70 protein-coding genes (2 of these 70 running past the window's edge) are annotated in these 55,238 nt (G+C 32.1%); 34 read left to right on the top strand and 36 right to left on the bottom strand.

The annotated features are described in order from the left end of the window. The 4 genes in view from K5I29_RS04310 to K5I29_RS04325 are tightly spaced (at most 3 nt apart) and all read left to right on the top strand, a layout consistent with a single transcriptional unit that may run on beyond the window. A protein-coding gene (locus K5I29_RS04310) for a hypothetical protein (RefSeq protein ID WP_264434623.1) crosses the window boundary here: on the top strand, positions 1-7 show its 3' portion. The gene continues 311 nt to the left of window position 1, outside the view; 7 of the gene's 318 nt are visible here — the last part of the coding sequence; the start codon falls outside the window, past its left edge; the stop codon is at positions 5-7. Next, the gene (locus K5I29_RS04315) at positions 4-201 is read left to right on the top strand and encodes a hypothetical protein (protein WP_264434624.1); all 198 of its coding nucleotides are present in this window, start codon (positions 4-6) and stop codon (positions 199-201) included. Before K5I29_RS04310 ends, K5I29_RS04315 begins: the two co-directional genes overlap by 4 nt. A 3-nt stretch (positions 202-204) precedes the next feature. Next, positions 205-753 carry an N-acetylmuramoyl-L-alanine amidase gene (locus tag K5I29_RS04320; protein ID WP_264434625.1) on the top strand — a complete coding sequence of 183 codons (549 nt, stop codon included), beginning with the start codon at positions 205-207 and terminating at the stop codon, positions 751-753. A gap of 2 nt (positions 754-755) precedes the next feature. After that, positions 756-1,364 carry a hypothetical protein gene (locus tag K5I29_RS04325; protein WP_264434626.1) on the top strand — a complete coding sequence of 203 codons (609 nt, stop codon included), beginning with the start codon at positions 756-758 and terminating at the stop codon, positions 1,362-1,364. Between the two features lie 87 nt (positions 1,365-1,451). Here K5I29_RS04325 and K5I29_RS04330 read toward each other — a convergent pair whose 3' ends face one another. The 3 genes from K5I29_RS04330 to K5I29_RS04340 form a co-directional block, all read right to left on the bottom strand. Then, on the bottom strand, positions 1,452-2,729 hold the full coding sequence (locus K5I29_RS04330) for a mechanosensitive ion channel family protein (protein ID WP_264434627.1): 1,278 nt from the start codon (positions 2,727-2,729) through the stop codon (positions 1,452-1,454). A 2-nt stretch (positions 2,730-2,731) separates the two neighbouring features. After that, positions 2,732-3,016 (bottom strand): DUF3817 domain-containing protein, encoded by a 285-nt coding sequence (locus tag K5I29_RS04335; protein ID WP_264434628.1) that lies wholly within the window; start codon positions 3,014-3,016, stop codon positions 2,732-2,734. A gap of 114 nt (positions 3,017-3,130) precedes the next feature. Next, entirely contained in the window at positions 3,131-3,514 is a 384-nt protein-coding gene (locus tag K5I29_RS04340; RefSeq protein WP_264434629.1) for a hypothetical protein, read from the bottom strand. A gap of 225 nt (positions 3,515-3,739) precedes the next feature. Between K5I29_RS04340 and K5I29_RS04345 the strand changes: the two genes are divergently transcribed. Continuing rightward, positions 3,740-4,321 carry a TetR/AcrR family transcriptional regulator gene (locus K5I29_RS04345; RefSeq protein WP_264434630.1) on the top strand — a complete coding sequence of 194 codons (582 nt, stop codon included), beginning with the start codon at positions 3,740-3,742 and terminating at the stop codon, positions 4,319-4,321. Beyond that, on the top strand, positions 4,318-5,211 hold the full coding sequence (locus K5I29_RS04350; protein WP_264434631.1) for an alpha/beta fold hydrolase: 894 nt from the start codon (positions 4,318-4,320) through the stop codon (positions 5,209-5,211). Before K5I29_RS04345 ends, K5I29_RS04350 begins: the two co-directional genes overlap by 4 nt. 31 nt (positions 5,212-5,242) lie before the next feature. Here K5I29_RS04350 and K5I29_RS04355 read toward each other — a convergent pair whose 3' ends face one another. Both K5I29_RS04355 and K5I29_RS04360 read right to left on the bottom strand, forming a co-directional pair. Continuing rightward, complete coding sequence (locus K5I29_RS04355) at positions 5,243-5,539, bottom strand: hypothetical protein (RefSeq protein WP_264434632.1); 297 nt, start codon at positions 5,537-5,539, stop codon at positions 5,243-5,245. A gap of 128 nt (positions 5,540-5,667) precedes the next feature. Further along, the gene (locus K5I29_RS04360) at positions 5,668-6,567 is read right to left on the bottom strand and encodes a protein bicaudal D homolog (RefSeq protein ID WP_264434633.1); all 900 of its coding nucleotides are present in this window, start codon (positions 6,565-6,567) and stop codon (positions 5,668-5,670) included. Between the two features lie 87 nt (positions 6,568-6,654). Here K5I29_RS04360 and K5I29_RS04365 point away from each other — a divergent pair, with 87 nt between their 5' ends. From K5I29_RS04365 to K5I29_RS04375, 3 genes are all read left to right on the top strand, one after another. Next, entirely contained in the window at positions 6,655-7,698 is a 1,044-nt protein-coding gene (locus tag K5I29_RS04365; protein ID WP_264434635.1) for a formimidoylglutamase, read from the top strand. A gap of 21 nt (positions 7,699-7,719) precedes the next feature. Then, a complete protein-coding gene (locus K5I29_RS04370; RefSeq protein ID WP_264434636.1) occupies positions 7,720-8,991 on the top strand; it encodes a DEAD/DEAH box helicase in 1,272 nt (423 codons plus the stop codon). A gap of 144 nt (positions 8,992-9,135) precedes the next feature. Next, positions 9,136-9,309 carry a hypothetical protein gene (locus K5I29_RS04375; RefSeq protein WP_264434637.1) on the top strand — a complete coding sequence of 58 codons (174 nt, stop codon included), beginning with the start codon at positions 9,136-9,138 and terminating at the stop codon, positions 9,307-9,309. Here the strand turns inward: K5I29_RS04375 and K5I29_RS04380 are convergent. The 5 genes from K5I29_RS04380 to K5I29_RS04400 form a co-directional block, all read right to left on the bottom strand. Then, a complete protein-coding gene (locus tag K5I29_RS04380) occupies positions 9,299-10,849 on the bottom strand; it encodes a glycerol-3-phosphate dehydrogenase/oxidase (protein ID WP_264434638.1) in 1,551 nt (516 codons plus the stop codon). The two genes, K5I29_RS04375 and K5I29_RS04380, sit on opposite strands and share 11 nt — an antisense overlap. Positions 10,850-10,951: 102 nt before the next feature. Further along, positions 10,952-11,593 carry a carbonate dehydratase gene (gene can, locus K5I29_RS04385; protein ID WP_264434639.1) on the bottom strand — a complete coding sequence of 214 codons (642 nt, stop codon included), beginning with the start codon at positions 11,591-11,593 and terminating at the stop codon, positions 10,952-10,954. 4 nt (positions 11,594-11,597) lie between these two features. Then, on the bottom strand, positions 11,598-13,247 hold the full coding sequence (locus tag K5I29_RS04390; protein WP_264434640.1) for a SulP family inorganic anion transporter: 1,650 nt from the start codon (positions 13,245-13,247) through the stop codon (positions 11,598-11,600). An 82-nt stretch (positions 13,248-13,329) separates the two neighbouring features. Next, positions 13,330-13,632, bottom strand: a complete 303-nt coding sequence (locus K5I29_RS04395) for a hypothetical protein (RefSeq protein WP_264434641.1) — start codon at positions 13,630-13,632, stop codon at positions 13,330-13,332. Positions 13,633-13,727: 95 nt separating this feature from the next. Next, positions 13,728-14,198: a Dps family protein gene (locus K5I29_RS04400; protein WP_264434642.1), complete on the bottom strand. Its 471-nt coding sequence runs from the start codon at positions 14,196-14,198 to the stop codon at positions 13,728-13,730. Between the two features lie 104 nt (positions 14,199-14,302). On the opposite strand from K5I29_RS04400, the gene K5I29_RS04405 reads away from it, so the two are divergent. Further along, a complete protein-coding gene (locus K5I29_RS04405; RefSeq protein WP_264434643.1) occupies positions 14,303-15,241 on the top strand; it encodes a LysR family transcriptional regulator in 939 nt (312 codons plus the stop codon). Positions 15,242-15,272: 31 nt separating this feature from the next. Here the strand turns inward: K5I29_RS04405 and K5I29_RS04410 are convergent, their stop codons facing one another. From K5I29_RS04410 to K5I29_RS04425, 4 genes are all read right to left on the bottom strand, one after another. Continuing rightward, positions 15,273-15,473, bottom strand: a complete 201-nt coding sequence (locus K5I29_RS04410; RefSeq protein ID WP_264434645.1) for a hypothetical protein — start codon at positions 15,471-15,473, stop codon at positions 15,273-15,275. A 92-nt stretch (positions 15,474-15,565) separates the two neighbouring features. After that, a complete protein-coding gene (gene mnmD / locus K5I29_RS04415; RefSeq protein ID WP_264434646.1) occupies positions 15,566-16,225 on the bottom strand; it encodes a tRNA (5-methylaminomethyl-2-thiouridine)(34)-methyltransferase MnmD in 660 nt (219 codons plus the stop codon). A gap of 1 nt (position 16,226) precedes the next feature. Continuing rightward, positions 16,227-16,658, bottom strand: a complete 432-nt coding sequence (locus tag K5I29_RS04420) for a hypothetical protein (protein WP_264434647.1) — start codon at positions 16,656-16,658, stop codon at positions 16,227-16,229. After that, complete coding sequence (locus K5I29_RS04425) at positions 16,658-17,164, bottom strand: DUF4920 domain-containing protein (RefSeq protein WP_264434648.1); 507 nt, start codon at positions 17,162-17,164, stop codon at positions 16,658-16,660. Before K5I29_RS04425 ends, K5I29_RS04420 begins: the two co-directional genes overlap by 1 nt. 236 nt (positions 17,165-17,400) lie before the next feature. Here K5I29_RS04425 and K5I29_RS04430 point away from each other — a divergent pair, with 236 nt between their 5' ends. Together K5I29_RS04430 and K5I29_RS04435 are read left to right on the top strand one after the other, a co-directional pair. Next, positions 17,401-18,468 carry a branched-chain amino acid aminotransferase gene (locus K5I29_RS04430; protein ID WP_264434649.1) on the top strand — a complete coding sequence of 356 codons (1,068 nt, stop codon included), beginning with the start codon at positions 17,401-17,403 and terminating at the stop codon, positions 18,466-18,468. Between the two features lie 116 nt (positions 18,469-18,584). Next, entirely contained in the window at positions 18,585-19,187 is a 603-nt protein-coding gene (locus K5I29_RS04435) for a hypothetical protein (RefSeq protein ID WP_264434650.1), read from the top strand. Positions 19,188-19,218: 31 nt separating this feature from the next. Here K5I29_RS04435 and recN read toward each other — a convergent pair whose 3' ends face one another. From recN to K5I29_RS04475, 8 genes are all read right to left on the bottom strand, one after another. Next, positions 19,219-20,877, bottom strand: a complete 1,659-nt coding sequence (recN, locus tag K5I29_RS04440) for a DNA repair protein RecN (RefSeq protein ID WP_264434651.1) — start codon at positions 20,875-20,877, stop codon at positions 19,219-19,221. Positions 20,878-20,890: 13 nt separating this feature from the next. Then, a complete protein-coding gene (gene porD, locus K5I29_RS04445; protein WP_264434652.1) occupies positions 20,891-21,775 on the bottom strand; it encodes a type IX secretion system protein PorD in 885 nt (294 codons plus the stop codon). Beyond that, entirely contained in the window at positions 21,768-22,976 is a 1,209-nt protein-coding gene (gene coaBC / locus K5I29_RS04450) for a bifunctional phosphopantothenoylcysteine decarboxylase/phosphopantothenate--cysteine ligase CoaBC (RefSeq protein ID WP_264434653.1), read from the bottom strand. The genes porD and coaBC overlap by 8 nt, the downstream gene beginning before the upstream one ends. An 8-nt stretch (positions 22,977-22,984) precedes the next feature. Continuing rightward, complete coding sequence (locus K5I29_RS04455) at positions 22,985-23,308, bottom strand: DNA-directed RNA polymerase subunit omega (RefSeq protein ID WP_264434654.1); 324 nt, start codon at positions 23,306-23,308, stop codon at positions 22,985-22,987. An 8-nt stretch (positions 23,309-23,316) separates the two neighbouring features. After that, the gene (locus tag K5I29_RS04460) at positions 23,317-24,123 is read right to left on the bottom strand and encodes an outer membrane protein assembly factor BamD (protein ID WP_264434655.1); all 807 of its coding nucleotides are present in this window, start codon (positions 24,121-24,123) and stop codon (positions 23,317-23,319) included. Between the two features lie 80 nt (positions 24,124-24,203). Next, positions 24,204-24,725: a ferritin gene (locus tag K5I29_RS04465; protein ID WP_264434656.1), complete on the bottom strand. Its 522-nt coding sequence runs from the start codon at positions 24,723-24,725 to the stop codon at positions 24,204-24,206. A gap of 27 nt (positions 24,726-24,752) precedes the next feature. Continuing rightward, positions 24,753-25,634, bottom strand: a complete 882-nt coding sequence (gene dapA, locus K5I29_RS04470) for a 4-hydroxy-tetrahydrodipicolinate synthase (protein ID WP_264434657.1) — start codon at positions 25,632-25,634, stop codon at positions 24,753-24,755. A gap of 1 nt (position 25,635) precedes the next feature. Then, a complete protein-coding gene (locus tag K5I29_RS04475; RefSeq protein WP_264434658.1) occupies positions 25,636-26,133 on the bottom strand; it encodes a DUF6913 domain-containing protein in 498 nt (165 codons plus the stop codon). 42 nt (positions 26,134-26,175) lie between these two features. Here K5I29_RS04475 and K5I29_RS04480 point away from each other — a divergent pair, with 42 nt between their 5' ends. Further along, positions 26,176-26,958 (top strand): 5'-nucleotidase C-terminal domain-containing protein, encoded by a 783-nt coding sequence (locus K5I29_RS04480; RefSeq protein WP_264434659.1) that lies wholly within the window; start codon positions 26,176-26,178, stop codon positions 26,956-26,958. Positions 26,959-26,960: 2 nt separating this feature from the next. Beyond that, positions 26,961-27,878, top strand: a complete 918-nt coding sequence (locus tag K5I29_RS04485; protein WP_264434660.1) for a bifunctional metallophosphatase/5'-nucleotidase — start codon at positions 26,961-26,963, stop codon at positions 27,876-27,878. Positions 27,879-27,896: 18 nt separating this feature from the next. Here K5I29_RS04485 and K5I29_RS04490 read toward each other — a convergent pair whose 3' ends face one another. The 6 genes from K5I29_RS04490 to rpsF form a co-directional block, all read right to left on the bottom strand. Beyond that, entirely contained in the window at positions 27,897-28,292 is a 396-nt protein-coding gene (locus K5I29_RS04490) for a hypothetical protein (RefSeq protein ID WP_264434661.1), read from the bottom strand. A gap of 292 nt (positions 28,293-28,584) precedes the next feature. Then, positions 28,585-30,588: an NAD-dependent DNA ligase LigA gene (ligA, locus tag K5I29_RS04495; RefSeq protein WP_264434662.1), complete on the bottom strand. Its 2,004-nt coding sequence runs from the start codon at positions 30,586-30,588 to the stop codon at positions 28,585-28,587. A gap of 79 nt (positions 30,589-30,667) precedes the next feature. Next, entirely contained in the window at positions 30,668-31,141 is a 474-nt protein-coding gene (locus K5I29_RS04500; RefSeq protein WP_264434664.1) for a DUF6495 family protein, read from the bottom strand. A gap of 92 nt (positions 31,142-31,233) precedes the next feature. Further along, positions 31,234-31,677: a 50S ribosomal protein L9 gene (gene rplI, locus K5I29_RS04505; RefSeq protein WP_264434665.1), complete on the bottom strand. Its 444-nt coding sequence runs from the start codon at positions 31,675-31,677 to the stop codon at positions 31,234-31,236. Positions 31,678-31,740: 63 nt separating this feature from the next. Then, a complete protein-coding gene (rpsR, locus tag K5I29_RS04510) occupies positions 31,741-32,037 on the bottom strand; it encodes a 30S ribosomal protein S18 (RefSeq protein ID WP_264434666.1) in 297 nt (98 codons plus the stop codon). Between the two features lie 5 nt (positions 32,038-32,042). Beyond that, positions 32,043-32,384 (bottom strand): 30S ribosomal protein S6, encoded by a 342-nt coding sequence (gene rpsF / locus K5I29_RS04515; RefSeq protein WP_264434667.1) that lies wholly within the window; start codon positions 32,382-32,384, stop codon positions 32,043-32,045. A gap of 176 nt (positions 32,385-32,560) precedes the next feature. Here rpsF and K5I29_RS04520 point away from each other — a divergent pair, with 176 nt between their 5' ends. Then, complete coding sequence (locus K5I29_RS04520; protein ID WP_264434668.1) at positions 32,561-33,259, top strand: LytR/AlgR family response regulator transcription factor; 699 nt, start codon at positions 32,561-32,563, stop codon at positions 33,257-33,259. On the opposite strand, the gene priA is transcribed toward K5I29_RS04520, so the two are convergent. The 4 genes from priA to nadC form a co-directional block, all read right to left on the bottom strand. Then, positions 33,256-35,709 (bottom strand): replication restart helicase PriA, encoded by a 2,454-nt coding sequence (priA, locus tag K5I29_RS04525; protein ID WP_264434669.1) that lies wholly within the window; start codon positions 35,707-35,709, stop codon positions 33,256-33,258. The two genes, K5I29_RS04520 and priA, sit on opposite strands and share 4 nt — an antisense overlap. An 85-nt stretch (positions 35,710-35,794) precedes the next feature. Further along, the gene (locus K5I29_RS04530) at positions 35,795-36,229 is read right to left on the bottom strand and encodes a DUF2147 domain-containing protein (RefSeq protein ID WP_264434670.1); all 435 of its coding nucleotides are present in this window, start codon (positions 36,227-36,229) and stop codon (positions 35,795-35,797) included. A 21-nt stretch (positions 36,230-36,250) separates the two neighbouring features. Next, positions 36,251-37,195 (bottom strand): YihY/virulence factor BrkB family protein, encoded by a 945-nt coding sequence (locus K5I29_RS04535; RefSeq protein ID WP_264434671.1) that lies wholly within the window; start codon positions 37,193-37,195, stop codon positions 36,251-36,253. 3 nt (positions 37,196-37,198) lie between these two features. Further along, positions 37,199-38,056, bottom strand: coding sequence for a carboxylating nicotinate-nucleotide diphosphorylase (gene nadC / locus K5I29_RS04540; protein ID WP_264434672.1), 858 nt, complete (start codon positions 38,054-38,056; stop codon positions 37,199-37,201). Positions 38,057-38,247: 191 nt separating this feature from the next. On the opposite strand from nadC, the gene K5I29_RS04545 reads away from it, so the two are divergent. Continuing rightward, the gene (locus tag K5I29_RS04545; protein WP_264434673.1) at positions 38,248-39,075 is read left to right on the top strand and encodes a hypothetical protein; all 828 of its coding nucleotides are present in this window, start codon (positions 38,248-38,250) and stop codon (positions 39,073-39,075) included. Between the two features lie 10 nt (positions 39,076-39,085). Then, positions 39,086-40,627 carry a CshA/CshB family fibrillar adhesin-related protein gene (locus K5I29_RS04550; protein ID WP_264434675.1) on the top strand — a complete coding sequence of 514 codons (1,542 nt, stop codon included), beginning with the start codon at positions 39,086-39,088 and terminating at the stop codon, positions 40,625-40,627. Positions 40,628-40,659: 32 nt separating this feature from the next. Here K5I29_RS04550 and K5I29_RS04555 read toward each other — a convergent pair whose 3' ends face one another. Then, positions 40,660-41,235 (bottom strand): DJ-1/PfpI family protein, encoded by a 576-nt coding sequence (locus K5I29_RS04555; RefSeq protein ID WP_264434676.1) that lies wholly within the window; start codon positions 41,233-41,235, stop codon positions 40,660-40,662. Positions 41,236-41,281: 46 nt separating this feature from the next. On the opposite strand from K5I29_RS04555, the gene K5I29_RS04560 reads away from it, so the two are divergent. Genes K5I29_RS04560 through K5I29_RS04570 form a run of 3 tightly spaced genes read left to right on the top strand, consistent with a single transcriptional unit; the run spans position 41,282 to position 42,731 of the window. Further along, positions 41,282-41,629: a tRNA-binding protein gene (locus K5I29_RS04560; RefSeq protein WP_264434677.1), complete on the top strand. Its 348-nt coding sequence runs from the start codon at positions 41,282-41,284 to the stop codon at positions 41,627-41,629. Positions 41,630-41,664: 35 nt separating this feature from the next. Then, positions 41,665-42,138, top strand: coding sequence for a 23S rRNA (pseudouridine(1915)-N(3))-methyltransferase RlmH (gene rlmH / locus K5I29_RS04565; protein WP_264434678.1), 474 nt, complete (start codon positions 41,665-41,667; stop codon positions 42,136-42,138). Between the two features lie 38 nt (positions 42,139-42,176). Then, positions 42,177-42,731, top strand: coding sequence for a DUF4494 domain-containing protein (locus tag K5I29_RS04570; RefSeq protein ID WP_264434679.1), 555 nt, complete (start codon positions 42,177-42,179; stop codon positions 42,729-42,731). A gap of 60 nt (positions 42,732-42,791) precedes the next feature. Here K5I29_RS04570 and K5I29_RS04575 read toward each other — a convergent pair whose 3' ends face one another. Together K5I29_RS04575 and folP are read right to left on the bottom strand one after the other, a co-directional pair. Beyond that, the gene (locus K5I29_RS04575) at positions 42,792-43,433 is read right to left on the bottom strand and encodes an ExbD/TolR family protein (RefSeq protein WP_264434680.1); all 642 of its coding nucleotides are present in this window, start codon (positions 43,431-43,433) and stop codon (positions 42,792-42,794) included. Beyond that, positions 43,417-44,262, bottom strand: a complete 846-nt coding sequence (gene folP / locus K5I29_RS04580) for a dihydropteroate synthase (RefSeq protein WP_264434681.1) — start codon at positions 44,260-44,262, stop codon at positions 43,417-43,419. Before folP ends, K5I29_RS04575 begins: the two co-directional genes overlap by 17 nt. An 84-nt stretch (positions 44,263-44,346) precedes the next feature. Here folP and K5I29_RS04585 point away from each other — a divergent pair, with 84 nt between their 5' ends. From K5I29_RS04585 to K5I29_RS04645, 14 genes are all read left to right on the top strand, one after another. After that, positions 44,347-44,892, top strand: a complete 546-nt coding sequence (locus K5I29_RS04585; protein WP_264434682.1) for a DUF1599 domain-containing protein — start codon at positions 44,347-44,349, stop codon at positions 44,890-44,892. A gap of 13 nt (positions 44,893-44,905) precedes the next feature. Beyond that, positions 44,906-46,009, top strand: coding sequence for a BT_3928 family protein (locus K5I29_RS04590; protein ID WP_264434683.1), 1,104 nt, complete (start codon positions 44,906-44,908; stop codon positions 46,007-46,009). 47 nt (positions 46,010-46,056) lie between these two features. Then, positions 46,057-47,097: an ABC transporter permease gene (locus tag K5I29_RS04595; protein WP_394358585.1), complete on the top strand. Its 1,041-nt coding sequence runs from the start codon at positions 46,057-46,059 to the stop codon at positions 47,095-47,097. A gap of 3 nt (positions 47,098-47,100) precedes the next feature. Continuing rightward, positions 47,101-47,592, top strand: coding sequence for a TlpA family protein disulfide reductase (locus K5I29_RS04600; protein ID WP_264434685.1), 492 nt, complete (start codon positions 47,101-47,103; stop codon positions 47,590-47,592). Next, positions 47,592-48,341 carry a triose-phosphate isomerase gene (gene tpiA / locus K5I29_RS04605; RefSeq protein ID WP_264434686.1) on the top strand — a complete coding sequence of 250 codons (750 nt, stop codon included), beginning with the start codon at positions 47,592-47,594 and terminating at the stop codon, positions 48,339-48,341. Before K5I29_RS04600 ends, tpiA begins: the two co-directional genes overlap by 1 nt. 68 nt (positions 48,342-48,409) lie before the next feature. Beyond that, positions 48,410-49,165 (top strand): Rossmann-like and DUF2520 domain-containing protein, encoded by a 756-nt coding sequence (locus K5I29_RS04610; RefSeq protein WP_264434687.1) that lies wholly within the window; start codon positions 48,410-48,412, stop codon positions 49,163-49,165. Further along, entirely contained in the window at positions 49,158-49,685 is a 528-nt protein-coding gene (locus tag K5I29_RS04615; protein ID WP_264434688.1) for a KdsC family phosphatase, read from the top strand. The genes K5I29_RS04610 and K5I29_RS04615 overlap by 8 nt, the downstream gene beginning before the upstream one ends. An 8-nt stretch (positions 49,686-49,693) precedes the next feature. Continuing rightward, a complete protein-coding gene (locus tag K5I29_RS04620) occupies positions 49,694-50,617 on the top strand; it encodes a geranylgeranylglycerol-phosphate geranylgeranyltransferase (RefSeq protein ID WP_264434689.1) in 924 nt (307 codons plus the stop codon). Continuing rightward, complete coding sequence (locus K5I29_RS04625) at positions 50,607-51,176, top strand: Maf family nucleotide pyrophosphatase (protein WP_264434690.1); 570 nt, start codon at positions 50,607-50,609, stop codon at positions 51,174-51,176. Before K5I29_RS04620 ends, K5I29_RS04625 begins: the two co-directional genes overlap by 11 nt. Then, the gene (locus K5I29_RS04630) at positions 51,176-51,724 is read left to right on the top strand and encodes a mechanosensitive ion channel family protein (protein WP_264434691.1); all 549 of its coding nucleotides are present in this window, start codon (positions 51,176-51,178) and stop codon (positions 51,722-51,724) included. Before K5I29_RS04625 ends, K5I29_RS04630 begins: the two co-directional genes overlap by 1 nt. 51 nt (positions 51,725-51,775) lie before the next feature. Next, positions 51,776-52,291 (top strand): hypothetical protein, encoded by a 516-nt coding sequence (locus K5I29_RS04635; protein ID WP_264434692.1) that lies wholly within the window; start codon positions 51,776-51,778, stop codon positions 52,289-52,291. A 168-nt stretch (positions 52,292-52,459) separates the two neighbouring features. Then, entirely contained in the window at positions 52,460-53,449 is a 990-nt protein-coding gene (locus tag K5I29_RS13405; RefSeq protein ID WP_317134297.1) for a sodium:solute symporter family transporter, read from the top strand. Between the two features lie 88 nt (positions 53,450-53,537). After that, complete coding sequence (locus K5I29_RS13410) at positions 53,538-54,143, top strand: sodium:solute symporter family transporter (protein WP_317134298.1); 606 nt, start codon at positions 53,538-53,540, stop codon at positions 54,141-54,143. A 12-nt stretch (positions 54,144-54,155) separates the two neighbouring features. Continuing rightward, positions 54,156-54,647, top strand: coding sequence for a hypothetical protein (locus K5I29_RS04645; protein ID WP_264434693.1), 492 nt, complete (start codon positions 54,156-54,158; stop codon positions 54,645-54,647). Positions 54,648-54,679: 32 nt separating this feature from the next. Here K5I29_RS04645 and fsa read toward each other — a convergent pair whose 3' ends face one another. Continuing rightward, positions 54,680-55,238, bottom strand: the 3' portion of a protein-coding gene (gene fsa / locus K5I29_RS04650; RefSeq protein WP_264434694.1) for a fructose-6-phosphate aldolase. Its footprint extends 98 nt past the window's final position; only the last 559 of its 657 coding nucleotides appear in the window; its start codon lies beyond the right edge, outside the window; it ends in the stop codon at positions 54,680-54,682.

Genomic DNA, 55,238 nt, shown 5'->3' on the forward strand with positions numbered 1-55,238 from the left:
ATCATGAAAACAGCAATTACAATCTTAGGAGCAGTTATGCTAGGCTTAGTTTTCTTTGTTCCATCAACACCCGTTGATTATCCTACCGAAGAAATAATCAAGCAACGAGAAGAAATTGTTCAGAAAGAGCAAAGAATAAATTCTATGATTAAAATTATAGAATTACAAATGGAGTTAGAATCTAATTATTTAGAAAAGTAAGAAATGGGATTATTAACTATTTTTCCTTCAGCTGGTCATCATTTAAATGATCCCGGAGCGGTTTATCATGGTTATACCGAAGCATCTTTAATGATTATGTTTAGAAATAAACTAACTAAAATTTTAGATGATTTAGGCTATAAATTTATTATAGATAAAGATCATGAAACCAACACGCAGTATCAAAATAGAATTAAACCTGGTGTCGGTTCCGTTATTGCAGACTATCATGCCAACGCTGCTTTAAATCAAAATGCAAGTGGTGTAGAATGTTTTGTGTCTGACAATCCAACTGTCAATAGCTTAAAAATGGCTAATGAATTATGTGCAGTAACTGCAGAAATATTAAACATTCCCAATCGCGGTGTTAAAAAACCAAGCGAAACTGCAAGGGGAACAATTGGAATTTTAAAGAAACCAGGAACTGTTGTTTTATGTGAGCTTTTCTTTTTATCTAATAAAAATGATTTAGAAAAGTTTTTGAAAAATATTGATGCTTTAGCTAATGCTCATGCATATATTTTGGCTAAATATGAAGACTTGATTCCGTAGATATGACAAAGTATATCAGATTAATAATCATAGTAGGTATTTTTGCTCTTATAGCTTCATTAACCTACACTTGTAAACGTTTGGAAAAATCACAAGCAGAAGTTTCTCGCCTGTCAGAAAATGCAAAACAAAAACTACATGCAGATAGTTTGAAGTTTAGCTCTGAAATTTTAAAACGTGCTGAATTTGAAGAGTATTTAGAATATCAAAACAAAGAGCTTAAGCGCTTGTTGGCTAAAGAAAAAATTAATACAAGAAAGGTTGAACGTGTTATTATTACGGAAACAGAATATATTGATAGAGATACTTCGATAGTTAATCTCGATAGTATTAAAAAGTCAATACTTGCTAATTTACCAACGAAACAAAATTTTGAGCTTATTGATAGCTGTAGCACAATTAAAGGACATGTTGGTTTTGACGGTACTGTGTTAGATTTAAAAATTACTGAAAAGCAGTTTAATAATAAAATAGATGTCGTTTTGTACAAACAAAGGCGCCAATGGAAGTTTTTAGGAATCAAAACAAGACTATTTGGTAAGCGAGAAGTGACCGCTAGAGTATTTGACCAATGTGGTCAATCTTCAACCCAAGAAATTGTTGTAAAATAATTTAACGTACATATACCGTACAAAAAAATAAAACAAAAACATATAATAAGCTTAAAAACAGTGTTTTAACAAATAAAAAAGGAGAACTTAAAGTTCTCCTTTTTTATTTTGATAATCAACAAACGCTTTAAAATCAGACGATGAAGGCAATTCAAATATTTCTAAATCAAAATATTTAACTGATGCCAAAATGTGGTCAAAAATATCACCAACAATATGTTCGTAATTTTTCCAAACTTTATCTTTACTAAAAGCATAAATTTCTAACGGAATCCCTTTTTCTGTTGGTTGTAAATGCCTTACAATAAGCATTAAATCATGGTTAAGCACTTGTTGTTTTTCTAAATATTCTGTAATATATTTTCTAAACAATCCAAAGTTGGTTAAGTTCCGTCCGTTAATTAGTAAACTTTTGTCAACATTATTGCGCTGATTAAATTTTAAAATATCACGTTGCCGATGCTCAATATAATTTGTTATTAAACTAATTTTTTTATAGTAATCAAGTTCTTCATCTTTTACAAATCGAATAGAATTTTCTTTAATAAAAATATGGCGTTTGATACGGCGTCCGCCTGAATCAAACATACCGCGCCAATTTACAAATGAATCAGAAATTAAGCTGTAAGTTGGAATGGTAGTAATGGTATTGTCAAAATTTCGAACTTTAACCGTAGCTAAATTAATTTCATTTACAAACCCGTCTGCTCCGTATTTTTCTAAAGTAATCCAATCTCCAATGCGCACTAAATCGTTTGCAGAAACTTGTAAGCTAGCAACAAAGCCCAAAATGGTATCTTTAAAAATTAAAATAACTATGGCAGAAACAGCACCGAACGAAGCCAATATAGCGCGCATATCAACATCAAACAACGTTAAAATAATAGAAAAGAAGCCAAATAGCCATATTATAATTGCAACAACTTGAATGTAACTGTCAATCGGCTTGTCTTTATATCTATCTATTTCTTTTAACTGATCTTTAAAGGCTTTTAATAAACTGGTTAATATAAAAATAACAACAAAAATGGTTGTAATGTTTAATATTTTAAGGTAAATAACCTGTAAAGTTTCATGATTGTAAAGTAAATAAGGTGCTATTTTATATAAAAAATATAGCGGCGCAATACGAGCGGTATTTCTAAAAAAACGATTTTTTACTAAAAAATCATCAAATTGAAATGCAGTTTTATCCGAAACATATTCGGTAATATACAACAACCCGGTTCTACATAAAATACGCAAAAGATAAGCGATAATTAAAACCAGAATGGAGTTAATAAATAAACCTATATAATCGGCATAATAATCAGTTAATCCAAAATGTGTGAGTAATTGTGGTATTTTCTGAAAAAGATCTAGCATAATTAAGCATTTTTGCAATATTTATATTCAACCCAAAACGTTGCGAAGGGTAGAAGAGATGCTAAAAAAATTAAAGCTACGTCTTTAAACGACCATTTTTGGGGTTTAATTAATAGCACTGCTAAAACAATATAAACAATAAAAAATAAACCATGAATCCAACCAAACGGTTTTAATAAAGTTTGGTACATATCTGGAAAAAAATATTTATTGATAAACATGTTGTAAAAAAGTAAAATCCAAGAAATCCCTTCTAAAAAAGCAATAATTTTAAATTGTTTAAGCATTTTTTTATTAGTTTGAGTTAAAACTCAAAAATAGAATTTCTTTTTTGTTTAACCGTTAAAATATACAAAAAAAGCCCACAAAATAGTGGGCTTTTTTTATTATGTAAAATAGAATTATGCTTGAAACTTTTTGAATAATTTATTGTATTCACGTAAGTCAGCAATATTCGTTTTATTTTCTAAATCCAATAATAAGGAAATAAAGTAATCTAAGCTTTCTAAATTATTTTCTGTTGATAATTCAATTTCTTGTGTAATTTCTTCACCATCTTCAGATTCAAGAGGTTCATCATCTGGAATAGGAATTAAAAATGCATCATTTTCTTCAATATGTTCATAAGCTAAACGTAAAGCTTTAACTAACACAGGAATTTGAGCCTCTAAAGCATATTCGCGTAATTTTTTTAAATCAACTACTAAAGTTTGCGTAACAAGTCCGTTTTTAAATAAATCTTTCTGGATCTTATTAACTAATTTTTGTGCATTTGGATTCTCCACAGTAAAAATTGAATTAGATTATGTTCACAAAAATAAACTAAACCTTTTTTTAATACAAATAAAACTTAACTTATTACTAATATTATTATTTGAAGCTGTATAACCAACTATTTTAAAACTATATATTTTGTGAACTATAATTAATATTATGTAAAATAGAATATTCGTTGATTCATATTGGAACTTTTGTTCCACATATGTATCTTTGCTTCTCAATAAAATAATATGTCTAGAAATAAAAATTTTGATGAAACGGATTTGCTTGTTGAAGCACGTGATTTGTTTTGGAAACAAGGATATCATAATACAGCTCCAGCAGAAATTGTTGAAACGCTTACTATTAGCCGTTCTAGCCTTTATAATACCTACGGTGATAAAAAAATGCTTTTTGTTCGCAGTTTAAAACAATATGTAGCAACAAAAAGTTATGCAATGATTCAAAATCTAGAAAAAGCGCCTAATATAATTATTGCATTACAAGATATTTTGAATCAATTATTAATAGCTAATACCAATCAAAACGGATGTTTTGCTGTAAACACAGCTGTTGAATTTGCCGATTCGGATGCAGAAGTTTTTTCTATTATAGAAAATAATGACAAACAAATAATTGCAGCATTTACCAATTGCATTTTAAAATCTCAAAATATGAATGCAATAAGCAACTTAGCTCCTGCTCCAGATTTGGCCGTTTTTGTTTACAACACCATTATTGGTATGCGTGTAAGAATGCGAATGAAAAAATCAGAAGCTGAAATACAATCTATTTTCAATCTATTAATTAATACTTTAAGCCCTACAAAATGAAAAACTTAATATATGGTGCAATTGCTTTGCTAAGCCCATTATTTACCGCATTCGCACAAATGCCTTTAAAAAAGCAAATTACCGTAAATAATACCAACTGGACGTATTACGAAGCTGGCCCAAAAAATAAAAATACTATTGTATTGTTGTACGGTTGGCCGCAAACATCTTATGTTTGGCGCCATAACATACAAGCGTTAAGTAAAAACAATCATGTTATTGCTTTAGATTTGCCTGGTATGAATCCGAATTCAACAGTAGAACAATATGACACAAAATATATTGCTACTTTATTAAATCAGTTTTTAAAAAATCTGCAAATAACAAAACCACATGTTGTTGGTCATGATATTGGTGGTTGGGTTGCGGCTGCTTATGCCATTCATTATGAAGATGAATTAGCAACTTTAACGGTAATTGATGCTGGAATTCCGGGTTTAATGAAACCTGAAGTTTTTGCTCCTGAAAACGCAGTTAAAATTTGGCAATTCTATTTTAATGCCGTAAATGATATTCCTGAATTTTTATTAGATGGAAAAGAAACCGAGTATTTAACCTGGTATTTTACCAATAAAGCTTATAACAAAAAAGCAATTAGTACGGATGATATTTTAGTTTATGCTGCTGCTTATAAAAATAATATGAAACCCGGTTTTGATTATTACAGAGCCTTTCAGCAAAGCAGTAAACAAAATGTACAGCTAAAAAATAAATTAAAACTTCCGGTTTTGGCTGTTGGAGGTAAATATGCCATGGCAAACCAAGTTGGCCTTGCTATGCAAGAAATTGCCAACAATGTAAACACAGTGGTTATTGAGGATTCTGGGCATTATGTACCCGAAGAACAGCCCGAAAAATTAAACCAAATTTTATTACAACATATTCAATAAAAAAGAGAGCAATTTTGCTCTCTTTTTTATATTATAATACGCTTAATAAGCTATTTTCTTTACCACGATAATCAATATTACCTTTGGAATCCATTAAGGTAATGTCGCTCCCTAACCATTTGGCAATATGCGTGTTACCATTACCTATTTTGCGAATAATTTTGCCGGTAATTGCACGCAATTCAACTTCGCCCGAATCTTTAGTTACCAAAACTAAATCTTCTGTATTATTTAATTCTGCATAAACCATATCGCTACCTAATTTGTATTGCAATACAGCATCTTTAAACATACATAATTGTCCTTTAATCACTTTAACTTCTACCATAACAACTGTTTTTTTGTAGTTATATAGTACTAACGCAAATATTGAAAAAATAGTAGCCTAAATAGTTAAAATGTTAAAAAAAACAGATATAAAGCAAAAAGGATAAAGCGAAGCTTTATCCTTTTGTTTTATTTTAATTCAAACGATGAATTTCCTACCAATTCATCTTGTTCAAAAATGTTTACAAAAAAGAAACCTTTTTCTAAATCTGTAACCGGAAGTTCGTGTTTAATTACAACAGATTGTCCTTGAAAGTTAACTTCTTTCGGAAAGCTGTATGTTAAATATTTTTCTCCAAATAAAATCGGATCGTTTGCACCAATTACATTGTTATTGCTATCAATAATTTGTACATAATACAACTTCTCACCTTTTTTAGCCAATTTATTTGCAGCAACAGAAAACTCAATTTCTAAAACATCTGCTTTTTTTGCTTTAGATGTGTTTTTTAAATTAGTTCCGCCAAATAAACCACCTTGTTTGTATGCATGTGCACTCACGTTTGTAATAACTAATTTAGAAGCTTCTTCAACTTTAGAATTTAAAATTTCAGTTTGTTCAGCCAATTGGTTTACAATTACTTTAGATGAGTTTAACTCAACCATGGTGCTATCACGCTCGTTTGTCAAAATTTGGTTTGCTTCACGTAATTGTTTGTTTTCTGCTAAAAGCTTATCTGTTTGTTTCTTTAAAGCTAAATACGAATTTCTGTATTTTTTTAAGCTATCAACATCGCTTTTAGATTGTTGCAATTCTTTTTGTAATGCAACTAATTTATCACGTTCTGCAGTTAATTCAGACGATAAAGATGTGTTTTGAGCAATTGCTTCGTCTAATTTGTTAATAGATTCTGTAAGCTCAATGTTTAAAAGATCTTTTTCTGATTGTATTTGAGTAACCGTATCGGTATGATCGGTGCTCATTTTATACATATAACCAAAACTACCTATTAATAATAATGCCAGAATGGCTATAATAACCTTATAACCTTTTTTGTTTGAATCGTTTTCTTGCATTTGTTTTTCCATAATATTTTTTTGTTATAATGAATTTGATAGTATAAAATTAATATTTAAAAATTAAAAAGCTTATTTTTGATTATAAAATATTCTTAAATGTCATATTTCAGCACTTTTACCCCAGCTAAATTAAACAAACAGACAAAATTTAGAAACAGCGAAATAAAATTGGGCGAACGTACTGCGTTACCCAAAGATAACGAAAATATAGAACAATTTATAGCAACAACAGATGCTGTATTTATTGTTTTTGGAATTGAAGAAGATTTAGGTGTTATAGCAAACAACGGTATTCCCGGCACAAACAAAGCCTGGGAAATTTTTACGCAAACCTTTCTTAATATTCAAAACAACAATTATTTAAAAGGAAAAAACATTGCGCTATTAGGCAGCTTTGATTTTTCTGAGTTGGTTGCAAATTACAACAATACCAATTTAAAAGATGCCGATTCACTACATAATTTATACGAAATGATTGCTTTAATCGATAAAGAAGTTTCGTATTTGGTATCTAAAATTATTGAAGCTAAAAAAATACCAATCATTATTGGTGGTGGGCATAATAATGCATACGGCAATATTAAAGGTTTATCATTAGCATTAGGTAAAAGCGTAAATGCGGTAAATTTTGATGCACATACCGATTTTAGAAATTTAGAAGGCCGCCACAGCGGAAACGGATTTTCTTACGCGTACGATCATTGTTTTTTAAAAAAATATTTCATTTTTGGCGCCCACGAAAATTATTTATCTAAATCTATTTTAAAAAATATCGAAGCTACGCAAGGCAACGTAATGTTTAATACGTACGAAGAAATAATGGTTCGCGAGGAAAAATCGTTTAAAAAAGAACTTTTAACTGCTCTAAATCATGTAAATAATACCAGCTTTGGTGTTGAAGTTGATATGGATGCTATTGTTGGCATACCGGCATCTGCACAAACACCAAGCGGATTTAGTATGGAAAAAGCCCGTCAATTTGTACATTTTTTTGGTTCGCAAAAAAATGCGGCTTATTTACATATTTGCGAAGCTGCTCCTGCCCTTGCGCAACCTAATCAGGTAGGACAAGTTGGTAAAGCCATAACCTATTTGGTTACCGATTTTATAAAAGCCAAAATAGAATTATTAGATAACTAGATTTATCGTATTTTTGTAGCTATGAAATTTATAGATTTAAAACTTTCTAATAATGTTTTAGAAGCCATTAACGAGGCAGGTTATCAAGAAGCAACCCCAATTCAGGAACAAGTTATTCCCGAAATTATTTTGGGTAATGATATTGTGGGCTGTGCACAAACCGGAACCGGTAAAACGGCTGCCTTTACTATTCCTATTGTAAACAATTTACACCGAATTGTAGGTTCGGGTAAAAAAGTAAAATATATACGTACCGTAATTTTAGCGCCTACGCGCGAATTAGCACAACAATTAGGTGAAAACTTTGATTTGTTTACAACCTACACCAGCATAAAATCTTTAGTTATTTATGGGGGCGTTAACCAAGTTCCGCAAGTAAATAAATTAAAAGAAGGAGTTGATGTTTTAATTGCTACGCCCGGTCGTTTTTTAGATTTGTACAAACAAGGTTTTATCAACTTAAATCACATGCATCATTTAGTTATTGATGAAGCTGATTTAATGTTAGATATGGGTTTTATTAATGATGTAAAAAAAATCATTAAACTTTCGCCAGAAAATCGTCAAACGTTATTATTCTCAGCAACTATGCCGATGGAAGTTCGTGCTTTAGCTGATGAATTTTTAACTCGACCAAAATACGTTTCGGTAGATCCGATTTCTTCAGCATCAGCCAATGTATCGCATCAAGCGTATTTGGTTGAAAAAGAAGATAAACGCAATTTATTAAAGCATTTAATAGAAACTAAAGAACTTAAAAATGTTTTAGTATTTGTTAGAACCAAACACGGTGCGGATGCAACTAAAGATTCGTTAGTAAAACAAGGCATTAAGGCAGATAGCATTCACGGCGATAAATCGCAAGCAGCACGTAACGAAGTTTTAGAAGCATTTAAAAACAAAGAAATTGATGTTTTATTAGCTACCGATGTAGCCGCTCGCGGAATTGATATTGATGATTTGCCGTTGGTAATTAACTTTGATTTACCCAATATTGCAGAAACTTTTGTGCATCGTATTGGTAGAACCGGACGCGCAGGTGCTTCTGGTTTAGCTATTTCGTTTTGTTCTAAAGATGAAAAAACATATTTAACAACGATTGAACGCCATTTACGCGAAAAAATTAAGGTTGTTAAAGATAATCCGTTTCCTTGGCGAGATGAAAGTACATCAACCGGGAAAAAAGATTTTAGAAAAAAATTCAACCCAAATCCTGGCAACAAACCAGGCGGATCTGGATCAAATAGCAGAAAATCTGAAAATTCGAAAAAAAATAAAAAACGTTGGTATTAACAAAAAAGCTACTGAAATTCAGTAGCTTTTTTGTTAATACCAACGTTAAATAAAATCTTTTTACAACTAATCTTAGTTCATAATTTAAATATTCTTATCTTTAAAATAAATTATTCTAAGATGAAAAATTCAAAATATATATTTATGGCAGCTATTTTTTTGGCTGTGTTCTTTTTAAATTTAGTTTCAGATCAAATTCCTTTTTTAAAGCAATTGCCTAAATTAAAAACAGAACTTATCATTCCGTTTTATGTTACTGTTTTTGCAGCTTCTTTTTTATTTTATAAACGTGCCAAAAACAAGCAACCTAAAGCGTAAGTTCATATTTTTTAGCCAAAAGTGCAAAAGCAGTAACCTCGTTTGCAATCCAAGTTGCATCTTGGTTTAATTCTTGTGCCATAATTTGGGCAACTTTTGGGGCGGCTTCTACGGCAGCTTTAGCATCTAAAAATAATAATCGAATACGGCGTGCTAAAAAATCTTCTACCTTAAACGCCATTTCATTTTGCACCGCAAAAATTACGCACGCGCTAGTAAAAGCATAATTAGGATGAATTTTTTCTTGATTCATAACATTTTCTTGCTCAATTGCTTTTATTTTTTCTAAATCCGATCCGTAAAAATAGAACGGATTATTTTGATCAATTTCTTTTTTATACCCGTGAATATGTAAATTTTGTGTTTTACATTTTTTTGCTGGTAATAAACCTGCTTTACTTGTTTTATCTAAAACATCTTCGGCCATTTTTCGGTAGGTTGTCCACTTACCTCCTATTATGGTTACCAAATTGCTTTTTGCAATCATTATTTTATGGCTTCGAGAAATTTCTTTTGTTTTATCATTAGTTGATGCTGCCAAAGGACGTAATCCGGAAAAAACAGATAAAACATCTGCGCGGCTTGGTGGTATTTCTAAATAATGTTGGCAGTTAAGTAATATAAAATCAATTTCATTTTCTAATGCTAAAGGTTCTATTTCGTATGATTCTATTTTGGTATCTGTTGTACCTACCAAAACTTTATCGTGCCACGGAATAACAAATAAAACGCGACCGTCAGTGGTTTTCGGAATCATTAATGCAGTTTCGTTCGGGTAGAATTCTTTATTAAAAACCAAATGGATTCCTTGGCTTGGTTGAATGGTTTTAACTGCTTTTGGTACATCCATTTTAATAATTTCGTCTGCCCAAACACCTGTTGCGTTTAGTACAACTTTAGCTTGTAATTTATATTCTTTACCGTTTAAAATATCGGTAGCGGTTAAGCCAGAAATTTTATTATCTTTTTTTAAAAGTTGCGTTACTTGCATGTAATTAAGCAATGTTGCACCTTGGTTGGTAGCTGTTTGTGCTAAATTAATAGCCAAACGTGCATCATCAAATTGACCGTCGTGATATTGAGTAAATCCTTTTAAATCTTTTGTTTTTACATTCTTAGCTTGTAATAATCCAGTTTTGGTTTTTACGTATTTGGATTTGCCTAAACTTAAAGATCCTGCTAAAATATCGTAAAACTTTAAACCTACGGTATAAAGCAAATTGTTGTAGTACGAATAATTTGGAATTAAAAAGGTTAAATTTTTAAATAAATGTGGTGCGTTTTGGTACAGCAAACCGCGTTCAATACTAGCTTCTCGAACCAATGCAATATTACCTTGTTCTAAATACCGAACGCCACCATGAACCAACTTTGTTGCTTTGCTTGATGTACCTTTACAAAAATCTGCCTGTTCTAACAATAGCGTTTTATAACCTCGGTTGGCTGCATCTACAGCGGTACCTAATCCGGTAGCGCCACCGCCAATGATTATAAGATCCCAAGTTGCATCAAGTTGTTGTAAAGCTTCGCTCCGATTCATGTATTATGTTGTTTGTACTAATATAACAAAAAAGGAGGCAAAATAGTATATATTGCCCCCTTATTCAAAATAAATAACAAAAAATAGAATTTATCGAATCAATTAAAACTTAAGTTGATATATTTTTTCTAAATGATCGTTTGATGCCAGGTTTACATTTAAATCGGTTACATATCCCGAATTAATTCCATAAACCCAACCGTGAATGCTTACTTCTTGATTATTTGCCCAAGCATTTTGTACAATTGATGTTTTGGCTAAATCATAAACCTGTTCTTTTACGTTAATTTCTACAAATCGGTTAAAACGCTCTTCTTCATTTTCAATAGCATGTAATTCTTCACGATGCAAACGATATACGTTTTTAATATGGCGCAACCAATTGTCAATCAATCCTAATGATGAATTGCCCATGGCAGCTTTAATACCACCACAACCGTAATGCCCACAAACAATTATATGTTTAACTTTTAAATGATTTACTGCATAATCTAATACCGATAACATATTCATATCACTGTTAATTACCATATTAGCAATGTTTCGGTGTACAAAAACTTCGCCCGCTTTGGCGCCAATAATTTCGTTAGCCGGTACGCGGCTGTCAGAACAACCAATCCAAAGCAATGGTGGTTGTTGGCCTTTGGCTAATCCTTCAAAAAAATGCGGATCGTTAGCTAACATTTTTTCTACCCAGTTTTTGTTGTTGTTTAATATTTTTTTATAAAATTCGCTATGTGCCATGTTATTAATTGTTTGGAATTGAACTTAATTGTTTTATAACTTCTTGATGTGATGATTTTGCTTTTTTACGGTAATTAATTACCTGTTCGTGCTCGATATGAATTAAATACGAGGAATGATCTGAATTTTCTAATTGATATTCGGCTTTAAAACCAACTAATTTTACATCAATCTTTTTTTCAACCGCTTTTATATTTTTAAATTCAGCTATCAGATCTAAAACATCGTGCGCAATGTACACGGTGTCTGAAGCATTAATAACAACCTTAGCTTTTTTAGGAATATTATTTAAGGTGTTTTTAATTGCTGCTTTATTTAAAAAAGAAACTTCTTGAGCTAAATCAATATAAATTACATCACCTTTATGGTAATCTTCTTTTTTAAAGTAATACGCTCGTTTTGAGTTGCCGCGCAGGATGAAGAATATTGCAATCACCATTCCTAAAGCAACAGCTTTTAATAAATCTAAAAATACCACAGCTGCTAAGGTTGCAATAAAAGGAGCAAATTGGTACTTTCCTTTTTGCCAAAAATGTACAATAATAGCAGGTTTAGCCAATTTATATCCTACCATAATTAATACGGCAGCTAAGGTTGCTAATGGAATTTTATTTAATAAAAAAGGAATAGATAAAGCACAGATTAAAAGTAAAAATCCGTGAATAACAGCTGACATTTTGGTTTTAGCCCCCGCATTAATGTTTGCTGAAGAACGTACTACAACCGACGTCATAGGTAATCCGCCTAATAACGAGCTAACCATATTTCCAATTCCTTGTGCTTTAAGTTCAACATTGGTGTTAGTTACTCGTTTTTGAGGATCTAACCGATCTGAAGCTTCAATACAAAGTAAAGATTCTATAGAAGCTACAATAGCAATTGTAAACGCAACTACCCAAACTGCAGGATTAGTTATTGCAGAAAAATCGGGTATTATAAATAGGTTACCAAAATCATTAAACGATGAAATTATAGGTAAGCTAACCAATTGTTGGTTGTTAGTAATAGCTAATGAAGAATTTAAGCTGATAAACAGCTGGTTTATTAAAATGCCTACTACAACCGCTACTAAAGCTCCAGGAACAAGTTTAAGTTTTTTTAAAAAAGAAAACTTATCCCATGCAATTAAAATAGCTAATGAAACTAAGGTGATACATAATGCTCCGTAATGAATTGAGGCTAATAAATCGGCAATTCCTGATAATAAATTAGTAAGTCCAATTTTTTCTGTATACCCAAAAGCTAATGGTAATTGTTGTAATAAAATCATTAAACCAATTCCGGCTAACATACCCTCAATTACATTGTTCGGAAAGTAATTAGAAATAGAGCCGGCTTTTAAAAAGCCTAAAACCATCTGAATAATACCAGCTAATAAAACAGCCAATAAAAATACCTGAAAAGCATTATTAAATTGTGCAATTGCTGTTAATACAATTGCAGTTAATCCGGCTGCTGGACCCGTAACAGATACGTTTGAGTTACTTAAAAAGCCAACTACAATTCCGCCAACTACGCCCGAAATAATTCCAGAAAATAATGGCGCACCAGAAGCCATTGCAATACCTAAACATAAAGGCAAAGCAACCAAGAACACAACTAAACCTGATGCAAAATCAGACTTTAGGTGTCCAAAAATTTTATTTTTTGACATATATTAGTTATAAAAGTTAATCTGGCCTAAAAAATAGGCGTGCTTAATTACGATGCTTTGTGCAACGTATGTAGATTAAAATTTATACTAATTCGGGAGGTGGACTGTAAACATCTTCATAAACGGTAATGGTGTTTTTGTTTGCACCATACAAAAGTTTGTTTCCGTCTAAATTTAAAGATGCTATATAAAGAATTGAAAGATTGAAGAAAAGTTCTTCATGAGTTTCTTCGGCAGGATTAGGTTCTGTTTCGTTCGCATTTTCCTCTTCTGCCATATTGTATGTTATTTGTAATTCATTAGCATCTGCCAACCAACCAATAACTGTTGGAGCAGACAAAAAGCTTAGCCATAGAATTAAAAATAAGTTTACAATTGTTTTCATTGAAACAAATATAAAAAAAGCAGAAAAAAATATTTTAATAAAAGTCTTAAAAAAATATTAATTTTCTACTTTTCTATTTTAGGACAATTAAAAGCTTAAGATAACCAAGCTTCCATCATCCATAATGTTTTTTCTTGTTCCGAAATAAAATCGCTCATCATGCTATTTGTACCTTCATCATCAATAGCAGCAGATTGTGCTAAAATAGTACGTTCTAATTGTAAAAGCCCACCAATAGAATCTATAATAACCTGAACAGCATCTACATCTTGCGATACGTTTTTGCTTATTTTAAGCTTATTTACAGCTAAATAATCGGCTAAGGTATGTAAAGGTACGCCGCCCAAGGTTAAAACACGTTCTGCAATCATATCAACCTTAACTTGAGCGTCATTATAAAGCTCTTCAAACTTTACGTGTAATTCAAAAAAACGTTTCCCTCTAATGTTCCAGTGAATACCGCGTAAGTTTTGATAATACACTTGAAAATTGGCTAATAAAACGTTTAATTCGTTTACTAATTCTTCGGTTTCTTTTACCGGAAGTCCTAATTTATTTACACTCATAATTTGTATTTTTTATTGATTTACTCAAATTTAATAATTTTTTAGCGGTTTAAACAATAGTTATTATTGATAGCTTTTATATCTTTATAAATAAAAATTATATTATGACCATAACTCAACTACAATATGTATTAGCGGTTGCTGAACATAAAAATTTTACTTTAGCTGCACAAAGCTGCTTTGTTACCCAGCCCACGTTAAGCATGCAAATTCAGAAGTTAGAAGAAGAATTGGATGTACAAATTTTTGACCGAAGTAAAAAACCAATTCAGTTAACCGAAATTGGACAAAAAATAGTAAACCAGGCTAAAAACATAGTTAATGAATCTGATCGTATTCAAGATATTATTGATCAGCAAAAAGGAGAATTTGGAGGAGAATTTAGAGTGGCAATTATTCCAACCGTTATGCCTACCTTATTACCAATGTTTTTAAATCATTTCATTAAAAAATATCCAAAAATTAATTTAATTATTGAAGAGTTAAATACCGATGAAATTATTTCGCGATTGAAAAAAGGCACCTTAGATGCAGCCCTTGCTGCTACCCCACTGCAGGAAGATGGAATTAAAGAAATACCGCTTTATTACGAACCGTTTGTTGGGTATTTTCCGGAAAGTCATAAAAATTATGCCTTAAGTAAAATTACTACCGATGATTTATCTTTAGATGATATTTTACTGCTACAAGATGGACATTGTTTTAGAGATGGTATTTTAAATATTTGTAAAAATAAAAATACAACGCAAGATAAAAACTTTCATTTAGAAAGTGGAAGTTTTGAAACCTTAATCAAATTGGCCGATGAAGGTTTAGGTTATACGTTATTGCCGTATTTGCACACTTTAAACTTAACAGAACAAGAACAGCAAAAATTACGTTTTTTTGTTGATCCACAACCTGCGCGAGAAATTAGTATTTTGTATCCAAAAAACGAATTAAAACTCCATATTGTTGAAGCTTTTAAAAATAGCATTCAAGGTATTATTCGCGGGGCAATTGCTTTTCATGACGTAAAAATAATTAGTCCGAAATTAAAATAAAAAAAGGAAACCAAAAGGTTTCCTTTTTTTATTATTCTACATCTATTAAATATAAACTGTGATGAAGTTTAGGGTTTTGCTCTACAAACGATACTACCCATTTAGATAAAACTTCAATTTCATATGGTAATAAAGAAGCAACTACTTTTTTTAGTTCTTTAGAAAAAAGTTTAGGGTCGAAACTTACATTAATTAAAATTTTTTTAGCAAAACTTACTTTATTCGTATTCATACCTTTTTTTCTTATTGGTTAGATAGTTTAAATATAAATAAAAAAAAGATTAATCAAAAAAGAACTTAATAAATTAGCAATTATTTAATAACTTATTTCCTACATCTTAACATTTCTCTTTTTCCTGGAGGGCCAGGTAACTTTTCGGTAACAAACCCAGCAGCTTTCATGTTATTTTTAATAATGCTTCGGCAAGCATAAGTTACCAAAACCCCATTATTTTTAAGCGCTTTGTACATTTTTTTAAAAATTGATTCGGTCCACAATTCGGGTTGATATTGGTAACCAAAAGCATCAAAATAAATTAAATCGTATTGCGCTTCGTCAGTAATTTCATCAAAAAACATTTTCTTTTTATTAATAGTAAAAAAGCTATTTATAACATTTTGTTTTTCCCAAGGTGCTTGTTGTATTTTATTAAAATCGGCTTGTAAATCTAATCGATTAGCTGCAGCCGGATAATTTAATTCTGCAATTTCTGATTCTGTTAATGGATATGCTTCAATACCTGTATATTGAATGGTAACATTTAATTTAGGCGCTTTACATAACGTTACAAAAGCATTTAAACCGGTACCAAAGCCAATTTCTAAAACAGAAACGGACTGATTCTGAAACAAATCAAGTCCGTTTTTTATAAAAACAAAGTTGGCTTCTTGCAAGGCGCCAAACTTAGAATGGTAGGTTTCGCCAATTTCATGTACATATAAGGATTTAGATCCGTCTTCTGTATCAATAAAACTACGTTTCATATTATTTAATATATAATTTTTTTATGCGTGGTATCGGACCGCCACATTTTACTTCATGACAAGCAATACAAGCATCAATGCTTAAATTAAATTGCTGTTTAGCTTGTTGCGGCTTACTATAAATTTGTTCTTGTTGGTGTAAAAAAAACAGCGCATGATCTCTGTAAAACTGATCTAAATCAGACGGATCAGTAAGCGTTCGGGTTAGTATTTCCTGAAAATAGCTTGGCATTTCACCCAACGTATCATTCGCGATAATGCGATCACGTAAACGCTTGTTTTCTACATACATTTGTTCCATTAAGCCGGCCATTTCAGACATTTCGTACATAACAAATTCTGAATCAGAAGTTGTTATATTAGCTTTAATTTCAGACTTATTTTGACAAGAAAATAGCAGTAAAGATAACGTACAATACAATAAATGTTTCATTATTTTTGAATTAATACGCCGTCTGCAATAAACATTTTTAAAACTTTTGGAGCCGTAATGCTATCAATTGCTGTTTGAGATTTGCCAGCATCTTTTGCATCATGTTTAAGCTGATCCACCGATGTAATAGCTAAAAAAGCCTTGCCGTTAACCACAGCTTCTTTACCAACAGCACCTTCTTTAGGTACAAAAAAACCGTAATCGGTAAAACGAACAATAGCTTGTTCATCATTTCCTAAATCTAAACTCATCCAACAGCCTTTTTTCTTACAAGTTGCTTCGATTTCAGAAACAAATTGTGTGGTAATCGTATCACCTTCTTTCAAATTTGCATACAATACGGCCATTTCTTGTTGTGTTTTAACTTGGTTCGGATCGAAGGGCTCACCAAAAACTTCCATATTTTGCACATCTATTGCTACCTGATTTTCAGGAGTTTCAGTCTTTTTTGTACAACTTACTAATGTTGCAATAAAAAGGGCACTAATCCATATATTTTTTTTCATATTCATATTTTAAACTCATTATTCTTAACAAAAATAATATTTTTTTTAAAACTTCTGACTAAAACTTGTATTATCTAATTAATTTGTATGAAATTTACAAACATTTACATATAAATATGTAATTCGTATTAAATGTTACTTTTTAGAGTTTTTTTTTAATAAATTTGTAATAACACAACGATTTAAAAATATTAATACAAAATTAATCATAGCTCTGATTTCTAAGATACTAACATATGGAAACAACACAAATTAGTGATATTAAAATTATCAAAAGCCCAACATCAAAAATAGATTCTGTAGATTTTGAAACATTAACTTTCGGAAAACAGTTTACTGACCACATGTTGGTTTGTGATTTTATAGATGGCGAATGGCATCAACCTATTATAATGCCTTATGCGCCTTTTGAAATGGATCCTTCGTCACGCGTATTTCATTACGGACAAGCAATTTTTGAAGGAATGAAAGCTTATAGAGATGCACAAGATGAAATTTGGTTATTCCGTCCTGATCAAAACTACGAGCGTTTTAACAAATCTGCTATTCGTTTAGCTATGCCAGAGGTTCCTGAGCATATTTTTATGGACGGATTAAAAGAATTGATTAAAATTGATGCAAATTGGATTAAAAAAGGAAACGGAAATGCTTTATATATTCGTCCTTTTATGATTGGTACTAGTGATGGCGTTATTGCATCGCCTTCATTAAACTTCAAATTCTGTATTATTTTATCTCCTGTAAAATCTTACTATTCTGGTGAAGTTAAAGTTGTTATTGCAGATCATTTTTCTAGAGCTGCAAATGGTGGTATTGGAGCTGCAAAAGCTGCCGGAAACTATGCTGCACAATTTTATCCAACTAAATTAGCAAATCAAAAAGGTTTTCAGCAAGTTATTTGGACAGATGATACAACCCATACAAAATTAGAGGAATCAGGAACAATGAATGTATTTTTCCGCATTAACGATACCTTAATTACAGCGCCAGTAAGCGAGCGTATCTTAGATGGTGTTACTCGTAAATCGTTATTAGCTATTGCTGAACGTGATGGAATTAAAACAGAAGTTCGTTCTATTACCGTAAACGAAATTGTTGATGCACACAGAAACGGAAGTTTAAAAGAAATTTTTGGCGCAGGAACAGCTGCTGTAGTTAGCTTAATTGCAGGTTTTCAGTACAAAGATGAGTATTTTGAATTACCACAAGTTGCCGATCGTTTTGCAACGCAATTAAAAGAAAAGCTTAATGCAATTCAGTACAACGAAGCTGAAGATACGTTTAACTGGACAGTTAAATTATAAGACAAATTCTTACTTCATATAAAACCTTTGTATAACTACAAAGGTTTTTTCTTTAAAAAGAAAAAGCAATTTTAAAAGCTTTTCTAAGTTATCTATATATCCATAAAAGTAAAACTATGAAAAAGCTTATTTTAATTTTTGCTCTTTTTGTAGCATGCTTTAACACGCAAGCACAAAAAAAGTCAACACCAGCCAAAACAACCAAATCATCAAAAACTTTAAGTGAAAATAAAGATTTTGGACTAGAAGCTAATTACGACCAACAAACTTTATTGGTTTACTATACCAACGAAGATAAAAAAGATACCTTATTCATCGCTCAAACAGAAGCTGCTGTAATACCAGAAAAGTTTGAATTTAAACCATTTAAGGTTAATGATAAGGATTTACTTTTAATTACTTGGATTGAAAAAGTTGAAAATAAAAAAGATGGTTTTATAGAAACTACATATATAACACAACATCAAATTTGGGATCTTGTTGCACCAAGGCAATTGGCAAGTAATACGCATAAAAGTTACGCATCTAAAGATATAAAAGCTATTGCAAAAATTAAAGATGCAACTAAAACATCGGATTCAAGATCAAGTGAAGGTTTTGTTTTTGAACTTTTACCTAACGGTGATTATTCGTTAGCAACTCCGGCCAAAACCAGCATTTTTTCGTACAACGAAAAATGGAACAGATACAGATATAATCCAAATGGGCAAAATGAATAAAAAAAAAGACCTTATTAAAGGTCTTTTTTTATTATAATAATCGTAATAATTCTTTTGCGTGATTAATAGCTGATTCCGAATAATTATCGCCCGAAATCATTTCAGCAATTTGTAAAATACGTTCTTCATCATTTAATAAGTTTAATACCGAAACGGTAGTTCCGTTAACCACAGATTTTGAAACTTTAAAATGATAATCGCCTTTTGATGCAACCTGCGGCAAGTGCGTAATTACAAAAACCTGCATGGTGCTGCTCATATCATACATAATTTCGGCCATTTTGTTAGCAATTTCACCTGAAACACCGGTATCAATTTCATCAAAAATTATGGTTGGCAACTTAGAATATTTAGACATAATTGCCTTAATAGCCAACATAATTCGTGACATTTCTCCGCCAGAAGCAACTTTTTTAATTGGTCCAAAATTGGTACCGGTATTAGCAGAAAGTAATAATTGAATTTGATCGCGTCCGGTTGGTAAAAAATCTTTAGCTATTACATTTTCGTACTCAAAACGTGCATTTTTCATACCCAATTGAGCTAAAATTTCTAATATTTTAGAAATTAATAGCGGAGCAGCTTCTGCCCTTTTTTGTGTTAATTGATTTGCGATTTGTTGTAAATCGTTTGTCAATTTTTCAATTTCGGTTTGTAGAGCAGCTAACTTTGCATCAAACTCATCAACAGAAATTACTTTGTTTTCTAATTCCGTTTGTATTTCGGTTAATTCGTACACAGATAAAACACCGTGTTTTTTTTGCAATGCGTATAAAGCTTGTAATTTTTGATTGATTTGGAATAAAGTTTCCGGATCGTGAACTAAATTTTCAGTTTTAATTTCTACTTCGTGAGTTATATCATCAACCTCAATTAAAACAGATGTTATGCGCTCTAAAAGCTCATTATATTCGCTAGTAATTGCGCTTGCTTTACCAATGCTTGCCTTTAGCTCTTTTAAATTGGCTACAATGCCATATTGCTCTTCAGTTAAAATAGCTAAACCTTTGTCTAAATGTTCTTGCAAGGTTTCAATATTAGCTAAAACTTCGAGCTGTTTTTCTAATTCTTCTTGATTGATGCTTTTTAAATCAAGCTCAATCAATTCGTTTAATAAAAAAGAATTGTAATCGTATTCTTTAATTAAATCAGCTTTGTCACTTGTTAGCTGGTTGTATTCTTTTTTGGCTTTTTTATACTGTTTTAACAGCATTTGATATTGCGCTAACAACTTATGATTGTTTGCAACAGCATCAATCATTTCTAACTGAAAGCTATCTTCTGCCAATTCTGATGTTTGATGTTGCGAATGAATATCTAACAAATATTGACTTAGATTTTGTAAAACCGATAAGTTAATGGGCGAATCGTTTACAAAAGCTCTAGATTTACCCGAAGGTAAAATTTCACGACGAATAATCGTTAAATCGTCATAATCAATTTCATTCGCTTCAAAAACAGCTTGTAAATTGTAGTTTTTTATTGCAAAATGTGCTTCGATAATGCATTTTTCGTCTTTATTTTTTAACGAACTTAAATCGGCACGTTTACCCAAAACCAAACCTAAAGCACCTAATAAAATAGATTTTCCGGCACCTGTTTCACCGGTAATAATTGACATGCCTTTAGAAAATTCCATTTCTAAAGATTCAATCAATGCAAAATTAGATATATATAAATGATTTAACATTTTGGGTTATCCGTTATTTAATTTGATTCCATTTCGCGCTATTTTGAGGCGAAATTCTAGATAAAGTTTCTTTTAAATCGGAAGTAGCAATTTCTGGTCCGCCAGAAAAAACATCAACAATTTCAGTAGCTTTGGCATCAAAAAACACGCGCATTAAATAAGAATTTGGACGCGATCCGTGCAAAGCATTTAAATCTAAAACTGCTTTTTTAATTTGTTCTTTTCCTTTTTTTGTATTATCTGCCATTGCATCAATGCCGTGCAAATGATATCCAAATAAAGATTTTCTGAACGCTTCGAAATTCGGCGCCATTAAATCGGTAATAAAATAATATCGATTTTGACGATTATCACCTTGAATCCACCCAGAACGTCCAGAAGATTGTGCTACGTTTACAATATTTTGTGCTGTTTTTAATGAACTTTCTCCGCCGTTTAATGCAAACGTATCGGCATCAAGCCCAATAATTACATAAGCATAAAAAGCCAAAGTTGATGCAAGTTCTGAGCTGTATAAATCTTTATTAAAATTTAGTTGTTGATTCTCAATATAATCAAACGTAAAATCACGATCGTGCATATTTAAAACCGGGGAGCTGTATGTAGAATTGTACCCCGGGCGTGATGATTGAATTTGAATGGTGCTGTTTAAAATATTATTATCGTATGAATTAACGGTAATATACATAGAACAATCTATCAATTCAACCGGTGTATATATTCTGTTGGTCCATTTTGTGTTGTTCATGAAATCGGTAAGTTGCGTTTGCAACGTACGGAAAACCTGAGGATTCGCATTGGTTATTTGGTTGTAATTTACTTGAACGTTACATTTAAGTTCTTGTGCATTGCCCCATTGCGCCAACAATAATAAAACAACAGTATATATTTTACGCATAATGATTGATTACTTTATTGATAATATCTGCAGCAACTTCTTCTTTCGATTTTAATTCAATAGGTTCTAAATTAAAATTAGCATCAATAAAAGTTACTTTATTAGTTGGTTTACCAAAACCAGCACCTTCATCTTTTAAAGAATTTAGAACAATTAAATCTAAATTTTTCTTTGTTATTTTTTGCTTGGCATGCTCTATCTCGTTTTCTGTTTCAAGCGCAAAACCAATTAAAAATTGCTGTTTTTTAATCTTTCCTAAAGAAGCTAAAATATCGGGATTTTTTTCTAATTCTATGGTAAAATCTGCATCCGATTTTTTAATTTTTTCGCTTGCAACATGTTTGGGCTTATAGTCTGCAACAGCTGCCGCTGCAATAGCTACATCTGAGGTAGCAAAATATTGATGGCAAGCTTTGTACATTTGCTCACAAGAAACAACGCGAATTACTTGTACATTATTATTTTTAGGCGCCAAATTACTTGGGCCAGAAATTAAAATTACTTGTGCACCCATTTTTGCTGCTTGATCAGCAATATCATATCCCATTTTACCGGTTGAATGGTTGCCTATAAAACGAACCGGATCAATCGGTTCGTAGGTTGGTCCTGCTGTAACTAAAACTTTTTTTCCTTGTAATGGTAATGTAGCACTTAAATCGGCCTCAATTCGGGCCACAATGTTTTCTGGTTCAGCCATTCTTCCTTGCCCAACGAGTCCACTTGCTAGTTCGCCAAATTCGGCAGGAATCATAACATTTCCAAAAGATTGTAAGGTATTTAAATTGGTAGCCGTTGATGGATGTGCGTACATATCTAAATCCATTGCTGGAGCAAAATAAACTTTGCATTTAGCAGATAAGTAAGTTGCAAGCAATAAATTATCACAAATTCCGTAAGCCATTTTAGCCAATGTATTAGCAGTAGCTGGGGCTATAAGCATAAAATCAGCCCATAAGGCTAATTCTACATGATTGTTCCATTGTGCTTCAGTATGTTCTTCGCTATAAAAGGTAGAATAAACAGGCTTTTTAGATAACGTAGACAAACTTAAGGGAGTAACAAAAGCCATAGAAGCAGGAGTCATGATAACTTGTACCTCGGCTCCTGCTTTTATAAATAATCTTACTAAAGTTGTAGTTTTATATGCGGCAATTCCACCTGAAATACCAAGCAATATTTTTTTTCCGCTTAAAACACTCATTTTATTTTTTATTTAGAGTCTGAATCTCTATTAAAATAAATTTTATCATTTAACCATTCCTCCACTGCTAAAGCGTGTGGTTTTGGTAATTTTTCATAATATTTAGAAACTTCAATTTGCTCTTTATTTTCAAAAACTTCTTCTAAGCTGTCGTTGTAAGTAGCAAACTCATCTAATTTTTCAATTAACTCTTTTTTAATTTCAGAATTAATTTGACTTGCTCTTTTTGCAATAATAGTAATAGCTTCGTAAATGTTTCCTGTTGGCTCTTCAATTTTTGATTTATTGTAAGTAACAGTATTTACAGGAGCAGTGGTCTTTTTTAAATCCATGATTCTATTTAATTTGAGTATTTTTCTAATTCGTTATTAACCGTTTCAATCATATTATCGGCTTTGTTTTTGTATTTTGAATCAGTATATGATTCTATAAAAGCATTATAGGCATCAGCTGCTTTACGCAAGCGTTCTTCTTTTTTATCTTCAACACTGTTGATCGCAAGTTTATATAGCGAATCAAATTTAGAAAACAAAGCGTCTTCCTTATATTTAGAGCCTGGATAATCAATCAAAAAATTATCTATAGCGACAATTGATGCGTTATAATTGCGTGTGTATTCACCAATAGTATTGTACTGATTAGCAATTTCGAAAGCTTTACGTTCTAACTTCTCGGTCATATTTTCCATAAGCTGGTTTGCTTCAGCAATTTGCTCTGAATCCGGATAAGCATCAATAAAAGCTTGCAAAGTTTCAATCGCTAAATACGTATCACTTTGATCTTGAGAATAAACAGGAGAAACAAGCGTATATGCTTTACCACGTAAAAACATAGCTTCTTCTCGCTTTTCTGAAGTTGGATATCCGTTAATGAACGATTTGAATTGCTCGGCAGCTAAATAATACTGTTTCGTTTCGTAGTATGCTTTTGAAAGTCTGTAAAATAAAGCTTCACCCGATGGCCTACCGCGATATGTGCCTGTAACTTGCTCATACAAACGTATGGCTTTGTTGTACTTCCCTTTGTTAAAAAGTTCGGTACCTAACTCATATTTTTTAGCCTTGTCTTCAGATTTTAGCGTTTTTTGGTATTGACTACAAGAGCTTAAAACAGCAGTTATAGATAAAGCAATTATATATTTTTTCATAAATTTTTATACAACACGCATCGCTGGTCAAAATGCGAATGCAAAATTAAATATTTTTAATGGATAAATAAAATAAATTATTAGGCTTGCGCTGAATTTGCAGCATTTGTTTGTCCTGAAAAAGTTTTCATATCATTATCAAACAAATAAAGCCCACCTTTATCATCACCAATTAAATTAATTTTATCTAAAATTGTACGTGCAGTAGCTTCTTCTTCAATTTGTTCAGAAACATACCATTGTAAAAAGTTATGAGTTGCATAATCTTTTTCTTGTAATGAAATATGTACCAATTCGTTAATGCATTTAGATACATAAACCTCGTGCTCAAACAATTGTGTAAAAAGCGTTTTGAATGACGAATGATCTAATTCTGGCTTAGAAACAGCTGGTATTACAGCTTCGCCACCACGTTGGTTTACGTATTTTATAAGTTTTAACATATGCAAACGTTCTTCATCTGCTTGTTTGTACATAAAAGTTGCAATCCCTTCAAACCCTTTAACTTCGGCCCATGATGCCATGGCTAAATATATTTGAGAAGAATCTCCTTCTACACGGATTTGATTATTTAAAGCGGTTTCGACTGATTTTCCTAACATATTTATTTAGTTTTTAACTTAAAGCTTCTAAGATATAATATTTTTTGTAAAATTGGCTAATCTTTTTGCCAAATCATCGTTTACGTTTACTAAAGGCAAACGCACCGTATTTTCGCAAAGGTTTAACGCTTTAAAAATTTCTTTAATACCGGCAGGGTTACCTTGCTCAAAAATCATATCAATAGAATCTGCAATTTGGTAATGTAACGCGTAAGCGTCGGCAACTTTATGTAGCAAACCTAAACGAACCATTTCCGAAAATTGTTTTGGGTAGCCCTCACCTATTACCGAAATAACACCGGCACCACCAGCTAAAACCATTGGTAAAGTAATCATATCATCACCAGAAATAACTAAAAAACCTTCGGGTTTGTGTTGAATTATTTTCATGGCTTGAACCAAATCACCAGCTGCTTCTTTAATAGCAATAATATTTTTTACATCATTTGCTAAACGAATTACCGTTGCTGGTAAAACATTAGAACCGGTACGTCCTGGAACGTTGTAAATAATTACCGGAACTGGAGAATTTTCGCCGATTGCTTTAAAATGTTGGTAAATTCCTTCTTGCGTTGGTTTGTTGTAATAAGGCGATACCGAAAGAATAGCATCAATCCCTTCAAAATTGCGTGTTTTTAATTCGTTTACAACTTCGGCTGTATTATTTCCTCCAACACCTAAAACTACGGGTAAACGTTTGTTATTTGCTTGTAAAACGGTTTTAATAACCAATTCTTTTTCTTCAGCTGTTAAAGTTGCTGATTCTGCAGTAGTTCCTAAAACTACTAAATATTCAACACCACCGTCAATAACGTGGTTTACAATGCGTACTAAAGCTTCTGTATCTACAGAAAAATCCTTTTTAAAAGGCGTTACTAATGCAACACCGGTTCCTACAAACTTTTGCATGTTAAGATATAAGGTTAAATGATTTTAAAATTTTTTGTAATGCGGGTAATTGATCCGCATAAGTTGCTGTGGAGCTAATCAAAGATACATCAAAAATATCATTACGTTGGTCAGTAATTTCAAATTTATACGATGCCGGAACTCCATTTATAATTTTATTAACATATTTATTTGATGGCGAAAAACAGATACAAAGCTTATATTCTTGTTTTAAAAGTGCTTTAGTTTGCGTATTAATAAGTTGCGCTTTCCAATTAAAGGATTTTTGCGTGATGTAATTCGGATTAGATGCATCTTCCTCTTTTTTATCGGCATCAAAATACACAAAGGTAACCGTGTAGTTTTTTAAAATCGAATTTTTTAATTCGGTTTCTAATTGTTGTAGATTAGTTATAGCATAAACGTTTAAAACCACCAAAACAGCCTTATTAGAAGCAGGAATAACATGCTTTTTTTTTCTTATATTTTTTTTTAGAAAAAAATTCTTCGTTACATTCAAAAACATAGTAATTTTGATGATTATAAAATGATTCTTTTAATTATGGCAAAATTAGTAAAGTACAACCGTTTGTTTGCAATAAATTTTAGTTTATTAGCAAGTTTAGCAATTTCTGGTTGTGCCCAACAAAGTTTTCAAACCACGGGCATTGAAGCAAAAAACATTCCAATTAATTCAGATTATTCAGAAAATGCTGAAATTTTAGAATTTATTGCTCCTTACAAAAACAAAATTGATACGGATATGAACACCGTTTTAACCCATGCAAGCGTTGTTTACGACAAAGCTAACGGAAAATGGCAAACAAATATTGGTGATTTATTTGCTGTTTTTGTTGAAGAAGCCGGAAACCCAATTTACAAAGCACGCACAGGAAACGAAATTGACATGTGTTTGTTAAACCACGGCGGTATTCGTGCTATAATTCCGGCTGGTGAAGTTAAGATGCGAAATGCTTTTGAAGTCATGCCGTTTGAAAACAGCTTGTATGTAGCCGAATTAAAAGGCGAAACCATTTATAAAATGGTTGAATATTTGCTACGTGAACAAAAACCGCATCCGTTACATAACATTCAAATTGTTGTAGATCAGCAAACCAATCAGCCTAAATCAATTAAAATAAAAGGAGTTGAAGTTGAAAAAGATAAAATTTATCACGTGGCAACCAACGATTATTTAGTAAACGGCGGCGATTACATGGTTTTCTTTAACGATGCGGTGCAAAAACACGATTTAAACTACAAACTGCGAGATATAACTATTGATTATTTTAAAAAAGTTGATACGTTACCAGTAATTAAGCAATCTATTTTTATTTTTGAATAGTTATGAAAAGAAGAAATTTTATTAAAAATACCTTAGCAACTTCTGCCCTATTATCTTTGGGCGGTATATCTTTAAGCAGCTTTACTGATAAAAAACCTAAAAAAATAACCATATTACATACCAACGACACGCACAGTCATATTGAAGCTTTTCCGGCAGATCATCCATTAAACCCGAATATGGGCGGCGTTGCTCGTCGAGCAACTTTGGTTTCTAAAATCCGTGAAGAAGAAGATAATGTTTTGTTATTAGATGCTGGAGATATGTTTCAGGGTACGCCCTATTTTAATTACTACGGCGGAGAATTAGAATTTAAGCTAATGAACATGTTGGGTTATGATGTAGCAACCATTGGCAACCATGAATTTGATAATGGATTAGAAGGTATTTTAGCACAATTACCTAACGCTCAGTTTGATATTGTAAACGCGAATTACGATTTTTCGAATACTATTTTAAAAGGCATGATTAAACCTTATAAAGTTATTGAAAAAGATGGTGTTAGAATTGGTGTTTTTGGATTAGGAATTGAATTAGAAGGTTTAGTAGATAAGAAAAGCTTTGGAGAAACTATTTATTTAGATCCGATTGAAGTTGCTACAACCATTACCAATACATTACGCAACGAAGAAAATTGTGATGTAGTTATATGCCTTTCGCATTTAGGTTTTAAATTTAATAACGAACCCGATAAAATTTGTGATTTAATTTTAGCCGAACAAACCGAGGGTATTGATGTTATTATTGGCGGACATACTCATACGTTTTTAGACAAACCTGTGATTAAAAAGAATAAAGTAGGCAAAGAGGTTTTAGTAAACCAAGTTGGAGCTTACGGCATAAACCTTGGTAAAATTGATTTGTATTTAGACGATACCAATAAAAAAATTGGCCATGAAGGCATTAGCATAAAGATATAAAAAAAGAAGAAGCGGTTTTTAAACCGCTTCTTCTTTTTTATTATTTATTAAGTAATAATTTATCAGAAAAAAGTAAAAAATACTTTGTGTTATTAAAGACCAGAAATATAACGATTCTATTTCAACGTAATAAATTTGACACACGTAAATAAAGCTAGAACAAATCATCATAAAAATAGCTATTAAAAGTAGCGTTTTTTTCATGGTTCGCTTTAATATAAATGAAACCGTAGTTAAAATAGACATAAGCAGTAATATAACACTTGCAACTAAATACAGCGGTTTATATTCAAAATTTAAAACAAAAATAAAATCGATAAACTGAAAGTAAATAAACAGATATATAAAAACAATTCCTACAATATTGTAAACTTTCTTTTTAGTTATCAGTTCCTTATTATCTTCTTTTAACATTTTAACAATGCTAAATAATATAACTATAAAACTTAAAATATAAAGGCAAATAACCCAACTTAAAGAATTTTCTGGCTTTGTTATTAATACAATATCAGCCGAAAAAAAAATTAAAAACAAAAAAACAACAAAGTTTTCTGGAGCTTTACAACCTTGAATATAATACAATAAAATTGATGGCACGATTAACGATTTAGAGATTAAAATCAGTAATTCGAGCTGGTAAATTCCGGCTAAAATATAAGTTAAACTAGCAATGCTAAACAAAATTAGCGCCGGATTTTTTTTAAAATCAATTCGTAAGTAATGTATCGAACTCCACTTCACTCAGTATAGGAATATTAAGTTTATTTGCTTTTTCTAATTTAGCTGGCCCCATATTATCTCCAGCAACTACATAATGGGTTTTAGATGAAATAGAGCTTCCAACTTTACCGCCATTTGCTTCAATCACAGCTTTAATTTGATCTCGAGAATACTTGGTAAAAACACCTGAAACTACAAAAGTTTTTCCTGAAAAAACAGTAGATTCTAACACCAATTCTTTTTCAACAATTTCAAATTGCAATCCGTATTGTTTTAAACGCTGAATCAGCAATTTATTATCTGCATCAGCAAAAAATTGCACAACGCTTTCGGCAATACGATCACCAATCTCATCAACTAAAATCAATTCTAAATGCGTGGCTTGCATTAAATTATCAATATTTTTATAATGCTGCGCCAATTTTTTAGCAACCGTTTCACCTACATAACGAATTCCTATTGCAAATAGCACGCGTTCAAAAGGAACTTGTTTTGATTTTTCGATTCCGGTAATTAAATTTTCTGCCGATTTTTCAGCCATTCGCTCTAACGGTAGTACTTGTTCCTTTTTTAATTCATATAAATCCGCATAGCTGGTAACCAAGTTGCTTTTATACAACAAAGCAACAGTTTCGCCACCAAGCCCTTCAATATCCATGGCTTTGCGCGAAATAAAATGCTGAATTCTACCAATTATTTGCGGAGCACATCCGTTGTAATTTGGGCAATAATGCTGGGCTTCACCTTCTTTACGTATTAATTCTGTGTTACATTCCGGACAATGTGTAATGTATATTACCGGAATAGAGAAAATGTCACGTTTTGTAGGGTCTACAACTCCGATAATTTTAGGAATAATTTCGCCTCCTTTTTCTACATAAACTTCGTCACTTAAACGTAAATCTAATTTTTCAATCTGATCGGCATTATGTAATGAGGCACGTTTTACAATAGTTCCAGCCAATTGTACGGGTTTTAAATTAGCAACCGGAGTTATAGCGCCGGTACGCCCAACTTGATAGGTAATAGATTCTAAAATGGTAGAAACTTGTTCTGCCTTAAATTTATAAGCAATAGCCCAACGTGGTGCTTTGGCTGTATAACCTAATTCTTCTTGCTGGTTAAAATTATTTACTTTTACAACAACACCGTCTGTTTCATAAGGTAAATCATGACGTGCAACATCCCAATGTGCAATAAAAGCTAAAACTTCGGCAATCGAATTCGCTAAAATAGAATGTTGCGGTACATTAAAACCCCAGTTTCTGGCTTTTTGCAACGCGGTAAACTGCGAATCGAGTTCGTGATTAATACCTACTGTATTGTAAAGCAAACATTCTAACGGGCGCTTTGCCACTTCGGCACTATCTTGAAGCTTTAAACTACCTGACGCTGTATTTCTTGGATTGGAATACGGTTGCTCACCAATATCTAAAAGCGCTTCGTTCATTTTATTAAACCCGGCGATCGGTAAAACAATTTCGCCTCGAATATCAAATTTTGATGGATAATCGCCATGCAATTGCAGCGGAACAGATGAAATGGTTTTAACGTTTGCCGTTACATCGTCGCCCTGAAAGCCATCTCCACGCGTAACAGCACGTAATAACTTACCATTTTCATAAGTAATACTGATTGATGCACCATCGTATTTTAATTCACAAACATACTGAATAGGCACATTACCAAGCATTTTCTGAATTCGAGCTTCCCAATCTAACAAATCGGCTTCAGAATACGAATTATCTAGCGAATACATGCGATATTCGTGTTCAACCGTTTCAAAATTTTTGGTAACCGCTCCTCCAACACGTTGCGTTGGTGAATTGGGATCAAAAAATTCTGGATTTGCGTTTTCTAAAGCTTGTAATTGTTTTAATTTTTGATCGAAATCAAAGTCAGAAATTACAGGTTGATCTAAAATGTAATACTGATAATTATGTTGGTGTAATTCGGATCTAAGTTGCTGAATCTGCTCTAAAACAGTCATATATAAAAAAATGGTTAAATTAGATTTGTGCTTCTAATTTAACCATTTTTATTCATTTTTTATATACAGCAAGCTGTATTTATTTTTCTAGCATATTGTAAACGTCTTGATACAAAGCACCGTCTGACAAAATAGCGCCTTGCTGAATAACTTTAAAAATATCTAAGTTACGTTCGTCATCAAAAACTTTGTTTCCACGATGAATTTCAACAAATTCAGTAAACAAATGATCGCCCAACCATTCCAATCCTGCTTTTGTTAAAAAATCAACATCCGGAACTAATGCTTTTATAATGATGGTGCTCATGTAAACTTCGGTACATTCAAACAAAAAAATATAATTTTTAGCAAAATGTTCTAAATATTTAGCATTTGTTAAAACTCCTTCCCAGATTAAATCTGAAAAAACATCCAATTCTTGTTCGGCAACTTCTGGGCTATTTTTTTTTATAGCATCCCATTCGTTTTTATCTATTTGTTGAGAAGCTAAAAAATTAGAAAACTCCTGATTTAGCTCTTCAAATTGTTCTTTTGTGAGTCTGGTATATTTCATTAATGAAAAATTTTTACAAAGATACAATGTATCTATAAATAAAAAAACCTTCTCGATAAGAGAAGGTTTTATTTTGTATAACTACATAAAAATTAAGCTTGTTCAGCAATAATTTCGTATGGTAATTCAACAATAACATTACGGTGTAAACGAACAGTAGCATTGTATTTACCGATACGTTTGATAACACCAGAAGTGATATATTTTCTTTCGATTGCATGACCGTTAGCTTCTAAAGCTTCAGCAATGTTAGCATTAGTAATAGAACCGAATAATTTTTCACCTCCTGCTTTAGCAGTAATTTTAATATCTAAAGCTTTAATAGCTTCTGCAATTGCAGTAGCATCAGCAATAACTTTAGCTTCTTTGTGCGCTTTTTGCTTTAAGTTTTCAGCTAAAACTTTTTTAGCTGAAGGTGTTGCTAAAATAGCAAATCCTTGAGGGATTAAGTAGTTACGACCGTATCCTGGTTTAACAGTAACTACATCATCTTTAAAACCTAAGTTTTGAACGTCTTGTTTTAAGATAATTTCCATGTTGATGTCCTTTTTAGTGTAGAAGTTAGGTTTAAAAAAAACCAACAACTAAATTTTAATAGATTATTTTAATAAATCTGCCACATATGGCATTAACGCTAAGTGACGTGCTCTTTTAACAGCAACAGAAACTTTACGTTGGTACTTTAATGATGTACCTGTTAAACGACGAGGTAAAATTTTACCTTGCTCGTTAACGAATTTTAATAAGAAATCAGCATCTTTATAATCGATGTATTTGATTCCTGATTTTTTGAAACGGCAATATTTCTTTGCTTTGTTTGTTTCAATGTTTAAAGGCGTTAAATATCTAATATCTCCGTCTTTTTTACCTTTTGCAGATTGCTCAATTGATGACATGATAATTACGCTTTTTTAGTTTTTAATTTCTCTCTTCTTCTTTCAGCCCAAGCAATAGCGTCTTTGTCTAATGCTACAGTTAAGAAACGCATAACGCGCTCGTCGCGACGGAATTCAGTTTCTAAATTGATAAGCGCATCTCCTGGCGCTTTGAACTCAAATAAGTGATAAAAACCACTTTTTTTGTGTTGAATTTCGTAAGCTAATTTTTTTAAGCCCCAATCTTCTTTAGATACCATTTGAGCCCCTTTAGAAGCAAGAAATTCTTCGAATTTTGCTACTGTTTCCTTTACCTGAGTTTCAGATAAAACGGGATTCAAAATGAAAACAGTTTCATAATGATTCATAATACTAAACTTTTAATGTTTTTATAATCGGGTGCAAATATAAAGCTTTTTTCTAAGTATTAAAATTTTTCGCACAATAAATCGTTGTAAAAATTATTTTCTTAAAAACATACTAAAGTACTACGTTTTTTGTTTATATTGTATTGATATTATTACTATTAACAAACCCATTCACCATGAAAATTAACTGTATTGTTGTTGATGACAGTAATGTTCAGCGACAAACCATAGTACGCCTAGTAAACGACAATCCTAATTTAACGTTAATTGGGGAGTTTTCTAACGCGTTAGAAGCCAAGAACTGCATCTCAAACCAAGATGTACATTTGGTGTTTTTAGATATTGAAATGCCAATTATTAATGGTTTTGATTTATTAGACGGATTAAAAGTAAAACCACAAGTTATTTTTATTACCTCTAAAGCAGAGTATGCTGTTAAAGCTTTTGATTATTCGGCAACAGATTATTTACAAAAACCTTTTAGCAGAGAGCGTTTTAACCAAGCGGTTAAAAAAGCTTTGGGCTTAATATCGTTAAGTAAAGAAAATTCTGACGAGGAGAATCCTTTTATATTTATTAAAAGTAATTTAAAGAAACTAAAACTTTACATTTCTAGAATTAAATGGATTGAAGCTTATGGCGATTATGTAAAAATTATTACAGATACTGAAAATCATTTGGTTTTAGCTACTATGAAATCATTTGAACAAGAATTGCCTAATGAAAAGTTTATTCGTGTACATAAATCATTTATTGTAAACGTAGATAAAATAGACAAGTTTAATAGCAAATTTGCAGAGATTGGCGCATCTAAAATTCCGTTAAGCCGTAATAAAAAAGACGAGCTTTTTAGATTTATAGAAAACCTATCTTAATAAAAATCTACATTTAAGCTGATTTTTATACTTCGATATTCGGAAATGCTATCAAAACTTTGCAAGGTACGTTGCAAAGTTTTTTTTGTGTTGCCTAAATGCTCTTTATTTGAAATTTTAAAAAGAATGGTACGTATGTACTCATTTTTAATTTTATTAACCGCAGGTTCTTCAGGTCCTAATATTTGAAAATTCGGAAACTGCTGCATTAAAGCATTGTACAACCAAAACGAGCCCGATTTAAGCTTTTGCACATCTTTATGCTTTAAGGTTATTTTAATTAGCCTATAAAATGGTGGATATTTAAAGTTAGATCGCTCGTACAGCTGTTCTTTATACATGCCCAAATAGTCATTATTACAAACTTGCTGAATAACATTATGGTAAGGATTATAGGTTTGTATCATTACCAAACCTTTTTTATCGGCACGTCCTGCCCTACCTGCAACCTGAACCAATAACTGAAAAGCGCGCTCGTGCGATCTGAAATCTGGAATATGTAGCATATTGTCTGCATTAGGCACACAAACCAAAGTTACATTATCAAAATGCAAACCTTTAGCTAACATTTGGGTACCAACTAAAACATCAATTTCTTTATTTTTAAATTGATCTAACATTTTCTCGAATGCATTTTTACCTCGTGTTGTATCTTGATCCATACGAGCAATTTTAATGTTCGGAAAAAATTCAAGCAATTCAGATTCGATTTGCTCGGTACCAAAACCTTTAGTATTTACATCGGTTGCATGGCATTTTACACAGCGTTTAACAAACGATTCGGTATGTCCGCAGTAATTACATCTTAAATTACCCGAAAACTTATAATACGTTAAGCTTACATCGCAGTTTACGCAATGCGGCACATTGCCACAAGCATTACATTCTACATACGGCGAATAACCACGGCGATTTTGCAAAACAATAACCTGTTCGCCTAAAGCCAATTTATCACGAATGGCATCAATCATTTTATCACTAAAATGACCAATCATTTGCTTGCGTTTGTATTTTTCAGTTAAGTCAATCAGTTCAATATCAGGCAAAACAACATTGTTAAAACGTTTAGTTAACTCAACCTTTCCGTATTTTTTTTGCACGGTATTGTAATACGTTTCTAAACTTGGCGTTGCCGAACCTAACAAAACTTTTGCCTGGTGAATATGAGCCAACATAATAGCCGTATCGCGCGCGTGATAACGCGGCGCAGGATCAAATTGTTTATAGGTTTGCTCGTGTTCTTCGTCAATCACTATCAACCCTAAATTAGAAAAAGGTAAAAATATAGCTGAACGCGCGCCAATAACAACTTTAGCTTTTGGAGATTGTTCTAAAACTTGCTGCCAAACTTCGGCCCTTTCGTTATTGGAATATTTGGAATGATATACCGCAACATCGTTACCGAAATAAGCAGTTAAACGGCTAACCAATTGCGTGGTTAAAGCAATTTCGGGCAACAAAAATAAAATTTGTTTATTTTGAGCAAGATATTGTTCGATTAACTTGATGTAAATTTCGGTTTTACCCGATGCAGTTACACCGTGCAATAAAGTTGTTGTATGATCTGAAAACGATTCTTGAATTTGATTCAACGCAATGGTTTGTGCTTTAGACAAATTAATTTGGGTTTGAACTGCAGCATCAAAAACAACACGGTCTTGATTTTCAAAATATTCTTCGAATATATTTTTGGTTACCATGGTACGCAAAACCGCGCTTGACGTTTGACTTTTTTCTATTAAATCTTTAGCTAAAACTTGTTTGTTGGTTGCAATTAATTGATAATAAGCCAAAACCAATTGGCGCTGTTTTTCTGAACGATTAAGCATGGCTAACAAATTAGCTAATCCGGCTTTATCGTTGGCAAATTCAGCTGCCAATTGAATATATTTAAGTTGTTTAGGCTTGTATTTTTCTACCACGGTTTCGGCCAGCGTAATAACTTGCTTTTCTAAAAGCGATTGAACGGGTTTAAAAACATCTTTTTTATTTAAAATTTGCTGAATTTCTGTAATTTTTAAAGATGCTTGTTGTTCTAACGCTTGAACAATTAGATATTCGTTATCGGTTAAATTTTCGATCGAAATTTGTTCTTCTGCATTTATTTGCACCACAGTTTCGCTTTGTAATAAAAAAACAGATGGTACTGCGGCTGTAAAAACATCGCCAATATTACACATATAATACGCGGCAATAAATTGCCAAAGTTGCAATTGCTGTGGGGTTACAAGCGGTTTCTCGTCAAGAATTAAAAAAATATCTTTTGCCTCATATTTTTGTAGTGCGTTTTGATGCTTGGCCGTTACCAAAGCGGTGTAATATTTATTTTTACCAAACGGAACCATAACGCGAAAGCCGGAATCTAAAAATTCAAATTCTGCTAAAGTTACTTGATATGTAAATGTTTGTGGTAAAGATAAAGGAATGATTACATCTATAAAAAACGACATGAGGCAATTGTATTTATACAAATATCGTAGAAAAAAAAAACACTTCCTAATTAAGTTAGAAAGTGTTTTTTTTATGTTTACTTGCTTATTTAACGCGTGTCCAATATTGCGTACGGCCAGCGAATGACATACCAATATATCCGCGAACATCAAGCTTATCTGCGTTATCTTTATTTAGTTTTATGATGCAGCTGTATTCTTTACCATTGGTTGGATCTAAAATTTTTCCGCCAGAATATTCGGCCCCATCTTTATCCATATTTTTAATAATGGTTAATCCTTCTAGCTTTTTACCTTTATCTGCACCTTTACATTCGGTACAAACGTTATTTTTTTTAGCCGGATTTAAAACTTCAATAATTTTACCTTGTAGCTTACCATTTACTTCGGTAATTTCTACAATAGATTTTGCTTCGCCCGTTTTATCATCAAATGTTTTCCATTTTCCTGCAACAGATTGTGCAAAACCAACAGCTGTGCAAGCAACTGCAAACGTTAAGGTTACTAATAATTTTTTCATAGTTTTAGTTTGTTTGTTAATTTACGAATCTAATTTTGTGGTTTGTTTAGAAATACGATAACTATTAATAGATGCATTTACCTCAAAACCTAATAGGATAATAATACTAATAATCCAAATATATATCATTAATACTAATATTGCACCTATTGAACCATAAAATTCATTATATCTTGCAAATTTTGTTACATAAATACCAAAACCATAAGAACCTAAAACCATTAATGCTGTTGAAAATAACGAACCTGCGTTAAAAAACGGCAAATATTTGGTATGCTTGGTTCCGAATTTTAAAATTAATGAGTTTACAACCAAAATTAAAAACAGCAAAATTGAATAACGCGAAACTTGAATTACATACAATTCATCTATTGGGATAGATTCTGAAAAATGATGCACAAAATATTCGGTTACTACAATTGCAGCTACTGCCACAATTAAAATAGCACTGATAACCAATGACAAAACAACCGCAACAAAATATTGCCTTAAGAACGACCGATTAGAACTTAACTGACTAATATGATATGAGGATTGAAATCCACCCAAAATGGCATTAATACCATTTGCCATTAAAATAATTGACAGAAAAAATCCGGACGAAATTAAACTGCGATGGCTGTTGTTTAAAATATCTTTTATTACACCTTCAATTGCACCAAAGGTGGTTGGCGGAACATTATCGGCAATAAAATCTAAAAAGTTTTGCTGAAAACCTTCCAAAGGCACAAAAGGCAATAAGTTTAAAATAAATAAAATAAACGGAAACATAGCCATAAAGAAACTAAAAGCTACAGATCCAGCCCGATATGAAAAGGCACCCCTAAAAATTCCGGTTAAATAGATTTGAAAAAAACGATAAATAGAAAGCCCTTTTAGCCCAGGAAAATAAATAGAATTTAGAAAGCGAATTGCTTTTCTGACCCAAGTGTATTTTAAGATTTTTCTATTTTTATTTTCAAACATTATTTACATTGCTTTTAAACTAAAATCCATATTAGAAACCGAATGCGTTAAAGCACCGCTGGAAATGTAATTAACCCCACATAAGGCATAATCACGAATTGTTGTTTCGTTTATTCCTCCAGAAGATTCGGTTGCACAATAATCTCCTATTAAATGTACTGCTTTTTTGGTATCTTCAACACTAAAGTTATCAATTAGAATTCTGAAAATACCCGTATGCGTCATAATTTCTGCAATTTCATCAAGGCTTCTAGCTTCAACTACAATTTTAAGATCTTTATTGTTGGCTGCTAAATATTTTTTTGTTTTGTTTATTGCAGCAGAAACCCCACCGGCAAAATCAATATGATTGTCTTTTAACATAATCATATCGTACAAACCGAAACGATGGTTTTCGCCACCACCAATTTTTACTGCCCATTTTTCTAAAGCACGAATTCCAGGAGTTGTTTTACGCGTATCTAAAATTTGAGTTCCAGTTCCTTGTAGTAACTGCACGTATTTATTTGTTTTAGTTGCTACAGCGCTCATGCGTTGTATTACATTTAAAACTAATCGTTCGGCTTTTAATATGGATAAAGAAGATCCTTCCACTGTTAAAATAACATCACCATATTGTACTTTTTCGCCGTCTTTTTTAAAAATGTTAACTTTTAGAGTAGGATCAACTTTTGCAAATGTAATTTTTGCAAATTCAACTCCTGCAACTACCCCATTATCCTTACAAATTAGCTGCGCTTTGCCTATTTCATCAGCAGGAATGCAGGCTAAAGAAGAATGATCTCCGTCACCAACATCTTCTCTTAAAGCGTTTTCTATTATTATATCTAGCTCTTTATCAAGGGTTTTAAACCAATCCATTTATTTTATGTTTTATATTTTTAACATTTCAAATATACAATTATTCACAATACGACAATTACAATCTTATTTTGATTAAGAGAATGCTATTAATAGCTTAAGTATTACAAAAAAATGATAAAAATCATTTTTTTGTAATACTTATCGTAATAATTATTAATTTAGCACCCAATAAAAGGGAAAATAAAATTATGAAAAAGTTCTTTGGAACGCTTGTTGCACTATATTGGGGAATAGGTGCAATGGCTCAAGTTGGAATCAATACTACGACTCCAGATCAATCTTCAATTCTTGACATTAGTTCGTCAAATAGCGGTATTTTAATACCTCAGATTTATCTTACAGATTTGTTTGATAAAAGTACGATAAAAAACGGTAATCCCAAAAAAAGTTTGTTAATTTTTAATACAAATTCAACTCTTAAACAAGGAGACGGATATTATTATTGGGATGGCTCAATGTGGGTTAAAATGCTAAACACAGGTGATGCAGGTGCTTACACTGCAGATAACGGAATTACCATGAAAGGTACCGAAGTTGTTTTAGGCGGAAATATTAATCAAGATACAAATCTAAATATTACAGACGGTGGATCATTAGCTATTTCTGGTTTACCAAAAAATGGTGTACAACAAAACAACGAAACTTTAATAGCTTTAGACGCAAACAATGTTATGAAAGCTTTAAAAGCTGCCATGCCTAAGTTTTTTTACATGCCTTCTATTGTTGTACCGACACACGCTGATTATGTACCAACAGGAGAAACATTAGGTAAAATAGATTTATATAGTAAATATCAATCTCAGTTCGGAGCTCCAAAAGCAAAAAATGCTTCGGCTACAACAAGCTTACCGGTTTTAGCTAAAAATGAATTAGATTATTACATTACTTGGTACGACGAAAATGTTTTTACAAATGTTCAGGTTGATAACAATGGTGTTTTAACCTATAGCATTAAATCAAATGCTGATGTTACCGCATCCTCATTCATGAATATTGTATTTGCAGTAAAACCTTAAATAATATACTATGAGAAATTTTTATTTACTTATTGTATTATTTTTTACTGTTGCTTTACAAGCACAACCGTGTTTTCAAAACAGAAATGTTGTTATCACCTCTGCTTATGCTACAAATTCTGACGGGAAATATAAAGACGATATTTTATGGTTAACTTGGGGAGGCAAAACAACAGGTTACGATTTTGGAACTCCAGATGTTATATTAAAAGACGGAGACAAATCTTTTGCTTCTATTCCTTTAGGTAACAACAAATACCTTTGCGTTGAAGCAACTATTGAAATGCTAAATGACAATAGAAATATGAGGATTAAAACTTACCGACCAGGAAATTATTCAGGAGATTCTATGGACAATTGGTATAATATTGGTGGTACTGATCAAAAAAACAGGCTAATTGCTGGAATTGCAAATAATACTGACAGACAATCGTCATATTTTCGAGTAAAAGTGAAGGCAAGTATTAGCGGAATCCCTGTTCAGTTAAAAGGAATGGTTGTTGCGGATGCAGAATCTATGGATGGTAGTGAATTTATAAGAGCCAAAGGTGAAGGAGAATGGAAGATTTTAGAAGTCAAGAAGCGTACAGAAAGAAGTGAATATTTAATTAGAAAAGATAATTCTAGAAATATTATTCAATTTGGACCAGGTAATAATTACGAAACTGCTGCTTTAGCTGTACTTAAATTTAATAATTCAGCGTATAACAGTAATAATGAAAATGAAGTAAGTGTTGACTTTTATTTAAAAGGATCAGGACATCAAGCAGTTGCTATTGGGTTAATCACACCTGGTGTAGATTTAGGCGATGCCCCCGAATCCTATGGTTCCCCAATACATACTTTAGAGCGATTTGATTTATCTGATGACGGAATAGGCAGTGGCACTTTTAGTTCCAACAATATATCATCTGGAAGTTGGTTTGAATCTTGGCCATTTTATAGCAATAAATCTGTAAATATTAATAAAGAAAACTACAAAGAATCCGATATATTACCCAATGCAACATCTTATTTAGGATCTGCAAAAGCAGAGCCAAACGTTGGTTCTGTGCACGGAATTCAAGCTGACGGTGATGGAAAAGGAACAAATGAAGAAGATGCATGGCCAGCAGAATTTAAACAATTTACTTTAAAAGCTGCATTTTATCAGGAAGGACAAAAAATTATTGCTAAAATTCCTTATCACTCTCAAACCAGCGGTTACATAACAGCTTGGATAGATTTGAATGGGGATGGTAAGTTTGGAAGCAATGGTCCAGAAACGATTAAAATAGCTGGAACAGGTGGTTTTTCAAGAAGTAACGATTCGCATTTTGAATTTGCTTTTGCTACTATTTCACCAAACCAAAACGGAATTGCAACTTTAGAATGGACAATTCCTGAACAAAGAACGCAACGTAATACGTTTGTTCGTTTACGAATTGCAGAACAATTCAACGAAATTTCTAGCCCTATTAGCGCTGCCATAAACGGCGAAGTAGAAGATCATAAAATATACATTATAGCACCTGCGGTTACCAACCCGGTACTAAAAAGTAATGCTAAATAAAAAAAGGTTCTCGTAACGAGAACCTTTTTTTATTACCCTATTTTAACACCTAACAACTTATAAAATTCTTTTAAAATTGCCGGATGCCCAGGCCAAGCTGGTGAAGTAACTAAATTCCCATCAACAACAGCCTGATCTGCCGCAATATCAACATAAGTTCCACCTGCCAAAGTAACTTCAGGTCCAACCGCAGGATAAGCTGTAAGCTTTCTGCCTTGAATTACTTGAGCTGCAGTTAAAATCTGAATACCGTGGCAAATAGCAGCAACGGGTTTATTTGTATTAAAAAAATGTTTAGTAAAATCTAAAACCAGTTTGTTTAAACGAATGTACTCTGGTGCACGACCGCCGCAAACATAAAGCCCGTCATAATCTTCAACCTTAACATCGGTAAACGTTTTGTTTATAACAAAATTATGCCCTCGTAATTCTACATAGGTCTGAAATCCAACAAAATCATGTATTGCAGTTGCAATCGTATCGCCTTTTTTCTTATCTGGGCAAACAACATCAACCTCTACTCCTACCGCTAACAACGCTTGGTAAGGCACCATAATTTCATAATCCTCTACAAAATCGCCTGCTAGCATTAGTACTTTTTTGCTCATATTTTATTATTTTAGTGATTAGATATTTTAAATATAAGCAATAATAATGAAACAAAAACCAAATATTACTTGGCAAGATTTTGAAAAAGTTGATATACGCGTGGGTACAATAAAAGCTGCAAAAATTTTTGAAAAGGCAAAAAAGCCAGCATTTCAGCTAGAAATTGATTTTGGTTCAGAACTCGGCATCAAAAAATCATCAGCGCAGATTACTGATTTTTATATGCCCGAGCAGCTAATTAACCAACAAATAATTGCTGTTATTAATTTTGACCCCAAGCAGATTGCTAATTTTATGAGCGAATGTTTGGTTTTAGGCATTTTAAATCAATCCAATCAGGTAACATTAATACAACCTAATTTAAAAGCGAATAATGGCGATTGCATTGCATAAGCTTATAAAAATTGTACTTTTGCAAAAAAACAACTATGAACATTAAGCTTTTAGCGATAGGCAAAACAGATCATAAAGCGTTACAAGCTTTGATTGATGAATATACCAAGCGCCTTTCTTTTTACATAAAATTTGATTTAGATATAATTCCGGATATAAAAAACGTTAAAAACTTATCTGAAAAACAACAAAAAGAAAAAGAAGGCGAACTTATTTTAAGCAAAATAGCACCTACCGATCATTTAATTTTATTAGATGAAAACGGCAAAAACTTCAGCTCGGTTGCTTTTGCTGATGAATTACAGAAAAAAATGAACGCCGGTATTAAAACCTTAGTTTTTGTAATTGGCGGACCTTACGGATTTTCGGACGAGGTTTACCAGCAAGCTAAAGGTAAAATTTCTTTATCAAAAATGACTTTTTCTCATCAAATGGTGCGTTTATTTGTTATTGAACAAATTTATCGTGGTTTTACCATTTTACGTAACGAACCGTATCATCATCAATAAAATCAATTAAAAAGCTTTTAAGCCCTAAAAATATAATTATGAGTACAACTTGGTATGAATGTAAAGTAAAATACAGAAAATTAGATGATAATGCTGTACAAAAATTAGTTAGCGAAATATATTTGGTTGATGCCATGTCGTACACCGAAGCCGAATCTAGAATTAGCGAAGAAATGAGCGCTTATGTTGGTGAAGAATTTAAAATTACAACAATAAAAACTGCAAATTTTTCAGAAATTCATCCGTTCGAAAATTCCGATCGTTGGTTTAAATCTAAAGTTTCATTAATTGCTTTTGATGAAGAAAGCGGTAAAGAACGTAAGTCTAATTTATACATTTTAGTTCAGGCAAATGATGTAAAAGAAGCTTTTGATAATACAACTGAAGTAATGAAAACAACGTTAGGAGAATATAGTATTCCAGCAATCTCAGAATCGCCGATTGTAGATGTTTTTCCTTATTTTAGTGGAACTGAAAAAGAATTAGAACAAGTAGAGCGCTTTAATGCTATAAAAGCTTCTAAACCAAAAGTTGAAATTGATAATTACGTGCAAGAAACTACTGCCGATTTATTAGCTGCAGAAAATCAATAAATCTTAAAAAGATTAAACCATAAAAAAATCCTTTAAATTAATATTTAAAGGATTTTTTTATTAATAAACCATTTCTGTTGTGGCAATTCGCACATTGGGCAAACTAATTTTTGTTAAGTTAAGCTTGGTTTGCAAATACGTTTCAAAGGTTATATTTTTATCAAAAGCCAAAGATAAAACGACAGGTTGCTCAGGAAATTTTTGATTTAAAACAGCATTAATCTGCTTTAAATCAACTAATTCATCAGCTAAAAAAACAGCTCCGTTTTTATCTATTGTTAAAATTTGGTTTGTTCTTGCATTTTCTTGCAGATTGGGTTTTGCACCTAATTCGTAAACCACATGTTCAATGGGCATAAATGCTACGGTTTTGGCAACAGTATCCATGTAGGTATAAAAATTAGGCATCATTTCTTCGGCCGCTTTTTTGTACTTTTTATCTTGTAAGCGTTTAACTTCCGGAATTACTAAATACAAAGGCAAGCGCTTATCAACCTCAAATAACCAATTGGTTTGCGTTATGGTTGCATCATCTTTTACATCAATTTGTACAGAATCGTTTTGTAGGTTGTACAACATAGCAATGTTAGAATAATCGGCCATTTCGGTAAGTAAAGTTACGTCAGATTGCGGCACGTAAATGGCTTGTTTTTTGCAACTTGCTAAAACAAGTAAGCCAAGTAAGCTATAAAATAGTTTCATGTTTTATGGTTTGGTTTACTAATTTAATACATTCTACCGCTTCTTTAACATCGTGAGCTCGTAATAATTTAGCACCTTTTAACAAAGATATGGTATGTAAAACCGTTGTGCCGTTTAATGCTTCGGCTGGTTTTGTGCCTAAAAATTTATAAATCATTGATTTACGAGATAATGCCGAAAGAATTGGATATTCTAAGATATGAAAAACATCTAAATTATTTAGCACTTCGTAATTCTGATCGGTTGTTTTAGAGAAACCAAATCCCGGATCAATAATAATATCGGTTATTTGATGTGCGTGAGCTGCTGCAATACGTTCTGAAAAATACTGAATCATTTCTTTAGTAATGTCTTCATATTGATGCAAATCTTTCATGGTTTGCGGGTTACCACGCATGTGCATCATAATATAAGGCACTTTGTTTTTACCAACTACAGCCAACATATTATCATCTAACAAACCAGCAGCAATATCGTTAATTATAGCAGCACCGGCATCAATGGCAGCTTGGGCAACTTGTGCACGAAACGTATCTATAGATAAAACCGCCTCCGGAAAACGTTGTGTTATAGCGCTAACAATTGGTATTAAACGTTCTATTTCTTCTTGTTCCGAAACAAAAACCGCATCCGGACGTGAAGAATAAGCGCCAACATCAATAATTGCAGCACCTTCAGTTAACATTTTTTCGGTTTGGTTTAAAAAATCAGCATCCGATTTGTACTTTCCACCATCAAAAAACGAATCCGGGGTAATGTTTAAAATTCCCATTACTTTTGGCTCGTCAAAACTCATTAGTTTTCCTTTGCAATTTATTGTTGTTCTCATTTTATATTGGGTATTCGTAATCTTAATATTGTATTTGTTTTTCTAAATCGTTACTTTTGAAAAAAGTTGTAACAAATATACGTAATGAATAACACATCTGCCGAATATGATCAGGTAATTCAGGCTTGCCGCGATTTATATACTAAAAAATTAAAAGATTATGGTTGTGCATGGCGCATTTTTAGATTGCCATCATTAACCGATCAAATTTTCATTAAAGCGCAACGCATCAGAAGTTTGCAAGAAAACGCGGTGCGCAAAATTGATGAAGACGAAACGGCAGAATTTATTGGCATTATTAATTATTCGGTAATGGCATTAATTCAGATTGAAAAAGGTTATGCCAATCAACCCGATTTAAGTAATGAAGAAGCGACTGATTTGTACGACAAAAACATTGCTATTACCAAGCAACTAATGTTAGATAAAAACCACGATTATGGCGAAGCTTGGCGCGATATGCGAATTAGCTCTTTAACCGATATTATTTTACAAAAAATTTTACGCGTAAAACAAATAGAAGATAATCAGGGTAAAACGCTTGTTTCTGAAGGCATTGATGCCAATTATCAGGACATGATTAACTACGCCGTTTTTGCTTTAATTCATTTAGGTTTTAACAAACAATAATCCCAAATTCATTATGAAAGTACTAGTTAAGTTTGCACAATATTTTGTTGGAATTTTATTTATAATTTCTGGTTTAATTAAATTGAACGATCCGGTTGGTTTTTCGTTTAAACTAGAAGAATATTTTTCGGAATCGGTTTTAAACCTTCCTTTCCTCATTCCATTCGCTTTACTATTTGCCGTAGTTGTTGTAATTTTTGAAATTGTTTTAGGGGTTGCCCTACTATTAGGTTACAAAGCCAAATTGGTAAATTGGTTGTTATTGGGGCTAATTGTGTTTTTTACCTTTTTAACGTTTTACTCAGCTTATTTTAATAAGGTAACCGACTGCGGTTGTTTTGGAGATGCCATAAAACTTACTCCGTGGGAATCATTCACAAAAGATATTGTTTTATTGGTACTAATTTTAATTTTAATGGCAGGTGAAAAATATATAAAACCAGTATTAGATAATGTTCAGGCTTTATTTACTATTTTTATTTCGTACACAATTTGTTTATTTATTGCATATTACGTTTTAAATCACCTTCCTATTACCGATTTCAGAGCGTATAAAGTTGGAACCGATATCGCAAAGGGAATGGAGATTCCTGCAGATGCACCAAAAGATGAATTTGAAATGACTTTTGTTTACAATATTAACGGAGTTGATACGCCAATTAGTTATAATGAAATGATGAGCAACGGTGTGCCAGAAGGTGCAACATTTGTTTCTAGCGAATCAAAACTAATTAAAAAAGGATACGAAGCGCCTATTCACGATTTTTCAATCGAGAAAGATGGACAAGATTATACTGAGCAAGTTTTAAATCAGGACAAAGTTGTTTTATACACGGCTTATGATTTAACAAAATCAGATGAAGAAGCTTTAGTTGCTTTAAACGATTTTACAAAACAAGCCCAAGAAAAAGGATATCAAGTTTTAGCTTTAACCGCTACTAACGACGAGAATATTGCTAAAATTAAAAACAATTTAAAACTAACGTACGATTTTTATTTTTGCGATGGTACAACCATAAAAACCATTGAACGTGCAAATCCAAGCATTGTAGTTTTAAACAAAGGTGTAATAATGGATAAAAAACACTTTAACGATTTAGATCAAATTAATCTGTAATTTAAAAAAACTTGATTCGTTATCTATTTAAAAAATGCTGTTATGCAATGGTTACCTTATTCGGGGTTGTAACAGTAATTTTTTTACTGTTTAACGTTTTACCTGGTGATCCGGCACGAATGATGTTGGATCAGAATGAAAATTCTGAACAATTAGCGCGAATACGAAAGAACTTAGGGCTTGATAAACCTGTTTTTACACAATATGTGTATTATTTAAACGATCTATCTCCTATTTCTTTTCACAGCAATGATGCCGAAAATTATACCCATTTGGCACCAAATAAATATCAAGTTGCGGCTAAAATTAATTTAGGAGCAGGAAACTTGGCTTTAAAAGCACCTTATTTACGCGAAAGCTTTCAGAAAAACGGTAAAAAGGTAAGTCAAATTATTGCAGATACGTTGCCTAATACTATAATATTGGCATTTTCTGCCATTATTATTGCTGTGATTATTGGCATTGCATTAGGTATTGTTTCTGCCCTTTATAAAAACACATGGCTCGACAAAACCATTGCTGTAATAAGTACTTTGGGCATGAGCGTTCCGTCTTTTTTTGCAGCTATTTTATTTGCTTTTGTTTTTGGTTATTTGTTGCATGAAACTACAGGCCTAAACATGAGCGGAAGTTTGGTTGAAGTTGACGATTTTGGAGAAGGAAAACACCTAGCATGGAAAAATTTAATTTTACCCGCAGTTGTTTTAGGCATTCGCCCGTTAGGCGTTGTAATACAATTGATGCGAAATTCGCTGTTAGAAGTTTTATCTTTTGATTATATCCGAACGGCTAAGGCCAAAGGCCTTTCTAACAAACAAATCGTTTTAAAACATGCGCTCAAAAACGCTTTAAATCCGGTAGTTACGGCTTTATCTGGTTGGTTTGCTTCTATGTTAGCTGGCGCGGTTTTTGTTGAGTTTATTTTTGGTTGGAATGGTCTCGGCAAAGAAATTGTAGATGCCTTAAATACCTTAGATTTGCCTGTAATTATGGGTGCCGTTTTAATAATTGCAACCACATTTATTATCATAAATATATTGGTAGATATTATTTATGCTTACTTAGATCCTAAAATTAAATTAGAATAGAACATGAAAAAGAAATTTATACTTTTAAGCTTTATATTACTAAGCGCAGTAACCGTAGCACAAACTAAATTTAACGAAACTGCGTTAAATTATAAAATGGAGCTTTTAGATGGTAAAACGCAAACCTTTAAAAAAATATTAAATAAGTACAAAGGCAAAACCGTTTTAATTGATGTTTGGGCTTCTTGGTGCCCCGACTGTATTAAAGGTTTGCCAAAACTAAAAGAATTACAAGCACAGCACCCAGAGGTGGTTTATTTATTTTTAGATTTAGATAAAACCCAAGATAAATGGAAAGCTGCTATTGAAAAATACGATATTAAAGGCGAACATATTTATGCCGAAGGCGGAATGAAAAGCGAATTTGGACAAGCAATTAAATTAGATTGGATTCCGCGCTACATTTTAATAAACAAAAAAGGAGATATTGAAGTTTTTCGCGCTATAACCGCTGATAACGAAAACTTAGAAACGACATTAAACAAATTAAAATAATGCCAAAAAAAATTATAGCAGGAAACTGGAAAATGCACAAAACTGCACCACAAACTGCAAAGTTTTTAGACGAATTAATTAGCAAATTACCATTTACCGAAGCACAAGTTGTTGTTGCACCATCATTTGTAAATTTAGCTGAGGCAACTGCTTTAACTAAAAACACAAAAATTACGGTTGCTGCTCAAAACATGCATCAAGCAGAAGCTGGTGCTTATACCGGCGAAATTTCGGCACCTATGTTAACTGCTGTTGGAGTAAATACGGTAATTTTAGGTCATTCTGAAAGACGTCAATATTTTGGTGAAACCGATGGCAATTTAGTTGCTAAGGTTGACAGTGCCATGAATCATGATATGACCGTTATTTTTTGCATTGGTGAACAATTAGCCGATCGTAACAAAAACAATCACTTTAACGTGGTTGAATACCAATTACGTGACGGACTTTTTCATTTAGATAAAAAATTCTGGAAAAATATTGTTGTTGCTTACGAACCGGTTTGGGCTATTGGTACTGGCGAAACAGCTACGCCAGAACAAGCACAAGAAATGCACGCTCATATTCGTGGGGTTATTGCTAAAAGCTATGGTGCAGATTTGGCTAAAAACGTTTCTATTTTATACGGCGGAAGCGTAAAACCAGAAAATGCGCAGTTAATATTTAGCAAACCTGATGTTGATGGTGGTTTAATTGGTGGAGCAGCTTTACAAGTTGACGATTTTATTGCCATTATAAATGCTATATAACAAATCACTCAAAAAAATAGTAAAAAACGCGCGATTGTTTTGCGCGTTTTTTTAATTAATTTAGCATTATGATTACAGTAAACATAATAGGTTCTGGCAATGTTGCTACGCATCTAATAGCTACCATTTTACAAGAAAATGAATTCGTAATTCAAAAAGTTTATGCCCGTCGTGCATATATGTTAGAAGGCTTACTTAGCTTTTCTAAAATAACATCGCGTATTGAGGAACTAGAACCGGCCGACATTACCATTATTAGCGTTTCTGACGATGCCATTGCCGAAGTTTCTTCGCAATTACCATATAGCAATCAATTTGTGGTTCACACCTCAGGTAGTTCTGATATTTCGGTAATTGATTCTAAAAACAACGCAGGCGTTTTATATCCGTTACAAACATTTTCAAAAACAAAAAAAATAAACTTTAAAGAAGTTCCGTTATGCATCGAGTCGGCTAAAATGCCAAACTTAATTTTACTTAAAAAAGTTGCGGCGCTTTTATCTGACAAAGTTTATATAATTAGTTCTGAACAGCGTAGAAGCATTCACGTAGCTGCGGTTTATGCATCAAATTTTGTAAATCACATGTATCATTTGGCACATGATATTTGTACAGAAAAAAATATTCCGTTCGAAATTTTAATGCCTTTGATACAAGAAACAGCTCAAAAAATTAAAACATTATCACCGAAAGATGCACAAACCGGTCCGGCAAAACGTCAAGATAAAAAAACCATTTTAAGCCATTTAGAAGTGATAAATCAGCCTTTACAAAAAGAAATATATACCTTACTAACAAATTCTATTATAAAAAGTAATGTCTAAAAGTTATAAAGAAATCATGAACCAAATTTCTACATTCATTTTTGATGTAGATGGAGTTTTAACAGACGGAAAAGTACATGTTACCACTAACGGAGAAATGCTTCGTATTATGAGCATTAAAGATGGTTATGCTTTAAAAACCGCTATTGATGCAGGCTATAAAGTTGTAATTATTTCGGGCGGAAGCAATGAAGGAGTAAAAATACGATTGCAAAACTTAGGCGTTACCGATATTTTTTTAGGTACAGCAAATAAGGTTGCAACTTTTGAAGATTATATTAAAAATCATGAAATTAAGCCTGAAAATTGCTTGTTTATGGGCGATGACATTCCGGATTTTAAAATTATGAACTTGGTTGGTTTACCAACATGTCCGCAAGATGCTGCCCCCGAAATAAAAGCAATAAGCAAATACATTTCACATATTGCTGGTGGTAACGGCTGCGCGCGCGATGTAATTGAACAAGTTATGAAAGTGCAAGGCAAATGGATGAAACAATTTGATGCCCAATACGATTAAACCACGTTATGAAATATTTAAATTTAATTCGATATAAAAACTTAGCTATAGTTGCCTTAATGCAAGCTGTATTTCACTTTGTTTTTATTAAAAACCAAACCGATTATGTTGCGCTAAGCAATTTGCAATTTGTGGTACTAATATTAGCTACCTTATGCATTGCTGCCGGTGGTTATATAATTAATGATATTGAAGATCAGCAAACCGATGCAATTAACAAGCCTTATAAAAAATATGTTGGCACTTCAATTTCAGAAAATATCGCTTTTTATTTATATGTTTCGTTTACCATTGTAGGTGTTGCATTAGGGTATTATTTAGCAAATTTAATTGGCAAAAATTCATTTGTTGGTTTTTTTATTATTACCAGCATGCTGTTGTATTTGTATGCAACTTGGCTTAAAGGCATTCCGGTTATAGGCAATTTGCTAGTTGCTTTTTTATTAGCTTTAAGCGTGCTAATTATCGGCTTTTTTGATATTTTACCTGCTACCTATTCTGGGAATTACCAACAACAACGGTATTTGTTTTCGGTTATAATAGATTTTGCTGTTTTTGCATTTATTATCAATTTTATTCGAGAAGTATTAAAAGATATTGAAGATGTAAATGGCGATTATAATGCAGGTATAAAAACATTACCGGTTATTTTAGGCATTTCGCGTACAGCAAAAATTCTTGCTTTTGTTACCGGATTAGCCATTTTAATTTTACTTTATTATGTGTTGCTAAACTTTTCGGCGGTTCCGTTAGTTTTGGCTTATGCCCTACTATTTTTGCTAGCACCCTTTATTTATTTTTTCATCAAACTCAATCAAGCAAAAAAAACAAGTGATTTTAGTACATTAAGCCGTGTTTTAAAACTTATTATGCTGTTTGGTATTTTAGCATTGGTTGTTATTCAATTAAATTTTCATTTTAATGCCCAATAAAAATTTTATTCTAGCTTCTGGATCTCCCAGAAGGCAACAATTTTTCAAAGATTTTGGAATTCCTTTTACCATTTGTGTTAAAGAAGTAAACGAGGTTTATCCTCCCCATTTACAAGCCCACGAAATAACTACGTACTTAGCCGAATTAAAAGCTAGCGTTTTTACCGATTTAAACGAAAATGATGTAGTTATAACCAGCGATACGTTAGTTTGGCATCAAAACAAAGCTTTAGGAAAACCTAAAGATACTACAGAAGCTTTTGCCATGTTACAAGCTTTAGCCAACAATACGCATCAAGTAATTACATCGGTTTGTTTTAAAACCTTAGCAAAAACTGAAACCATTTACGAGGTAACCGAAGTAACTTTTGGGGCTTTAACTCCAGAAATGATCAATTACTACATTAAAAATTACAATCCGCTAGATAAAGCTGGTGCTTATGGCATTCAGGAATGGATTGGTGAGGTAGGAATTGTAAAAATTAATGGTTCGTATACCAATGTTGTTGGATTACCCGTTTCAAGAGTATATCAATTTATTCACGAAAATTATTTATAATGGATTTTTTACCGTTCGATATAAAACCGTTTTTACCGCAAATTATTTCAACCACAGTAACAATTTTAATATTTGCTTGCATTCGTTTTGTGGTTATAAACTTTATAAAGCGCATTACACAATTAAAAGATAATTTAAACAACCGTTCGGCGCTTATTATAAAGTACATCAACTTTTTTTTAGGCTTTATATTAGCTTTAATTTTAACCGGAATATGGGGTTTAGATACCGATCAGATTTCTAGTTTTGCTATTTCAACAGCCGCATTTATTGGTATTGCATTATTTGCACAATGGTCGGTTTTAAGTAATATTACTGGCGGAATTGTTTTATTTTTTTCATATCCGTTTAAAATTGGTGATGTAATTAAGGTTCAAGACAAAGATTTTCCGGTTTTAGCGCGTATTGAAGATATTACTGCTTTTTATATTATTTTAACAACCAATGAGGGGCAAACCCTTACCTACCCGAATAACATGATGTTGCAAAAAGGAATTGAAATTATTAAAGATATTGAAACGATAGATTCTATTCCGCCGAGAAAATAACCTTTGGCACAGACTTTGTTGCTTGTTTAGAAAGCCACAAAATGTTAAATTATGAAAATCAAAATGTTTATTTTATTCGTTTTTTTTAGTGCAATATGTGCTACCGAATCTCAGGCGCAAGTAAATATAAATATCAACGTAAATTCGTTACCAGAATGGGCGCCCAAACGCTACATACCTGAAACAAGATATTATTTTATTCCTGAAATTGGCGTTTATTACGATATTCCAACAAGAATGTACATTTATCCGCATAAAAAAGGATGGGTTAGAAATCGCCATTTACCCAAGCATTACGCGAAGTACAATTTGAACGCGTGTTATAAGGTTTCACTTTATGATATTGGTCCAAACCCATATGTGTATTATGATACACACGTAAAAAAATATCCGAAAAACTACCGAAAAGGGAATTACCAACCGGTACGAAACCAACACCACGGGCCAAAAAAAAATGGTTATAACAATGGTAAAGGAAATAAATACGGACATGATAAAGGCCCTAATAAACATTACAAGCATCCGAATCGAAACCATGTAGATCGCAATTCACATTTTAATAGATAAACTTATACAGATTTACTTTTTGTAAATCTGTATTTTTTATTATCTTAATTTCAAAATTTACCGCATGAAAAAACATTTAGTTTGGAGAAAAGCTTATTCTTTTGTACTGTTTATTAATGCATTATATATTATATGCTTTTATATTTTAATGCAAATATTTAACTAACCATGATGCAACCTTTAGATTGGGTTATTTTATGCACCATTATTGCAACAATTGTACTTTACGGCTGGTATAGAAGTCTAAACAACAATAGCTTAAAGAATTATGTTTTAGATAACACAAATACCAAATGGGCCACCGTGGGTTTATCTGTCATGGCTACCCAAGCCAGTGCTATTACATTTTTATCAACTCCTGGTCAAGCGTTTCATGACGGTTTAGGTTTTATACAATTTTACTTCGGAATGCCTTTGGCAATTATTGTAGTTTGTGCTGTTTTTGTGCCATTATATTACAAAAACAATGTTGTTACCGCATACCAGTATTTAGAAAAAAGGTTTGATGCTAAAACAAGTAGTTTAGCTGCCTTTTTATTTTTAATTCAACGTGGTTTAGGTACCGGGCTTACCATATATGCTCCTGCCATTGTTTTAGCAACTTTATTAGGTTGGCAAGTAACATATTTGAATATTTTAATTGGATTATTAATTACTTCATACACCTTAACCGGAGGTTCTAAAGCTTTAAACAAAACCCAACCTGTACAAATGTTTTTTATTATTTCAGGAATGGCATTGGTTGTTTTGTATATCATTTTTACGTTACCTAATGACTTAACTTTTTCAAACATTTTAAGTATTGCCAGCGCTAATAATAAATTACAAATTATTGATACCAGCTTTAATTTAGAAACTCGATATACCATTTGGAGTGGTTTAACTGGTGGGTTTTTCTTATCGCTAGCTTATTTCGGAACCGATCAATCTCAGGTTGGGCGCTATATGTCAGGAAAATCTATTAAGGAGATTACCAAAGGTTTACTTATGAACGGCGTTTTAAAAGTACCTATGCAGTTTTTATATTATTTATTGGCATTATGGTATTTATATTTTATCAGTTTAATCAATCGCCTATTCATTTTAACCCAAACAACACGCAAATGGTATTACAGTCAGAACATAAAGCTGACTATATGGCTTTGCAAGAAGAATTAGAAATTGTACAACAAGAAAAAAAGAAATAAACTTATTTTACTTACAACAACTTAAAGAAGATTACAATAACGCAACTTTAGAAAAATATTTGGTTGCTTTAAATACCAAAGAACTTAAATTACGAGAACAAGCAAAAAAACTTATTCAACAAACCGATGCAACCATTAGCACAAACGATAAAGATTACGTTTTTTTAAATTTTGTTTTAAACTATTTACCCAAAGGTTTAATCGGGCTTATTTTGGCCGTAATTATATCGGCAGCAATGGCTTCTGCTGCATCTGCGTTATTAGCTTTAGGAACCACAACCACGTTTGATATCTATTTAAAAAATACCATTAAACAATATTCTGAAAAACAAACGTTATTAATAAATAGAATTTTTGTTTTGCTTTGGGGAGCAATTGCAATTGGTTTTGCCTGTATCAGTTCTATGTTCGAAAATCTGATTCAATTAGTAAATATTATCGGATCTATTTTTTACGGAACTATTCTAGGTATATTTTTGGTAGCCATTGTTTTAAAAAAAGTACAAAGCAATGCAATTTTTTACGGTGCTATTTTTTCACAATTAATAATTTTATATATTTACTACATAAATGTTGTTGGCTTTTTATGGCTTAACTTTATTGGGGCATTGTTAACCATAAGTATAAGTAGCTTTTTACAACTTTTAAAAAGGGACTCACCATAACCAAATTATACTATGAAGGGAAAACTAAATTATGAAGATGCACAAAAGTACATCTTTGAAAAAGGTGTAAAAACCAGACAAGAATATCTGGATTTACGTGCAAACGACGAAGAAGCAGAAGCTTTATTACCGTCAAACCCAAATCAATTTAAAAGTTTTAAACCATCTTGGAAAGGATGGACACGCTTTTTAAGAAATCCAAGCTTGGTTCCTAAAGGTGCAAAACGCATTACCGGACATTATTACTTGTATCAAGGCGAAGTTTACAACAACAAAAATGGCTTTAAATTGGTTAAAAAACGTAAACATCCAGACGGATATTACATGGTTGAAGTTCGTGTAGATACCAAAACCAGAAAAACAGTTTATTTAGATCGTTGGAAACCGTATTTAACACAAGACGAACTTGATAAAATCAGAAAAAATAAAGTTTATACTAAAAAACCAGGCAGACCGCGTAAAGTTGTAGAAAATACACAAGCTAACGTAACTGCAACATTATAAAATAAAAAAAACCTCGCTAAGCGAGGTTTTTTTTATTCATTTCCTTTAGCATGATCGGCTAAAAATTGTGCCAAACCAGAATCTGTTAATGGGTGTTTTAATAATCCGGTAATAGATGATAACGGACCTGTCATAACATCTGCACCAATTTTAGCACAGTTAACAATATGCATGGTATGACGGATTGAAGCTGCTAAAATTTCAGTTTCAAAAGCATAATTATCATAAATCAACCTAATTTCTTCGATTAAGTTTAAGCCGTCCATAGAAATATCATCTAAACGTCCTAAAAATGGTGAAACATAAGTTGCTCCTGCTTTAGCAGCTAATAAAGCTTGTCCGGCAGAAAAAACTAAAGTTACGTTGGTTTTAATGCCTTTGTCTGAAAAATATTTACAAGCTTTAATTCCGTCTTTTGTCATCGGAATTTTTACTACAATCTGATCATGTAAATCGGCAAGCTCCTCACCTTCTTTAATCATACCTTCAAAATCAGTAGCAATTACTTCGGCACTTACGTCACCATCAACAATATTACAAATATCTAAATAGTGCTTTAAAATGTTGTTTTTACCTGTAATTCCTTCTTTA

Origin of the sequence: Flavobacterium agricola (genome assembly GCF_025919725.1) — a bacterium.
Classification (GTDB): domain Bacteria; phylum Bacteroidota; class Bacteroidia; order Flavobacteriales; family Flavobacteriaceae; genus Flavobacterium; species Flavobacterium agricola.

What these genes read in the sequence shown, in the direction of transcription:
- K5I29_RS04315 (WP_264434624.1), top strand. Translation starts at nt 4, where the DNA reads ATGAAAACAGCAATTACAATCTTAGGAGCAGTTATGCTAGGCTTAGTT.
- K5I29_RS04320 (WP_264434625.1), top strand. Translation starts at nt 205, where the DNA reads ATGGGATTATTAACTATTTTTCCTTCAGCTGGTCATCATTTAAATGAT.
- K5I29_RS04325 (WP_264434626.1), top strand. Translation starts at nt 756, where the DNA reads ATGACAAAGTATATCAGATTAATAATCATAGTAGGTATTTTTGCTCTT.
- K5I29_RS04330 (WP_264434627.1), bottom strand. Translation starts at nt 2,729, where the DNA reads ATGCTAGATCTTTTTCAGAAAATACCACAATTACTCACACATTTTGGA.
- K5I29_RS04335 (WP_264434628.1), bottom strand. Translation starts at nt 3,016, where the DNA reads ATGCTTAAACAATTTAAAATTATTGCTTTTTTAGAAGGGATTTCTTGG.
- K5I29_RS04345 (WP_264434630.1), top strand. Translation starts at nt 3,740, where the DNA reads ATGTCTAGAAATAAAAATTTTGATGAAACGGATTTGCTTGTTGAAGCA.
- K5I29_RS04350 (WP_264434631.1), top strand. Translation starts at nt 4,318, where the DNA reads ATGAAAAACTTAATATATGGTGCAATTGCTTTGCTAAGCCCATTATTT.
- K5I29_RS04355 (WP_264434632.1), bottom strand. Translation starts at nt 5,539, where the DNA reads ATGGTAGAAGTTAAAGTGATTAAAGGACAATTATGTATGTTTAAAGAT.
- K5I29_RS04360 (WP_264434633.1), bottom strand. Translation starts at nt 6,567, where the DNA reads ATGGAAAAACAAATGCAAGAAAACGATTCAAACAAAAAAGGTTATAAG.
- K5I29_RS04365 (WP_264434635.1), top strand. Translation starts at nt 6,655, where the DNA reads ATGTCATATTTCAGCACTTTTACCCCAGCTAAATTAAACAAACAGACA.
- K5I29_RS04370 (WP_264434636.1), top strand. Translation starts at nt 7,720, where the DNA reads ATGAAATTTATAGATTTAAAACTTTCTAATAATGTTTTAGAAGCCATT.
- K5I29_RS04375 (WP_264434637.1), top strand. Translation starts at nt 9,136, where the DNA reads ATGGCAGCTATTTTTTTGGCTGTGTTCTTTTTAAATTTAGTTTCAGAT.
- K5I29_RS04380 (WP_264434638.1), bottom strand. Translation starts at nt 10,849, where the DNA reads ATGAATCGGAGCGAAGCTTTACAACAACTTGATGCAACTTGGGATCTT.
- can (WP_264434639.1), bottom strand. Translation starts at nt 11,593, where the DNA reads ATGGCACATAGCGAATTTTATAAAAAAATATTAAACAACAACAAAAAC.
- K5I29_RS04390 (WP_264434640.1), bottom strand. Translation starts at nt 13,247, where the DNA reads ATGTCAAAAAATAAAATTTTTGGACACCTAAAGTCTGATTTTGCATCA.
- K5I29_RS04395 (WP_264434641.1), bottom strand. Translation starts at nt 13,632, where the DNA reads ATGAAAACAATTGTAAACTTATTTTTAATTCTATGGCTAAGCTTTTTG.
- K5I29_RS04400 (WP_264434642.1), bottom strand. Translation starts at nt 14,198, where the DNA reads ATGAGTGTAAATAAATTAGGACTTCCGGTAAAAGAAACCGAAGAATTA.
- K5I29_RS04405 (WP_264434643.1), top strand. Translation starts at nt 14,303, where the DNA reads ATGACCATAACTCAACTACAATATGTATTAGCGGTTGCTGAACATAAA.
- K5I29_RS04410 (WP_264434645.1), bottom strand. Translation starts at nt 15,473, where the DNA reads ATGAATACGAATAAAGTAAGTTTTGCTAAAAAAATTTTAATTAATGTA.
- mnmD (WP_264434646.1), bottom strand. Translation starts at nt 16,225, where the DNA reads ATGAAACGTAGTTTTATTGATACAGAAGACGGATCTAAATCCTTATAT.
- K5I29_RS04420 (WP_264434647.1), bottom strand. Translation starts at nt 16,658, where the DNA reads ATGAAACATTTATTGTATTGTACGTTATCTTTACTGCTATTTTCTTGT.
- K5I29_RS04425 (WP_264434648.1), bottom strand. Translation starts at nt 17,164, where the DNA reads ATGAAAAAAAATATATGGATTAGTGCCCTTTTTATTGCAACATTAGTA.
- K5I29_RS04430 (WP_264434649.1), top strand. Translation starts at nt 17,401, where the DNA reads ATGGAAACAACACAAATTAGTGATATTAAAATTATCAAAAGCCCAACA.
- K5I29_RS04435 (WP_264434650.1), top strand. Translation starts at nt 18,585, where the DNA reads ATGAAAAAGCTTATTTTAATTTTTGCTCTTTTTGTAGCATGCTTTAAC.
- recN (WP_264434651.1), bottom strand. Translation starts at nt 20,877, where the DNA reads ATGTTAAATCATTTATATATATCTAATTTTGCATTGATTGAATCTTTA.
- porD (WP_264434652.1), bottom strand. Translation starts at nt 21,775, where the DNA reads ATGCGTAAAATATATACTGTTGTTTTATTATTGTTGGCGCAATGGGGC.
- coaBC (WP_264434653.1), bottom strand. Translation starts at nt 22,976, where the DNA reads ATGAGTGTTTTAAGCGGAAAAAAAATATTGCTTGGTATTTCAGGTGGA.
- K5I29_RS04455 (WP_264434654.1), bottom strand. Translation starts at nt 23,308, where the DNA reads ATGGATTTAAAAAAGACCACTGCTCCTGTAAATACTGTTACTTACAAT.
- K5I29_RS04460 (WP_264434655.1), bottom strand. Translation starts at nt 24,123, where the DNA reads ATGAAAAAATATATAATTGCTTTATCTATAACTGCTGTTTTAAGCTCT.
- K5I29_RS04465 (WP_264434656.1), bottom strand. Translation starts at nt 24,725, where the DNA reads ATGTTAGGAAAATCAGTCGAAACCGCTTTAAATAATCAAATCCGTGTA.
- dapA (WP_264434657.1), bottom strand. Translation starts at nt 25,634, where the DNA reads ATGCAAAAGTTTGTAGGAACCGGTGTTGCATTAGTAACGCCTTTTAAA.
- K5I29_RS04480 (WP_264434659.1), top strand. Translation starts at nt 26,176, where the DNA reads ATGGCAAAATTAGTAAAGTACAACCGTTTGTTTGCAATAAATTTTAGT.
- K5I29_RS04485 (WP_264434660.1), top strand. Translation starts at nt 26,961, where the DNA reads ATGAAAAGAAGAAATTTTATTAAAAATACCTTAGCAACTTCTGCCCTA.
- K5I29_RS04490 (WP_264434661.1), bottom strand. Translation starts at nt 28,292, where the DNA reads ATGTTAAAAGAAGATAATAAGGAACTGATAACTAAAAAGAAAGTTTAC.
- ligA (WP_264434662.1), bottom strand. Translation starts at nt 30,588, where the DNA reads ATGACTGTTTTAGAGCAGATTCAGCAACTTAGATCCGAATTACACCAA.
- K5I29_RS04500 (WP_264434664.1), bottom strand. Translation starts at nt 31,141, where the DNA reads ATGAAATATACCAGACTCACAAAAGAACAATTTGAAGAGCTAAATCAG.
- rplI (WP_264434665.1), bottom strand. Translation starts at nt 31,677, where the DNA reads ATGGAAATTATCTTAAAACAAGACGTTCAAAACTTAGGTTTTAAAGAT.
- rpsR (WP_264434666.1), bottom strand. Translation starts at nt 32,037, where the DNA reads ATGTCATCAATTGAGCAATCTGCAAAAGGTAAAAAAGACGGAGATATT.
- rpsF (WP_264434667.1), bottom strand. Translation starts at nt 32,384, where the DNA reads ATGAATCATTATGAAACTGTTTTCATTTTGAATCCCGTTTTATCTGAA.
- K5I29_RS04520 (WP_264434668.1), top strand. Translation starts at nt 32,561, where the DNA reads ATGAAAATTAACTGTATTGTTGTTGATGACAGTAATGTTCAGCGACAA.
- priA (WP_264434669.1), bottom strand. Translation starts at nt 35,709, where the DNA reads ATGTCGTTTTTTATAGATGTAATCATTCCTTTATCTTTACCACAAACA.
- K5I29_RS04530 (WP_264434670.1), bottom strand. Translation starts at nt 36,229, where the DNA reads ATGAAAAAATTATTAGTAACCTTAACGTTTGCAGTTGCTTGCACAGCT.
- K5I29_RS04535 (WP_264434671.1), bottom strand. Translation starts at nt 37,195, where the DNA reads ATGTTTGAAAATAAAAATAGAAAAATCTTAAAATACACTTGGGTCAGA.
- nadC (WP_264434672.1), bottom strand. Translation starts at nt 38,056, where the DNA reads ATGGATTGGTTTAAAACCCTTGATAAAGAGCTAGATATAATAATAGAA.
- K5I29_RS04545 (WP_264434673.1), top strand. Translation starts at nt 38,248, where the DNA reads ATGAAAAAGTTCTTTGGAACGCTTGTTGCACTATATTGGGGAATAGGT.
- K5I29_RS04550 (WP_264434675.1), top strand. Translation starts at nt 39,086, where the DNA reads ATGAGAAATTTTTATTTACTTATTGTATTATTTTTTACTGTTGCTTTA.
- K5I29_RS04555 (WP_264434676.1), bottom strand. Translation starts at nt 41,235, where the DNA reads ATGAGCAAAAAAGTACTAATGCTAGCAGGCGATTTTGTAGAGGATTAT.
- K5I29_RS04560 (WP_264434677.1), top strand. Translation starts at nt 41,282, where the DNA reads ATGAAACAAAAACCAAATATTACTTGGCAAGATTTTGAAAAAGTTGAT.
- rlmH (WP_264434678.1), top strand. Translation starts at nt 41,665, where the DNA reads ATGAACATTAAGCTTTTAGCGATAGGCAAAACAGATCATAAAGCGTTA.
- K5I29_RS04570 (WP_264434679.1), top strand. Translation starts at nt 42,177, where the DNA reads ATGAGTACAACTTGGTATGAATGTAAAGTAAAATACAGAAAATTAGAT.
- K5I29_RS04575 (WP_264434680.1), bottom strand. Translation starts at nt 43,433, where the DNA reads ATGAAACTATTTTATAGCTTACTTGGCTTACTTGTTTTAGCAAGTTGC.
- folP (WP_264434681.1), bottom strand. Translation starts at nt 44,262, where the DNA reads ATGAGAACAACAATAAATTGCAAAGGAAAACTAATGAGTTTTGACGAG.
- K5I29_RS04585 (WP_264434682.1), top strand. Translation starts at nt 44,347, where the DNA reads ATGAATAACACATCTGCCGAATATGATCAGGTAATTCAGGCTTGCCGC.
- K5I29_RS04590 (WP_264434683.1), top strand. Translation starts at nt 44,906, where the DNA reads ATGAAAGTACTAGTTAAGTTTGCACAATATTTTGTTGGAATTTTATTT.
- K5I29_RS04595 (WP_394358585.1), top strand. Translation starts at nt 46,057, where the DNA reads ATGGTTACCTTATTCGGGGTTGTAACAGTAATTTTTTTACTGTTTAAC.
- K5I29_RS04600 (WP_264434685.1), top strand. Translation starts at nt 47,101, where the DNA reads ATGAAAAAGAAATTTATACTTTTAAGCTTTATATTACTAAGCGCAGTA.
- tpiA (WP_264434686.1), top strand. Translation starts at nt 47,592, where the DNA reads ATGCCAAAAAAAATTATAGCAGGAAACTGGAAAATGCACAAAACTGCA.
- K5I29_RS04610 (WP_264434687.1), top strand. Translation starts at nt 48,410, where the DNA reads ATGATTACAGTAAACATAATAGGTTCTGGCAATGTTGCTACGCATCTA.
- K5I29_RS04615 (WP_264434688.1), top strand. Translation starts at nt 49,158, where the DNA reads ATGTCTAAAAGTTATAAAGAAATCATGAACCAAATTTCTACATTCATT.
- K5I29_RS04620 (WP_264434689.1), top strand. Translation starts at nt 49,694, where the DNA reads ATGAAATATTTAAATTTAATTCGATATAAAAACTTAGCTATAGTTGCC.
- K5I29_RS04625 (WP_264434690.1), top strand. Translation starts at nt 50,607, where the DNA reads ATGCCCAATAAAAATTTTATTCTAGCTTCTGGATCTCCCAGAAGGCAA.
- K5I29_RS04630 (WP_264434691.1), top strand. Translation starts at nt 51,176, where the DNA reads ATGGATTTTTTACCGTTCGATATAAAACCGTTTTTACCGCAAATTATT.
- K5I29_RS04635 (WP_264434692.1), top strand. Translation starts at nt 51,776, where the DNA reads ATGAAAATCAAAATGTTTATTTTATTCGTTTTTTTTAGTGCAATATGT.
- K5I29_RS13405 (WP_317134297.1), top strand. Translation starts at nt 52,460, where the DNA reads ATGATGCAACCTTTAGATTGGGTTATTTTATGCACCATTATTGCAACA.
- K5I29_RS04645 (WP_264434693.1), top strand. Translation starts at nt 54,156, where the DNA reads ATGAAGGGAAAACTAAATTATGAAGATGCACAAAAGTACATCTTTGAA.